Annotated in this window: 56 protein-coding genes and 2 pseudogenes (1 of these 58 running past the window's edge); 13 read left to right on the forward strand and 45 right to left on the reverse strand. The window is 33.2% G+C overall.

Annotation, left to right across the window (positions count from 1 at the left end; genetic code table 11):
* Positions 1–357: 357 nt before the first annotated feature.
* From P8V03_RS13170 to P8V03_RS13205, 8 genes are all read right to left on the reverse strand, one after another.
* Positions 358–1,191: a nucleotidyltransferase domain-containing protein gene (locus P8V03_RS13170; protein WP_318798457.1), complete on the reverse strand. Its 834-nt coding sequence runs from the start codon at positions 1,189–1,191 to the stop codon at positions 358–360.
* Positions 1,192–1,238: 47 nt separating this feature from the next.
* Complete coding sequence (locus tag P8V03_RS13175; protein ID WP_261669935.1) at positions 1,239–1,406, reverse strand: hypothetical protein; 168 nt, start codon at positions 1,404–1,406, stop codon at positions 1,239–1,241.
* Positions 1,407–1,447: 41 nt separating this feature from the next.
* Entirely contained in the window at positions 1,448–1,942 is a 495-nt protein-coding gene (locus tag P8V03_RS13180; protein ID WP_318798529.1) for a nucleotidyltransferase domain-containing protein, read from the reverse strand.
* 147 nt (positions 1,943–2,089) lie between these two features.
* Positions 2,090–2,614 carry a VanZ family protein gene (locus P8V03_RS13185; RefSeq protein WP_318798458.1) on the reverse strand — a complete coding sequence of 175 codons (525 nt, stop codon included), beginning with the start codon at positions 2,612–2,614 and terminating at the stop codon, positions 2,090–2,092.
* Between the two features lie 205 nt (positions 2,615–2,819).
* The gene (locus P8V03_RS13190) at positions 2,820–3,680 is read right to left on the reverse strand and encodes a hypothetical protein (protein ID WP_318798459.1); all 861 of its coding nucleotides are present in this window, start codon (positions 3,678–3,680) and stop codon (positions 2,820–2,822) included.
* A 125-nt stretch (positions 3,681–3,805) separates the two neighbouring features.
* Positions 3,806–4,537: a GTP pyrophosphokinase gene (locus P8V03_RS13195; RefSeq protein WP_261669931.1), complete on the reverse strand. Its 732-nt coding sequence runs from the start codon at positions 4,535–4,537 to the stop codon at positions 3,806–3,808.
* A 411-nt stretch (positions 4,538–4,948) separates the two neighbouring features.
* Positions 4,949–5,713: a DODA-type extradiol aromatic ring-opening family dioxygenase gene (locus P8V03_RS13200; RefSeq protein WP_261669930.1), complete on the reverse strand. Its 765-nt coding sequence runs from the start codon at positions 5,711–5,713 to the stop codon at positions 4,949–4,951.
* Positions 5,714–5,891: 178 nt separating this feature from the next.
* The gene (locus P8V03_RS13205; RefSeq protein WP_318798460.1) at positions 5,892–6,152 is read right to left on the reverse strand and encodes a cupin domain-containing protein; all 261 of its coding nucleotides are present in this window, start codon (positions 6,150–6,152) and stop codon (positions 5,892–5,894) included.
* Between the two features lie 232 nt (positions 6,153–6,384).
* Here P8V03_RS13205 and P8V03_RS13210 point away from each other — a divergent pair, with 232 nt between their 5' ends.
* On the forward strand, positions 6,385–6,660 hold the full coding sequence (locus P8V03_RS13210) for a YmaF family protein (RefSeq protein WP_318798461.1): 276 nt from the start codon (positions 6,385–6,387) through the stop codon (positions 6,658–6,660).
* Positions 6,661–6,737: 77 nt separating this feature from the next.
* Here the strand turns inward: P8V03_RS13210 and cls are convergent, their stop codons facing one another.
* From cls to P8V03_RS13245, 7 genes are all read right to left on the reverse strand, one after another.
* Positions 6,738–8,273 (reverse strand): cardiolipin synthase, encoded by a 1,536-nt coding sequence (gene cls, locus P8V03_RS13215; protein WP_318798462.1) that lies wholly within the window; start codon positions 8,271–8,273, stop codon positions 6,738–6,740.
* Between the two features lie 154 nt (positions 8,274–8,427).
* Positions 8,428–8,850, reverse strand: coding sequence for a PPC domain-containing DNA-binding protein (locus P8V03_RS13220; protein WP_261669926.1), 423 nt, complete (start codon positions 8,848–8,850; stop codon positions 8,428–8,430).
* A gap of 200 nt (positions 8,851–9,050) precedes the next feature.
* On the reverse strand, positions 9,051–9,566 hold the full coding sequence (locus tag P8V03_RS13225; RefSeq protein WP_318798464.1) for a CBO0543 family protein: 516 nt from the start codon (positions 9,564–9,566) through the stop codon (positions 9,051–9,053).
* A gap of 134 nt (positions 9,567–9,700) precedes the next feature.
* A complete protein-coding gene (locus P8V03_RS13230) occupies positions 9,701–10,849 on the reverse strand; it encodes an HlyD family secretion protein (protein WP_318798465.1) in 1,149 nt (382 codons plus the stop codon).
* 19 nt (positions 10,850–10,868) lie between these two features.
* Positions 10,869–11,885, reverse strand: a complete 1,017-nt coding sequence (locus P8V03_RS13235) for an ABC transporter permease (RefSeq protein WP_318798466.1) — start codon at positions 11,883–11,885, stop codon at positions 10,869–10,871.
* On the reverse strand, positions 11,882–12,625 hold the full coding sequence (locus P8V03_RS13240) for an ABC transporter ATP-binding protein (RefSeq protein WP_318798468.1): 744 nt from the start codon (positions 12,623–12,625) through the stop codon (positions 11,882–11,884). Before P8V03_RS13240 ends, P8V03_RS13235 begins: the two co-directional genes overlap by 4 nt.
* Before the next feature lie 282 nt (positions 12,626–12,907).
* Complete coding sequence (locus P8V03_RS13245; RefSeq protein WP_318798469.1) at positions 12,908–14,827, reverse strand: [Fe-Fe] hydrogenase large subunit C-terminal domain-containing protein; 1,920 nt, start codon at positions 14,825–14,827, stop codon at positions 12,908–12,910.
* Between the two features lie 335 nt (positions 14,828–15,162).
* Here P8V03_RS13245 and P8V03_RS13250 point away from each other — a divergent pair, with 335 nt between their 5' ends.
* Entirely contained in the window at positions 15,163–16,347 is a 1,185-nt protein-coding gene (locus P8V03_RS13250; protein WP_318798470.1) for a cation diffusion facilitator family transporter, read from the forward strand.
* A 73-nt stretch (positions 16,348–16,420) separates the two neighbouring features.
* On the opposite strand, the gene P8V03_RS13255 is transcribed toward P8V03_RS13250, so the two are convergent.
* The 5 genes from P8V03_RS13255 to P8V03_RS13270 form a co-directional block, all read right to left on the reverse strand.
* Positions 16,421–17,050, reverse strand: coding sequence for a TetR/AcrR family transcriptional regulator (locus tag P8V03_RS13255; protein ID WP_261669919.1), 630 nt, complete (start codon positions 17,048–17,050; stop codon positions 16,421–16,423).
* A gap of 101 nt (positions 17,051–17,151) precedes the next feature.
* Positions 17,152–17,643 carry a hypothetical protein gene (locus P8V03_RS13260; protein WP_318798471.1) on the reverse strand — a complete coding sequence of 164 codons (492 nt, stop codon included), beginning with the start codon at positions 17,641–17,643 and terminating at the stop codon, positions 17,152–17,154.
* A complete protein-coding gene (locus P8V03_RS13265) occupies positions 17,640–18,113 on the reverse strand; it encodes a hypothetical protein (protein ID WP_261669917.1) in 474 nt (157 codons plus the stop codon). The genes P8V03_RS13260 and P8V03_RS13265 overlap by 4 nt, the downstream gene beginning before the upstream one ends.
* 51 nt (positions 18,114–18,164) lie before the next feature.
* Positions 18,165–18,380 carry a nucleotidyltransferase domain-containing protein gene (locus P8V03_RS19205; RefSeq protein ID WP_428978977.1) on the reverse strand — a complete coding sequence of 72 codons (216 nt, stop codon included), beginning with the start codon at positions 18,378–18,380 and terminating at the stop codon, positions 18,165–18,167.
* A 115-nt stretch (positions 18,381–18,495) separates the two neighbouring features.
* The gene (locus P8V03_RS13270) at positions 18,496–19,767 is read right to left on the reverse strand and encodes a dicarboxylate/amino acid:cation symporter (protein ID WP_261669916.1); all 1,272 of its coding nucleotides are present in this window, start codon (positions 19,765–19,767) and stop codon (positions 18,496–18,498) included.
* Between the two features lie 170 nt (positions 19,768–19,937).
* On the opposite strand from P8V03_RS13270, the gene P8V03_RS13275 reads away from it, so the two are divergent.
* Positions 19,938–20,837 carry an AraC family transcriptional regulator gene (locus P8V03_RS13275; protein WP_318798472.1) on the forward strand — a complete coding sequence of 300 codons (900 nt, stop codon included), beginning with the start codon at positions 19,938–19,940 and terminating at the stop codon, positions 20,835–20,837.
* A gap of 25 nt (positions 20,838–20,862) precedes the next feature.
* On the opposite strand, the gene kdpDN is transcribed toward P8V03_RS13275, so the two are convergent.
* Genes kdpDN through P8V03_RS13290 form a run of 3 tightly spaced genes read right to left on the reverse strand, consistent with a single transcriptional unit; the run spans position 20,863 to position 24,459 of the window.
* Positions 20,863–21,987: a KdpD-like non-kinase potassium sensor gene (gene kdpDN / locus P8V03_RS13280; RefSeq protein ID WP_261669914.1), complete on the reverse strand. Its 1,125-nt coding sequence runs from the start codon at positions 21,985–21,987 to the stop codon at positions 20,863–20,865.
* Positions 21,988–22,030: 43 nt separating this feature from the next.
* Complete coding sequence (locus P8V03_RS13285; RefSeq protein WP_261669913.1) at positions 22,031–22,606, reverse strand: sigma-54-dependent transcriptional regulator; 576 nt, start codon at positions 22,604–22,606, stop codon at positions 22,031–22,033.
* A 23-nt stretch (positions 22,607–22,629) separates the two neighbouring features.
* Positions 22,630–24,459, reverse strand: a complete 1,830-nt coding sequence (locus tag P8V03_RS13290) for a HAMP domain-containing sensor histidine kinase (protein ID WP_318798474.1) — start codon at positions 24,457–24,459, stop codon at positions 22,630–22,632.
* Between the two features lie 494 nt (positions 24,460–24,953).
* On the opposite strand from P8V03_RS13290, the gene kdpF reads away from it, so the two are divergent.
* The 4 genes from kdpF (at position 24,954) to P8V03_RS13305 (ending at position 29,534) form a co-directional block, all read left to right on the forward strand.
* Entirely contained in the window at positions 24,954–25,031 is a 78-nt protein-coding gene (gene kdpF / locus P8V03_RS19210; RefSeq protein WP_396125078.1) for a K(+)-transporting ATPase subunit F, read from the forward strand.
* A 16-nt stretch (positions 25,032–25,047) separates the two neighbouring features.
* Positions 25,048–26,724, forward strand: coding sequence for a potassium-transporting ATPase subunit KdpA (gene kdpA, locus P8V03_RS13295; RefSeq protein ID WP_318798475.1), 1,677 nt, complete (start codon positions 25,048–25,050; stop codon positions 26,722–26,724).
* Between the two features lie 16 nt (positions 26,725–26,740).
* The gene (kdpB, locus tag P8V03_RS13300) at positions 26,741–28,801 is read left to right on the forward strand and encodes a potassium-transporting ATPase subunit KdpB (RefSeq protein WP_318798476.1); all 2,061 of its coding nucleotides are present in this window, start codon (positions 26,741–26,743) and stop codon (positions 28,799–28,801) included.
* Positions 28,802–28,907: 106 nt separating this feature from the next.
* Positions 28,908–29,534 carry a K(+)-transporting ATPase subunit C gene (locus tag P8V03_RS13305; RefSeq protein WP_318798477.1) on the forward strand — a complete coding sequence of 209 codons (627 nt, stop codon included), beginning with the start codon at positions 28,908–28,910 and terminating at the stop codon, positions 29,532–29,534.
* Positions 29,535–29,792: 258 nt separating this feature from the next.
* Here the strand turns inward: P8V03_RS13305 and P8V03_RS13315 are convergent, their stop codons facing one another.
* Positions 29,793–29,966, reverse strand: coding sequence for a hypothetical protein (locus P8V03_RS13315; RefSeq protein ID WP_261669908.1), 174 nt, complete (start codon positions 29,964–29,966; stop codon positions 29,793–29,795).
* 120 nt (positions 29,967–30,086) lie between these two features.
* On the opposite strand from P8V03_RS13315, the gene P8V03_RS13320 reads away from it, so the two are divergent.
* Entirely contained in the window at positions 30,087–31,289 is a 1,203-nt protein-coding gene (locus P8V03_RS13320; protein ID WP_318798478.1) for an amidase domain-containing protein, read from the forward strand.
* A gap of 262 nt (positions 31,290–31,551) precedes the next feature.
* Positions 31,552–32,286 carry a polysaccharide deacetylase family protein gene (locus P8V03_RS13325; RefSeq protein WP_261669906.1) on the forward strand — a complete coding sequence of 245 codons (735 nt, stop codon included), beginning with the start codon at positions 31,552–31,554 and terminating at the stop codon, positions 32,284–32,286.
* Positions 32,287–32,469: 183 nt separating this feature from the next.
* Here the strand turns inward: P8V03_RS13325 and P8V03_RS13330 are convergent, their stop codons facing one another.
* The 14 genes and pseudogenes from P8V03_RS13330 to P8V03_RS13395 form a co-directional block, all read right to left on the reverse strand.
* Positions 32,470–33,114: an HD domain-containing protein gene (locus P8V03_RS13330; RefSeq protein ID WP_318798479.1), complete on the reverse strand. Its 645-nt coding sequence runs from the start codon at positions 33,112–33,114 to the stop codon at positions 32,470–32,472.
* A gap of 145 nt (positions 33,115–33,259) precedes the next feature.
* Positions 33,260–34,468 (reverse strand): ABC transporter permease, encoded by a 1,209-nt coding sequence (locus P8V03_RS13335; protein WP_318798480.1) that lies wholly within the window; start codon positions 34,466–34,468, stop codon positions 33,260–33,262.
* A 77-nt stretch (positions 34,469–34,545) separates the two neighbouring features.
* Positions 34,546–35,241, reverse strand: coding sequence for an ABC transporter ATP-binding protein (locus tag P8V03_RS13340; RefSeq protein WP_261669904.1), 696 nt, complete (start codon positions 35,239–35,241; stop codon positions 34,546–34,548).
* 10 nt (positions 35,242–35,251) lie between these two features.
* A complete protein-coding gene (locus P8V03_RS13345) occupies positions 35,252–36,403 on the reverse strand; it encodes an efflux RND transporter periplasmic adaptor subunit (RefSeq protein ID WP_261669903.1) in 1,152 nt (383 codons plus the stop codon).
* Between the two features lie 265 nt (positions 36,404–36,668).
* Complete coding sequence (locus tag P8V03_RS13350) at positions 36,669–38,384, reverse strand: methyl-accepting chemotaxis protein (protein WP_318798481.1); 1,716 nt, start codon at positions 38,382–38,384, stop codon at positions 36,669–36,671.
* A 96-nt stretch (positions 38,385–38,480) separates the two neighbouring features.
* Positions 38,481–38,864, reverse strand: a pseudogene (locus tag P8V03_RS13355) (DnaA ATPase domain-containing protein); the annotation flags it as partial.
* Positions 38,865–38,979: 115 nt separating this feature from the next.
* Complete coding sequence (locus P8V03_RS13360) at positions 38,980–39,537, reverse strand: HNH endonuclease (protein WP_318798483.1); 558 nt, start codon at positions 39,535–39,537, stop codon at positions 38,980–38,982.
* Positions 39,450–40,445 carry a reverse transcriptase domain-containing protein gene (locus tag P8V03_RS13365; protein WP_318798484.1) on the reverse strand — a complete coding sequence of 332 codons (996 nt, stop codon included), beginning with the start codon at positions 40,443–40,445 and terminating at the stop codon, positions 39,450–39,452. Before P8V03_RS13365 ends, P8V03_RS13360 begins: the two co-directional genes overlap by 88 nt.
* 1,101 nt (positions 40,446–41,546) lie before the next feature.
* Positions 41,547–42,512, reverse strand: coding sequence for a DnaD domain-containing protein (locus P8V03_RS13370; protein ID WP_318798486.1), 966 nt, complete (start codon positions 42,510–42,512; stop codon positions 41,547–41,549).
* 91 nt (positions 42,513–42,603) lie between these two features.
* Positions 42,604–43,170: a sigma-70 family RNA polymerase sigma factor gene (locus P8V03_RS13375; protein ID WP_318798487.1), complete on the reverse strand. Its 567-nt coding sequence runs from the start codon at positions 43,168–43,170 to the stop codon at positions 42,604–42,606.
* A 99-nt stretch (positions 43,171–43,269) separates the two neighbouring features.
* Positions 43,270–43,887, reverse strand: a complete 618-nt coding sequence (locus tag P8V03_RS13380) for a sigma-70 family RNA polymerase sigma factor (RefSeq protein ID WP_318798488.1) — start codon at positions 43,885–43,887, stop codon at positions 43,270–43,272.
* Positions 43,888–44,239: 352 nt separating this feature from the next.
* A complete protein-coding gene (locus tag P8V03_RS13385) occupies positions 44,240–44,401 on the reverse strand; it encodes a YvrJ family protein (protein ID WP_318798489.1) in 162 nt (53 codons plus the stop codon).
* Positions 44,402–44,486: 85 nt separating this feature from the next.
* Entirely contained in the window at positions 44,487–44,705 is a 219-nt protein-coding gene (locus tag P8V03_RS13390; RefSeq protein ID WP_261669900.1) for a DUF2922 domain-containing protein, read from the reverse strand.
* A 70-nt stretch (positions 44,706–44,775) separates the two neighbouring features.
* Positions 44,776–45,000, reverse strand: a complete 225-nt coding sequence (locus tag P8V03_RS13395; protein WP_261669899.1) for a DUF1659 domain-containing protein — start codon at positions 44,998–45,000, stop codon at positions 44,776–44,778.
* Between the two features lie 195 nt (positions 45,001–45,195).
* Between P8V03_RS13395 and P8V03_RS13400 the strand changes: the two genes are divergently transcribed.
* The 3 genes and pseudogenes from P8V03_RS13400 to P8V03_RS13410 all read left to right on the forward strand — a co-directional run bounded on the left by P8V03_RS13400 (position 45,196) and on the right by P8V03_RS13410 (position 48,507).
* A complete protein-coding gene (locus P8V03_RS13400; protein WP_318798491.1) occupies positions 45,196–46,887 on the forward strand; it encodes a methyl-accepting chemotaxis protein in 1,692 nt (563 codons plus the stop codon).
* 205 nt (positions 46,888–47,092) lie between these two features.
* Positions 47,093–47,749, forward strand: coding sequence for an ABC transporter ATP-binding protein (locus tag P8V03_RS13405; protein ID WP_318798492.1), 657 nt, complete (start codon positions 47,093–47,095; stop codon positions 47,747–47,749).
* A 14-nt stretch (positions 47,750–47,763) separates the two neighbouring features.
* Positions 47,764–48,507, forward strand: a pseudogene (locus P8V03_RS13410) (ABC transporter permease).
* Positions 48,508–48,563: 56 nt separating this feature from the next.
* Here the strand turns inward: P8V03_RS13410 and P8V03_RS13415 are convergent.
* Complete coding sequence (locus P8V03_RS13415; RefSeq protein WP_318798493.1) at positions 48,564–49,568, reverse strand: DUF3231 family protein; 1,005 nt, start codon at positions 49,566–49,568, stop codon at positions 48,564–48,566.
* Between the two features lie 184 nt (positions 49,569–49,752).
* Between P8V03_RS13415 and P8V03_RS13420 the strand changes: the two genes are divergently transcribed.
* Positions 49,753–50,430, forward strand: a complete 678-nt coding sequence (locus tag P8V03_RS13420; RefSeq protein WP_318798494.1) for a TIGR01906 family membrane protein — start codon at positions 49,753–49,755, stop codon at positions 50,428–50,430.
* A 137-nt stretch (positions 50,431–50,567) separates the two neighbouring features.
* On the opposite strand, the gene P8V03_RS13425 is transcribed toward P8V03_RS13420, so the two are convergent.
* The 6 genes from P8V03_RS13425 to P8V03_RS13450 all read right to left on the reverse strand — a co-directional run.
* Positions 50,568–51,029, reverse strand: coding sequence for a CBO0543 family protein (locus tag P8V03_RS13425; protein WP_318798495.1), 462 nt, complete (start codon positions 51,027–51,029; stop codon positions 50,568–50,570).
* Between the two features lie 49 nt (positions 51,030–51,078).
* A complete protein-coding gene (locus tag P8V03_RS13430; protein ID WP_318798496.1) occupies positions 51,079–52,341 on the reverse strand; it encodes a hypothetical protein in 1,263 nt (420 codons plus the stop codon).
* 372 nt (positions 52,342–52,713) lie between these two features.
* Positions 52,714–53,775, reverse strand: a complete 1,062-nt coding sequence (locus P8V03_RS13435; RefSeq protein WP_318798497.1) for a C40 family peptidase — start codon at positions 53,773–53,775, stop codon at positions 52,714–52,716.
* Between the two features lie 565 nt (positions 53,776–54,340).
* Positions 54,341–54,628, reverse strand: coding sequence for a hypothetical protein (locus P8V03_RS13440; RefSeq protein ID WP_261669887.1), 288 nt, complete (start codon positions 54,626–54,628; stop codon positions 54,341–54,343).
* A 221-nt stretch (positions 54,629–54,849) separates the two neighbouring features.
* Positions 54,850–56,841, reverse strand: coding sequence for an ABC transporter ATP-binding protein (locus P8V03_RS13445; protein ID WP_318798498.1), 1,992 nt, complete (start codon positions 56,839–56,841; stop codon positions 54,850–54,852).
* Between the two features lie 18 nt (positions 56,842–56,859).
* Positions 56,860–57,671, reverse strand: the final stretch of a protein-coding gene (locus P8V03_RS13450) for an ABC transporter ATP-binding protein (RefSeq protein ID WP_318798499.1). The gene runs 919 nt beyond the window's last position; 812 of the gene's 1,731 nt are visible here — the last part of the coding sequence; the start codon falls outside the window, past its right edge; its stop codon occupies positions 56,860–56,862.

Here is a 57,671-nt window from a genome sequence, read left to right on the forward strand (position 1 = left end):
TAATCACCTCAAAGCTTTTATTTTAGTACATTTAGATTATATAACTTTTGAATAAAATAAGTCAAGGATCATGTCCTTGAACTTTAATTATATTAGCATTGTGCATAACCATAGTTATTTTCGCTATTATCATTATTCTCAACATCAACTAATAAGTCTTGACCAGGTCACTGTTACTATCTTGTTTTGATGTCATATTATCTACCTCACCGTATCTTCATATATTCATAAGTTTACCGTTTTCTAATAAAGTGAAAAAGTCGCTTTATTTCATTTATTTCTACCCTTAATTTTTTCTTGCTGAAACAATCAACATTATGGGATGGCGAATTTCATCCTCTATCTCTGGAATACCTTTCAAAAGTTATTTATTTCCGATACAATTTGCCTCACTTCATTATAAAGCTTCTCAGTCATGTGGTAGCATTCAAAAGTGGAAAAACCGAGTACTTCAAAAATATAATTAACCCTTTGTGAATATTTTTCAGGTTTATATTCAAAAGTTTCAAGCAGTTTGATAGCTTTCTTTTCATTGATACAATAAGCATTATTGCATGCAAATAATACTTGGTTTAAACATGAAACTATACGAAAAACATGGCCTGCAATATAATATTTATCGTCTGCTGCCGCATTTGCCTTTACAAACATTAAAGAGAACTCAGCTTCAAACATAAAAAAGTTTATCAAGCTCTTCTTTAAAGCAGTAGGGTAAATCTCTGCTTTTTTCTTCAATTCATTAAACCCGCTATTTTTGTTATAAAGCACTTTGCTGATTGCTAATTCTCCACGATACATGGCGCTAATATATCCATGGGGATGTCCCGTCTGGTAATTGGCAGTAACAATTCCTTGCTCTGTATCTTTTACTATTTGTTCTACCCGTTTTATATCACGTAAAATTAAATCCACATGATGCCCATTTATGACTAACCATCCGCCGCCATTAACCCAATTACCCCATGCTCCGGGAGGTACAACAAGGTTGCTTCTATGCTCGTCATCCAACTCTGTAGCAAGTTGATTAATAGCATTCAGGTCAAATGATTCTAAATTGTAATAGATTCCAAAATCTATATCTGAATCCTTTGTATGAGTGCCTCTTGCACGTGAGCCTCCCAATACAATGCCTTCTATATAAGGCAAAGATGATAGCTTCTCTATTACTAATTTAATAATATTATCTACCATACAAATACACTCCTTTGATGTTTATTATTGAAGGTTACACTAAACTACTATTTTTTCTTTGCGATATAAAATACATAGCTGTAATAATCCTTAAAACGATTATACATGTCTGCTTCAATGAATTCTTTAACCTCATCAACATAATCATATTTTTTCAAGAATGCTTCCGACCATATTACATCAAAAGAACTTTTATCAAAGGCTAAGTTATCCATTATTATTCTCCTCGCAAGATATTTGTATAATGTATAATATACTATTCTATAATAAGTCTATCAAGATTTTTCATATCGATTTTATCAACTTCTCTAGGCTCATATCCACTATGAAATAATTTTTGAGCCTCAGCAGAAATACATGGAATAATCCTACCTTCAAACACTGCAGTCGAAAACCATTTTGCTTCAAACTCATACCAGCCACCTTGTGGATCAGCCTGTTTGGCACTTCCGTCTTCATTTATTATTAAAGGGTGTATATCAATGTATCCCAATTTCAGATGATATAACTCGATACGAGAAGGACTCCAATCAACTACAATCTCATAACCTATTTCTTTCAGTTTATTTAATAAAGTTTCCGTAAACTCTCCGTCAAAATCAACGTCAATATCTCGATGTTCTCTGTTTTGTTTTCCAAGTAAAATATCTATACCCCATCCCCCATCTATCCAATATCTCATTTCCATACTATCTAATAAATCCAATACTTCTATTAAGTTTTCCTTGGTTACAATTTCTTTTTTATTCATAAAACTCTCCTTAAAATAATTATAATCCCTGTGCTTCAACTGAAATTACTTCATGGTTTTTTCAATTGCCTTTAAATTGCCATTCATTTTGTTCACCCAGTTAAGAAATAAGGTTCCCAGCAATAGCCTATCATTGCACTAAAGCTATTAGAATCTCATTCTCATCATGAATAAATAATATAATATAAGAGGTAATCCGATAGCAGATACTATTGTGATTGCAGTATGTACTTTTTTCTCATCTCGTAATATACACAATAAAAACTTGTACCCTAAAATACCAATCAATCCACCTAAACAATTTAGGATTATATCATCAATGTCTGATGATCCAATACCTAAAAGCCCTTGAATGATTTCAACAAACAAACTCACTATAAATATAAACAACGAATTAGTTATTACTCTTTTATCATTTTTGAATAATAACAAATATGCACCAAGAGGACTAAAGATAACTATATTGCCAATCACATTACCAAAGGCGAATCTTTTTATAGTAGCAGAGTTACTATATATATATTCCTTTATACTATAAAAAGGAATGAGATTGATTGACCTAGGCCCCGAATACGAAATTCTTGATACCAACAATATTTTAATTAGCAAAAGTATGTAACAAATGAAAACACCATATAAAAAAACTATTTCAATTCTCTCCCGTTTATTCATAATACCCCCATTTTTCATTTCATTCTTGCTTGTTCTCACTCATTATTATAGTACTGCAAAGTAAAAATTTATATCATAGTAATTTTATTAATAAAACCTTAAGGTTTTATTAATATAGCTTTAGATTTCCTCCTTGACTCTCAATCCATATATCTAAAAGTTCTTTTAAATCATCAACCTTTTCTTTATCTGTGGAACCTTCCTTTTAAATGCTCCTTCCACTACTCCCCCTAGACAACCTCTTACTTATAGCTCCAGACATTGTTAAAACAATCACATGGTAAAATATATAATACCACGGGTCCCACCATACATAGCTTTTCAGTATTCCAATCTTCGTAAGAATTAGCGTAGTGACAAAAGTAATACTTGCCATAACCAGATATTTTAATCCTCTGTGTCTCCAGTTGATCTTTATCAATATAGTAAAAATTATTGCTACCACTACATGATAAAGTGAGGCAAAGGCAGTTGTGTCATGGGCATAATCTTTAAACCACCCGAGAAAATAAGCCCTATTAGAAAGCCACATAATAGGAATAATATGCATACAGCCTAAAATCGGTGCAGTGCATAAAAATAAAAATATAGAGTGCTTAATTCCCTTTAATGGCTTTGATATTTGTCTATAAATTACCTTTCCTAAAGGAAAAAATACAAAAAGAAGGCCAAAGGTTGTATACCCTGTTTTCCACCAATTATGTTCATATATATTAAGCCTTAAAAACAGCCACTCAGTGAAAGTTAGAAATGCTGTAAAAAAGCTAATCCAAAGCCAATTCAATTTAAAGACACCTATTAAGGTAGCCAAGGCAGGTACTATTAGTAAGTTTGAAACAAGAGCACCTACATTACTATCATAATAGGAATTATATTTAATTATCTTAGGAAAGTATTGATAGCTGCCCCCAAAAATATAGATTACAGTTTCAATAAGAAAAGCAAATTCAACCATTACCAAGAATAACAATAAAAAACTAGATTTTCTTTTTTTAGAATATATAAAAATTAAAATGCCAAGGCTTATAATTGCCAATCCCATATACCACCAGGAATTAAAATTCATAATAACAACTCCTTTTACTATGGCCTTCTATATAGTATTATTATTTAGAGTTGTTTTATACTTGAGATTGACATAATTTTACCAAGGTCTTTCACCTTAACTAACCTTTAGTGCTGAAAACTCTCTTACCAAACACGTAAAAACTCGTCTGGGAGATAAAAGCTCTTATCGTCAATGAATATTTCCTGTAATTCATATTCAGGATTATCAGCTTCCTTAAAACTGTTAACTGCTTTATTTATGTTCTCCATCTTCTTGTCTAACTGAGCCACTGAAATAGCAGCCTCTCTAAGTTCATCCGTTAGATGCTTAGGTACTTCTTTATTGTATTTATAATAGATTTTATGTTCTAAACTTGCCCAAAAATCCATGCCAATAGTTCGAATTTGTACTTCCACACAGATATCTTCAACTCTGTCAGACATAAAAACAGGAACTTGCAGGATTAGGTGCAGGCTTTGGTATCCATTAGGTTTTGGGTTCTTTATGTAATCCTTACACTTAATAGTTTTTATATCCTTTTGATTTTGAAGCATTTCACTTAACTTGTAAATATCAGATACAAATGAACAAACTATACGAATTCCAGCAATATCCTGAATATTTTCTTTTATAGAAGGCAGTGAAAGTTCATATCCTTTTCTATAAATTTTCTTTAAAATACTTTCCGGTGTCTTTATTCTCGATTTAACATGTTCAATAGGATTATAGTCATGAACATACTGAAATTCCTGCTTTAAAATATCAATTTTTGTATTCAATTCGTCTAAACCAAACTTGTAAGTCATTAGAAATCTAGTCAATTCTGTCTTTAATATTCTCATATGTTTTAAACTTAGTTCCCTTTTTTCTTCCATCTTCTTACTACATTCCTTTCTTCATCTACCTGTAAATAGCACTAAATTCTAAGCCTTCTATTTCTAAACTATACCATAAGTATACAAAGTAATTGTTAAGTATTCCTAAACTTACACTAAATTATCTATTAAATCTACTTAAGTCTACATTATAAAGCTGTAATTATATAAATAGTGTAAACTAATATATTAATTAGCCGAATTTAGTAATTCTCTGTCTCTATTATACCATAGAAGTTGTTGTCCTCTATTCATCATTCTAAGCTTTTATTCTTACACTTGATTAAGAAGTGTCTTACTTTGTTACACAAATATAGCCTTCTCTATTGCTAGAAAAGGCATTGTTACATATTATTATATATATTATTTTTTATCTACTTTCACAAATCCTGAACATACTTTTACATTACATTAAAACTCAAAGCATATATAACTTAAGGTTCCATATACATAACTTTGATGTAAAAGCTTTGGGTTATGATTATTTCCACTTCCCATGGCTATAAACATAGGAACTATATGCTCTTCACGAGGTACAGCAAGTTTTGCATAGGGTGCTAACTGTCTATAATTAAACAAAACTTCCCTGTCATTATTTTCTACCTTTTCTATAAGCCAGTTGTCGAATTCCACTGCCCATTCTTCAGCTTTTTCTGAATTCCAGTCCACTGTAGAAAGATTATGAACAGTTGAGCCGCTTCCTATCACTAAGATATCTTCTTTCCCCAGTTCCCTAATTGCTTCTCCTATTTCATATTGTTTTTCCATTGATAACTCAGGGTTTACAGATACTTGAATAACAGGTATGTCTGCTTTTGGAAACATTAAATAAAGCACATCCCAGGCACCATGATCTAATCCCCTATTTTCATCAAGCTTACTCTCAATGCCATGGTCCCTTAACATGGATTGCAACTTTGAAGCTACATCTACAGAACCTTGAGCAGGATATTTTATAGAGTATAATTCTTTTGGGAATCCATAAAAATCATATATCATATCATAAGTACTGTCTAAAGAGGAAATTGTGGTGATTTCGCTTTCCCAGTGTGCTGTAAATATGACTATAGCTTTAGGATTTAGTTTTTTCCCTAAGTCTTTAAGAAAATTAGTGTATTCATTTTTTTCCACCACAAGTGTTGGTCCTCCGTGGCATAAAAATAGCGAAGAAATCATTTTTTCACTTCCCTTTGTCTCTCATCATTTAATCATATCATTCTTATTTTATTCTGTGCTCAGGCCTATTTATTATTCATTTAATTGGAAGTACAATTACTCCACAAGATATTATTAATCCTTTTATCTAATAATAAAAAAACCTATTTCTTAACAGCGCTAAGAAATAGGGTGTTTATTATTCCACAACTGGAACTAAAAAAGAAGTTACATAGAGATTACTGTCTGTTCTAAGTGCATGCATTTCTCCCGCTGGAACAATAAATTCTCTTCCAACTGTAAGTTTTATCTCCCTATCTTCTAATACTCCAAAGCCCTCTCCTTTTATGCAGTAAAAAATTTCATCATGCTTCGGGTGGTTATGTAATGCTACTTTTTTCTGAGCATCTATATAATATACATTTGTCACTATACTTTCTTTGATATCTTGTAAATTCATAATTAATTCCTCCTCAGAATATATTGCTTAAGCTAATGTAGTTTTCAATAATATCTTATCATATATTTTTACTGTCATCTACTTAATAAGAGGGAGCAAATGGAGCCTTCACCATTAGCTCCCTCCTTAGTTATCCTTTTTTATTGCACTGTATTTATGAGAATATTAAAGCACAAAACACAACATATGTCACATATTATATAAGTGTGAGCAATATTAATGGAGTGTAAAAATGTACCATACTCATTATTATTCAGGCTATACTTCAGTTAACGACAGGCACAGTCATGGATATTCTGGAGAAACTTCTCCAGCACCTACAGGAGTGCGTCATACTCATTATATAACAGGATATACGGACTTTGCTGATGGACACAGACACTATTATACAATGCAAACAAGTCCTGATTATCCAGTGCCTGGCGGACATATTCATTTTATTTCAGGTCCGACCTATATAACCGAGCAGCACTATCACTTTATTAAAGACAGAACAAGCGAAAACTAGATCCCTCGAAGATGGGAAAAAGTAGTGGGCCTTACAGCCACCTATGAGGCTCACTATCTTAATATTCAACCTCAAGCCTACATTAAGGGAGCAAAAATACGTAATACTGACCTTGCTAGTGCCTTATACCATTTAACATCTTTGAAGTCCTCTACTGTAATTTGTCTGCACATTTTTAAAGTACTAAGAAAGTCTTCCTTAATATCTACAATACTCTCAGAATTATACAGCCAAACACCACATTCAAAATGTAAATATAAGCTTCTAAAATCCATGTTTATGGTACCAACAACAGCATATTCATCATCTGCTACATAGGTTTTTGAATGAATAAACCCTGGAGTGTATTCATAGATTTTAACTCCACTATCTACAAGAACTTTATAATAGGATTTGCTTACCTCATGAACATACCATTTGTCTGCATAATGAGGAGTAATTATACGAATATCCACTCCCCCTTTAGCTGCGGATGATAGTGCAGTTATCATTTCATTATCTATAATTAAATAAGGTGTAGTTATATAAAGGTATCTCTTTGCTTTGTTTATTAAGTTTAGATACACTATTTGACCAACAGTTTCATCGTCTAATGGGTTATCTGTAAAAGGTTGGATATATCCATCTTTCTCCTGGGCCTTATGTGGTAAAGTGTCATTCTTAAATTGGTTAAAATCCTCATAGGTTCCTCTAAGATACCCCCACATTGTTAAAAACATTACAGTGAGACTCCATACAGCCTCCCCCTTAAGCATTATAGCTGCATCCTTCCAATGACCGTGTTTTCTAAATTCATTTATGTACTCATCAGCCAGGTTAACGCCTCCTGTAAAGCCTGTGTGTCCATCAATTATTGCGATTTTACGGTGATCCCTGTTATTCAATCTTGAAGACAATACAGGAATTAAAGAATTAAAAATACAGCACTTAATACCCATTTCTTCAAGCTTTTTGTCATACCTATGGGGCAAAGTAAATATACAGCCTGCATCATCATAGACAACGCGAACATCTACACCGGCAGCTGCTTTTTCTACTAGTATATCCAGTATGCTGTTCCACATAACACCTTCTTCAATAATAAAGTATTCCAGAAATATATAATGTTCTGCTTTTTTTAGTTCTTCCTTCAGCCTTTCAAATTTTAATTCCCCAATTGCAAAATATTCCGTTATTGTATTCTTAAAAGGAGGGGAATAGGCATAATTTTGAATGTATCTAGACTGATTAGCAGCAGTTTCACTTTTTAATTTCATCTCTTCTAAAATAGACTGCTGCGGCTTAAGGGAGTCCTTAGTTTTATCTACTATAGATTTCATTTTCTTCCTTTGTCTTTCGCTTAGTTTGTTGCCACGGTAAAAAATATAAAATAGCCCTCCAAAGATAGGAAAGAGCAGTATAGGTATTATCCAAGCAATCTTATATGCCGGATTCATATTTTTATTAATAATCCATAATAGAGCAGCTACACTTATAAATATACTTGCTCCATAGAAGATTGCAAAATAGTTATAAAACTTTAAAATTGCAGCTATTATAACTAAAAGTTGTATTAATATTGCTAAAAACACGAAAGCAACTCTGTGAAATAAAAACTTTTTAACAAATCTCATTTTTCTCATCTCTCTAAAATTACTATTTTGATATAGCTTTAACTATAAATATGGATAAAATTAAAGAAGCAGTTACCCTATTAGGAATACTGCTCTTTTATAGTATAACTATTCTATAATCTATTGTATATATCTTAACATATTAGTGTATAATTTATTTTAATTCAAAAATATTTAATCCTGAGTTGTCGTCAAACTGTCTTCCTATTTCTCCATCCACTTCTGTTAAAAGCATTTCACAAGTTCCACTTATCCAAGCTTCATTTAAATGACCGCCATAAGCTTTATACTCTTCGTCACTGACAGTTATATGTAAGTGAATGTATACTTCGCCATCTTTTCTTGATACATTTCCAGTAAGATTTGTAATTTCAAAATCTCCACTTAAAGTTTCTGAATGATAAACCTTTGTATTTGTATTAAAAAGTCCAATCTTAACCTTATCTGCAGCACCAATTGCACTTATAAAGCCAGCCTTTATATTGTTTTTTTCACATATTTCTTTAATATTGCTTACGATTTCTTCACCTTTATCTATTCTTATAACCCAATTTGAACCTAATTTTTTACAAATCATTTTTATCCCCTCACTTTTCAGTTTTAACATAATTAATTGAAGCTATGTATGCAACTTCTTGTAAGCTTTGTTGAATCTTTCATTCAGCTTAAAGGACAAATTGCCATCTTTTACCTCATTACTTTTATTATACAAGAACTTGCCTTTAGAAACAACTTATTTTCCCCTTATCAGCTGCTATCCATTTATTTGTTAAAGCATTACTTCTGTAAAAAAGGGATGTTAAAGATTTTCATTATAAATCCAAGAAGAATAAAAGCGATAATCCATGCTAAAATAGGGTTCTTATGGTGAATAATTAGTGAAGGAAATACAACAACATTGTGAAGTACTGACCACCATATATTCCAGCCATTATAATTTTTTTGCATTCCAATGGAAGTTGTAAATAATTCTATGCTTATATAAATAGCAACCCATAATGCTATATAAGCAACCTTATGTGATAACTTTTTAGGAAGATTAGATAAAAATAGTAGTGTAGTTGCGAAAAATATTGTAAATATTATAAATAGCTCATTTATAGCAGGTACTATAATGTCAGGTTGAAATTTCCATAAAGGTTTATCGCAAAAGACCAGGTGGTAAACAAGATTTCCCATGCCAAAGAACAACATAGTGGGATAATATCTCCTCCAGTTTTTCAAGTCCCCCCATTTACATGCACTTGTAATCCATAATGAAGCCATTGTTATTCGTATTAATGTATACCTCATAGCTAAATCTCCTTTAACAAGTATCAACTATAGTTTTCTGCAAAATGTCAGCAGTTATTCAAAAATGCAGAACATTGGCATAATATTCGTCATGAAGACTTAACCTATAGAGAAGGTTTACCTTTATCCGATGACTACTTTAAAGGAATTTGAGCTTCTCCAGTCATTCCAGACTTCAATATTCCTTTGTTGTCCTTTATGGTAATCTTTATCTTAGTAGCTATGTGCTTTCCTTCTGAGGTAGATTGTTTATCCTTAGGTGTGTATTCATTTTTTAAAGCAATGTAACTAATCTTACCAGTTTGGGTACCAATGGAAGTCTTTACTGTTAAAGGCTGATTATAATAAACTTTACCTAAATATTCATCTGGTATATAACAAAGCAGGTATAAATCATCTTTAATAGCTATATCTGCAATATTGCTACCTACATTAACTATATCACCTAGTTGAAAATTCTTACTTACTATAATTCCGTCAGCTAAAGCTACAATGCTGCAGTTATTTAAATTATTTTCAGCCTGATTTAACTGTGCAATGGTTTGATCTAAATCTCCCTGTGCTGCTTCAATAGCTTCTTTTGTTGCCCCACTTTTAAGTAAATTGACCTGTGCCTCTGCTGCATCATAATTTGCCCTTGCCTTATCAATTTCTTGAGGAGTGGAACCATTTTGTAATAAAGCTAACTGTTGTTTTGAACTTTCTAATTGATACTGTACAGTAGAAAGTTGTTTTGAGGTTGTATCTAATTTATATTTAGCATCATCTAATTCACTTTTTGATACTGCACCTACCTGATACAGTTTTAGAACATTATTATACTGTGTGTTTATATGGTCATAGGTTAGTTTTGTAGAGTTTAAAGCTTCTTCAGATATTGAAACAGTATTTTTAGCCTGTCCTATTTGTTCCGCTCTATTACCAGAGGTTAAAAGATCTACCTGTGCCTTTGCTGCACGAGCCTGCGCCTCTGCCTGCTCTATTTGTTCTGGGCGAGTTCCTGACTTTAACTCCTCCAGCTTTGCCTTTTTCATGTTAACCACTGCCTGCAGCCCTTCAACAGTATATTTCTGATTTGTATTATCTATTACAGCTATAACTTCACCTTTTTTCACCGGTTGTCCCTGTTCTTTTTTCATTTCTATAATCTTCCCTGCAACAGTACTGTTTGCAGATATAATATTATTTTCAATATCCCCTTTTAAGGTTAAAGTACCTGACTTTGAAGAACAGCCTGTGGTAATAAGAGCAGTGGATAAAAGGCATATAAATAATTTTTTCATAAAATTTCACCTCATTTATTTATATTTTTCTGTATTTTTTAAGAGCCAATATATTTGCTATGATGAAAAATATACAAATTCCTATTAGAACAAATACATCCACTCCAATAGAATTCCAGCCCTTTCCTCTTATCATAATATTTTTAAGAGCGTCTGCTATGTACCATAGAGGTGTAAACCTTCCAATAGCCTGCAGCCATGGCTCCATAGTACTTAAATCAAATAGCCCAGAAAAAAACACCTGTGGCACCACAATTATTGGTATGAATTGAATCATCTGCAATTCATTACTAGCAAAGGCAGATATAAATGTACCTATGGTAAGAGCAACCATTGCAGTTAATATTGTTATTAGAAGCACCAGGGCAAAGGAGCCTATCATCATCATATTGAGAATATTAATTGAAAACCAAGCTATAAGTGCAGACTGTATTATAGTAAAGACTCCAAAGCCTAGTAAATAACCTATAACAATTTCCCACCGCTTTATAGGTGTAGCAAGAAGTCTCTCTAATGTACCGCTGGTACGTTCGTTAAGAAAGGCAACTCCTGCTATTAAAAAGACAAAGAAAAATACAAAGAAACCAATAAGTATAGGCCCAAAGTTATCGAAGGAAGCCATATCCTCATAACCATATAAATAAGTAATATCTGGCTCAGTAGAAGGCATTAACTGCTGGGTTGCCCCTTGCACCGACATAATGACAGCCTTGTTTTTAGTTGGGTCACTACCTTCTAATTTTATTTTTGGAACTCCCCTTTCGAAATTAATTGTTGCATCAACCTTTGAAGAAGTTAGTGCTTCATAAGCACTGCTCTCATCATACCTAATTATCCTTACATCATCCTCCTCTAGTTTGTTAACCAGATTAAGAGGTGCGTTAACTACCCCAATCTTTGGATGGTAATCTGTACCGTTAAAGACAAAGGACATTAAGGTTAATACTAGTATTGGTGCAAAAATCATTAGACCAATAGTACGCTTATCATGAGCTAGCTGAAGCAAAATTCTAATCATAACTGCTTTTACTCTCAATTTCCTTCACCTCCATAGTACAAGAATGCCTCCTCAATATTAGATGAGCCAGTGGCAGCTTTAAGCTCCTCTGGGGAACCTACTGCAATTAATTTGCCATCACGAATCATTCCAAGGTTGTTACACTTCTCAACCTCATCCATTACGTGGGTAGTAACAATGATAGTAGTACCTTTATTTTGCAGCTTGTAGAGTTCTTCCCATATAGACTTACGAAGAACAGGGTCAATACCAACGGTAGGCTCGTCCAGTATCAAAATTGGAGGTTCATGAAGTAGTGCAATGGCAAGGGATAGACGTCGTTTCATCCCACCGGAATACTGTTTCACCTGCTTCTTTAAATGCTCTGACAAATTTACAAGTTCCATAACTTCCTTAATTCTCTCCCTTTGCTTTTCCTTTGTAAGGTTATACATAGAGGCAAAAAATTTCAGGTTTTCTTCTGCAGTAAGTTCTCCGTATAGTGCATCTGACTGTGCCATGTACCCTATTTTACTCATCATGGAGAGCTTTGGCATTTTTTCCTCTAGTACAAATACCTCTCCGCTGGTAGGACTGTCAACTCCGGCAATCATTTTTACCAAGGTTGTCTTACCAGACCCTGAAGGACCAAGCAATCCTAAAATTTGAGAATAAGGTACTGCTAGAGTAATATCAAAAAGTACTTGTTTTTCTCCGAAAGTTCTATTAACCTTTTCAATTCTAATACAGGGGGAACTTGTAATTTTTTTATTTTCCATGGATTCACTCCTCTCTAGAAAAAACTATATTATATAAAGCTAATCTAATTGATATGATTTTTATTAAAATTAATGAACGATGTGTCTATTATTTCTATGTAATCATTATAATTTAGTGTACGCCTATGTTCAATAAACAGAATATCTATATGTGACTATTAATAGACAGATTCTTGAAAATTGTCTATTTTTTAAATACAAAACTAAACCTCGAATTTCTCCGAGGTTTAAATATCAAGTCAAAACTGCAGTTTTACAACAAGGTATGACTTCAAATATGTTTTATTTTCTTAATAGATCTCTATTTAACTTTTCTGCTTCCGATACAATATGTTCTGTAGTATAAGTCAGCTCCTCCACTGAGGCACTTGTCTCCTTTGCAGCAGCAAGTACATTTTCAATATTAGTGCTTACTCCATTTATAGAAGTTCCTAGGATGTCTATCAGTGAAACAATACTATCTAGAGCTGACTGTACTTTTTCATTATTTTCAGTAGCCATTGACACTGTATCCTTCGTTTTTTCTGCAAGGCTTCTTACCTCAGAAGCTACTACTGCAAATCCCCGGCCGGCCTCTCCAGCTCTGGCAGCTTCAATACCAGCATTAAGGGACAATAAATTTGTTTGAGAAGCAATTCCCATTATAACCTCTGACATCTGTAAATAACCATGGAAGCTAAGTCTTAAATTACCTACCTCATCTACCGCATCCTTTGAGGCTTTGTCTATAAATTTCATTTTCTCCGTTACATTTGTCATATCCTGAGCTGTGTTATCAGTAATTGTGGTTAGTTCATTTAGAGCATTGTATATAGAAGATATATTGTTATTTAACTTGTCCAAAAATTCTTGTTGAAGTACTGAAACCTCCTGAGTTTTAGATAGTAAGGTTTCAACCTTCTTATGCTCTTCAATGGTTTTTTCATGCTCTTCAAGAACTTTCTTTCTATTATATTCAAGACAATTTTCCACCACATTGTTTCCCTGTGCAATTGCAACGGCCATAGATCTGCAATTCTTATATCCGCAAGCGGAGCAGTCAATAGTTCTTTCCTCCTCAGTAAACTTAAGAAGGCTCCTAAAACTATTGTTTATTTCCTCCTCAGATAACCTGGCTTTTGAGGATCTGTCACTGTAAGTCACTTGGAAGTCAGCCATTTTCAACATTCTATTAAAGCTTTTAACCATATCCATTAGTAAGGATTTCTTGAAAACACTCTTTTTTCTGGAGTGTATTTCTTGAGTTTTCTTTAACAGCAAAGCATCCATTTCATCTATTGTGAAGGTCTTCTCAGTGGCAGTGCCCATTGCATATCCCTCTGAACAATTTAGTATATCAACTAGCAGTGGTAAATTATAAGGTCTCTTATGTAACTCATTTAGATATTCCTGTACCAGATGAGGACCTTCTATCCTCTTAATATGAAAACCTTTTCCAAAAACCTGCTCAACAGATTCTTTTAGTCCTCCTGGAGTAGGATACCAAAATCCAACTAAACTTTCTGGTGAGTCAAAATCAGCTTCCTCTGAGGAGCCTCCTTCTGCATTATAAATAGTCATTAGATTTTTAAAGGTTACATTGTAGTCAATAGCACCATGTCTCTGAAACTCATCAACCTTTCCAATACAAGGTGAAATAGCAGCAATCTTCCCTTTAAAATTATCATATTTCTTTAGATAAACCGCTGCACAGTGCATTGGAGAACCTATTGGGCTTAAATAAGGTATTAAGTTTGGATAGTATCTTTCTATGCTGTTTACTATTACTGGACAGGGCTGAGCAATAACTGACTTTAGTCCCTTCTCCTTAATAGCATTAATGTACAGTACAGTAGTAATATCAGCGCCAAAGCTTACGTCATATATAAGCTTTACACCCTTCTTTTTTAGCCAAGCCAAAACCTTTTTATATTCCTTAGGATAATTTAACATAAATGCCGGCGCTATAATTACAGATATTTCTTGCCCTTTTTTTAACGCTTCAGTAAAGCTGTTAGTATCATCTAGATACACTCTAGCATTATGTGGACATTGCTTTATACATTCCCCGCAGGAAACACAATTTTCCTGATTAACATTAATTTTTAACTTCCCCTCTTTATTTATTACTTTATTTGCAAGAAATTGAGGACAGGAACGAATACACTTATTGCATCCTTCACATCTATCCTCCAAAGAAACTATTAACTTTTCCCTCAACATATACTTTCCTCCCTATTGAAGTACATATCCTAAAGTTAAATGAAGTTAAGACTTGAATCAGGTGGGGCTTCAACCCCATCTGATTCTTAGTCGAACGAATCCAGGGACGTAGCCGCTCTTTACTCTCTCTTGGAGAAGAGAGTATTAGAGCGGGTAGTCATCGGATGAATATTTTATAAATCTCCTACAGTATATATTCTATGAACTTACTGCAAATCCTTTTATTAGACAACTACTCTTGTGAGAGTAAAGTTTTACTTATAACGGATGTCACATTGTGGTAAGATATATATGGTACATTGTATTTAATCATAATTTTCAAATGAGGTGTGATAATGGTTTCAGATTTATTGATAAAAAAATTTGTAAAAAACTACTCTGATGTTAAAAACAAAAAAGTTAGAGAAAGATATGGATACCTTGGTGGTATAATAGGAATCTTAGCAAATATACTTCTCTTTGGAATTAAATTTACTGTAGGAACACTTGTAAATAGTATTGCTGTAACTGCTGATGCCTTTAATAATCTCTCTGATGTAGGCTCTTCCCTGGTAACTATCTTTGGCTTTAAGCTCTCTAATAAGCCTGCAGATAAGGAACATCCTTTTGGACATGGCAGGATAGAATATATTTCTGGATTAATAGTGGCATTTTTAGTATTGTTAATAGGTTTTGAATTTATTAAAAGCTCCTTTGAGAGAATAAAAAATCCTACTCCAGTAGAGTTCTCTGTAATTCCCTTTGTTCTGCTATTAGTTTCTATATTATTAAAAATATGGCTTAGCAGATTCTATAAGAATATAGGTAATAAAATAAATTCCTCTGCCCTTAAAGCTTCAGGAGTAGATGCACTTAGTGATGTAGTTTCTTCTGGAGTGGTGGTGCTCTCCCTTTTTATTTCTAGATTTACTTCACTGCCTATAGACGGATACATAGGCATGGTTGTTTCCGCTGTTATTCTTTACGCTGGATATAACTTAATAAAGGATACACTAGACCCACTTCTTGGTGCTGCTCCAGATAAGGAACTGGTAGAAGATATTCAAAGAATGATTTTAGATTATGACCACATAGATGGAGCCCATGATTTGCTAGTTCATAACTATGGGCCTGGAAGAATTATTGCTTCCATTCACGCAGAGGTACCTTCAAATATATCAGTAGTTAAAATTCATGAGATTATAGACAGAGCAGAGAAAGAAATATCCGCTGCTCTAGACATATACTTGGTAATACACATGGACCCTGTTACCACTGATGATGAGGAAATATTGGCTGCCAGAGAAGAACTTACAGACGCTTTAAAGGCTATTCCTATAGTAAAATCCTTTCATGATTTTAGAGTTGTAGGAGAAGGGGAAAAGAAAAACTTAATTTTTGACGTAGTAATCGATGCGGATCATACACTCACTAAAGCTGAAGAACTTGATCTACAGAAAAATATAAATGTTCAACTGAAGAAATTTCATCCTGAGCATAATGCAATTATAACTGTAGATAAGGATTATTTAGGAGTGTAGATAATTTCTTAAAATTAAAGAACTCTTATCACTATAGGTTAATGGTGATAAGAGTTCTTTAATTATTATATATCTAGTCATCAGATAAGTGTATTTTATTATTTAGCCCTACCACCTTCAAAGGACCAAGTAAAAACATTTTGGATAATATTGCTGCCATCTCCTCTGGAGATTCTTCCATACCATTTTCAAGCCACTGTTGAAGTACACCTAAATGGGCTGAAATTATGTATGACACAAAATAGTTTTTTGGAATTAACATATTTTCCGGGTTAAAAGTTTTAATCAGCTTCTTTTCAAATATAGTAGTCTCCATAAACTTCTTAATCTTTGCTTGAAACTTAGAATCCCCTTTTGGACCTAAAATCCCCTTCATCAACATTGAATTTTCCTTAAAGTATTCAAATATTTTTATTACAAAGGGCATAGGTTCTCTTATAGCATCTATGTTCATAAAATCTGTAGAATCGATGATCTTTATTTTCTCATAAAGTTCTTGCATTACTTCATTTTCCACCTGTTCTAGCAAATCATACTTGTCCATATAGTGAAGATAAAAGGTTCCCCTATTTATATTAGCTCTTGTAGTTAAATCAGTAATTGATATGTCATTAAAGCCTTTTTCCTGAATTAACTCTGACAAAGCCTTTCTTATCATCTCTTTTGTTCGTATAGTCCGTCTATCATTGGACGATTTTGACATTTTCCTTCTCCTTCTATGCAGGTATTTTTAGTAAGCAGTCTTGTGTATATTACAATGTACATTATAATATACACAAAGAAGATTAATCAACATAATGTCTTTTAATTTTTCTCTCTATGTAACTTAAAATAGAGAATAAGAAGAATAGAGTATACCATTAAATATATAGGAAAAGAAAATTCTATCTTATATCCATTTTTATAATGAAATACCCCTAACCTATGTCCTATCCATTCAACTCCTATAGACATTATTGCTAAAGCTAAAACATACAAGGTTACATATTGTTTTTTTAATTTAAATTTATCAAAAAAATAAGCAATAAGATAACTAAAGGAGCCATATGAGGTGTAAAGTAAAAAATCAATTATTTCATATTTTGAATTATTATTATCATCATAGTAGTCTAAAGTAGGACCACCTAATATAAAATCAAAGGTAACACCAGCTACAGCTATTCCATATAAGATGAATATTATTGATATAAATAAGGGAAATCGTTTAGGCAGCAGAAAAACTAAAATATAAAATGCTAATAATGCTATTACAAACCATTCATTTTTATTAAACATATTAGTGTCATAAGTAATCATTTATACATTGCACCTCTTTTTTCAAGGGTACCTAATCCTTTATTAAGCACTAGAGATATTAAAATATAAAAAGAATTTAGAAGTATAGAGAAGAGGTAGCTCCATTTTGCATAGGTATAGAGCCTTAATTCTATATTAATAGCTTCTAATATTGCAGTTAGTGCTATTAGTAAAATTGTCAATACTGCCTTTTTTAAATGTGTATCTGCTGTATTAAACTTATCAATAAAGATTATTATCAGAAAGGGGGTTATTGCACATACATATAAACAAAGTGCCAAGAATTTAATTTTATCTTCAGTCAGCTTAATTAATTCCATATTTAGACTAATACTGAAAATTATGTTTACCTCCACAATAACCAGTATCATACAAATTATTATACCTTTTATTACCTCGTGTTTTTCTGTACCTGTTATATAGTAAGTGATAACTAACCAGGAAACTGTAATATATAATACTAGAACCATAGGATACCTCTCAAGTTTATCTAGAAAATTTTGTTATAGCTATAGTATTACTCAACAGTGAAAAAATATGTAAAAAATAACACCACTATCTGCATCTTGATAAATCAATTTTACTTCCTTTATAATTACTAAAACATCTATGTCACTCTCAAGACTAACATTGTAAGTAAGACAACTTCCAAATAACCATACCTCCTTAACACACTGTGGTAATTCCTTGCTATTTTCCAGTAATATTGATTGGTGCTTTAAGATTAAATTACAAATAACTGCCCCCTCATCTCACACCCTTTAAGGGTGGGATGAGAGGGCAATTTATGATATAATAAACATACTTCTTTTTAATCACTCAAGAATACCACGCTTTGAAGTCTGTACTTTTTTAGGAAACTGCCTTTCCTAAGTTCTCTACCTTTCCTGCAATCCAATTCCTTCCCTCAACAAATCTTGCTACCATCATAGCACATACAGTATTTCCTGTAGAGTTAAGCAGCGTTGCAGGTGCATCAATAATTGTACTTATAACTGCTATTATTGGTAAAACTTCTGGTGGGAAGCCATAGACACTTATAATAAGCATCTCTCCAATCATTCCGCCTCCTGGAATAGCTCCCATTACAGCACCTACTAAGTAAGATACGCATATTATTCCAACTATCGCTTTAACGCTGGTCATATCTTTCCCGAAAAGCCCCATCAAGAAGACAATTTTTAAAACTCCTCCTATTACAGAACCATCCTTATGAGTATTAGCCCCAAGAGGAACTACCGTTTCTGCAATGTCATCCGTTACTCCCATCTTCTTTGCATACTCTAGGTTAACTGGTATACATGCGGCACTGGAACAGGTAGCCAGAGCGGTTATAGATGGAGCTATGGCATTTTTCCAGAAGGAGAAAAGACCTGGTTTTCCTCCAGCTATGAAGGCATATAAGGTGAACATACCAAAATAATAGATTATTGCAAGTACTACATATAGGATAAATGCTCTAAGGTATCCTTGAAGTATTTGTGAGCCAAGTTGTCCTATTACTGTAGCAAAATAGCAGCCAAGTCCTATTGGAGCATAATACATTATTATTTTTACTACATTCATTACCACTGTTGTACCAGATTCTAAAAGTTTAGCAATAGGTTTTCCCTTTTCTCCAGAAAGCACTGTTCCAATTCCAAAAATTATTGAAAATACTATTAACTGAAGCATATTTTTTCTCGAGAACAATGACACAAAATCAGAAACAGTAAAGGTGTTTACCAGCTGCTGAAGCAGCCCTGTTTGTTCTGATTTTTGAGCAGTCTCCGCTGTATCTGCTATGACCTTTTGAATAATTCCTGGGTCTACCCCTTTAGTTGGATTTGCAATTAATGCTCCAGTAACTCCAATTATCGCCGCTGCAAAGGCAGTACAGGTAAAGACTAGTACAATCCCAAGCATTATTTTCCCCAATCTTTTCATACTTCCCATATTTGCTATGGCAGAAGCAACGCTAAAAAATACTAGGGGCACAATTACAGTAAACATTAAGTTTAAGAATAGATCACCAAAAGGCTGAAGTACCGATGCCTTTGGACCCATAACCATTCCTACAATTCCTCCGATAATAATTGAACCAAGCAATATTATAGAGGACTTATATCCCTTTAAAAATTTCAATACATCCACTCCCTTTCATAAATAACTATTAGTCCTTATGGATAGAATATTATACCATGTATTCTAATATATATTATACACATAGTTTTTACTATTTTCCTAGCTAAAACTGCTTCAAATATTGCAAAAAGTGCTATAATATATCTATACTGTGTGTAAAGGAGATAATTGTGGAGAAGGAAGAAGCTATATTAAAAGTAAAAAGAGGCTATCTTAATGGTGATTTTCAGTATTTTCACCTAGCAGATAGAAAGAGTCTGGAGTTTGAATCCCATTATCATGAGTTTAATAAAATAATAATCTTTATATCCGGTGATGTAACCTATTTAATAGAAGGAAAGGCATATAAGCTGAAGCCTTGGGACTTGCTTTTCGTAGGCAGCAATGACGTTCATAGACCTATAATAAGCGCTGATGAACCTTATGAAAGAATAATTATCTGGGTAAATTCTAGGTTTTTAGAACTGCATAATGTAGAAGGCAGCAATTTACTAACCTGTTTTAGTTTTTCCTCACGAAAAAAAATAAACTTACTTACCCTTATGCCAGAGAATGTTAACAGTATTAAGGCTACTTTAGCTTCTCTTGAAGAGGCTGTTAATGATAACTCCTTTGGAAGCGCTATTCTTAAAAACTCTCTGTTCCTTCAATTTATTGTTTATATCAACAGGCTTTATCTTGCAGTGAAAACTAATAAAGAAGAAAGTGATGTTGAATATGATAAGCGGATTTCAAGTATATTGGAGTATATTAATAAAAACCTCGGTGATGACCTGTCTGTAGAGAATATTGCCTCTAAATTTTACATGAGTAAGTACTATCTCATGCATAAATTTAAAACTCAAACAGGCTATACCTTGCATAACTATATACAGCAAAAGAGACTAATGCTTTCAGCATCGCTAATAAAAAAAGGGAAGCAAATAACAGAGGTGTCCCTGGAATGTGGTTTTAAGGACTACTCAAGCTTTGTAAGAGCTTTTAAAAAGACCTTTGATCTCTCCCCTAAACAATATTACAAGACAATGCTAGAGATGGAAAACTCTTATGATATGAAAAAGCATAGATAATAATATTTTCCATCCCTTTAATTCCTTATTCTCTAGGATCTGCTACTACTAATACATCTACATACTTAGTTCCCCTCATAATTTTTCTTACAATAGATCCTCTCAATATTTCATGCCACCTGGTTCTCGCAGACTGGCCAATTATAACTTGTGTTATTCCATTTTCTTTAGCAAATTTAATTATGGGAACAGCAGCATCCTTAGAGGTGGCAACCTGAAACTTTGCATCTAGTTTTGAACAAAGCTGAGTTAAATCATCAAGTTTTCTTAATTTACTTTTATCCTCTGAAATATTTTCCCTTCTCACATGAAGTACGTAAAGGGGAGCTTTTAGCATTTTTGAAATTCTGTAACCCCTTCTTATAAGATACTCTGCATTAAAGTTAACATTAACACATACAAGTATTTTTTCTTGTGCTCCAACAAGACCTTCAACATGTTTTTCCTTCTTGTACTCCATAAGGTGTTCATCTACTTCATTTGCAACTTCTCTAAGGGTAAGTTCTCTCAAGGCAGTTAAATTTCCCACTCTAAAAAAATTATTAAGAGCAGTTTCTATTTTATCTTTGCTGTAAATCTTTCCACTTTTTAGTCTATCTCTTAGGGCATCTATAGATATATCAATTACCTCTACCTCATCAGCAATCTCTAACATAGAATCGGGAATAGTTTCTCTAACCTTTACACCAGTCATTCTATTTACATAATCATTTAAGCTTTCAAGATGCTGTATGTTAACTGCAGTCATAACACTAATACCACTGTTTATAAGCTCTAAAACATCTTGATAGCGTTTTTTATTTTTAGAGGTAGGTACATTAGTATGGGCTAACTCATCTACAATAACCACCTGAGGCTTTCTTTTTGTTATCCCATCTAAATCCAATTCTTTAAGAACTACACCTTTATAGTGTATTTCCTTCAGTGGAATAAGCTCAAGATCTTTAATCTGCTCAGCAGTACCTTTTCTGCCATAGGTTTCAACTAGTCCAACAACAACATCAATATTTGTTTCTCTCATTTCGTGGGCATCTCTGAGCATTTCACAGGTTTTACCTACCCCAGGAGCAGCTCCAATATATAACTTAAGTCTGCCTTTGTTTGCGTTTTCAATTTCCTTCAAAAATTGGTCTGGAGATTTTTTAGACATAAACTACACCTCAAATTTTATATAATTAACTCTACGGCTAGTACTATTTAAACTGCCTGCTGATATTATAGAATCTTTCCGCCTCTTTTAAATCCCCTCTAAGCTCATATATCCTAGCTAAAAGTTCATATACTTCGCCATTGTTTACATTAGTGGATAAAGCCTTTTTCAATATATTAAAAGTTTCCTGAAGTTCTCCTATTTTTAATAGTTCTTTAGCTTTTTTAATGTATTTATCTGTAGAAATCGCATCACTTTCCAGCTGTGGCTCTACTTCATTAAGTACATGTCTTACCTTTTCTGCAGTAAAGGGCTTTTGAAGATATGCAATAGCTCCCAGTTTAGTACATTCCACCGCATTTTTAACTGTTCCAAAGGCTGTCATTACTATAACGGGAGTCTCTATTCCTATAGCCCTTATCCGTCTTAATACTTCTGTACCGCTTATCTCAGGCATTTTTATATCTAAAAAAATTAAATCTACTCCCTCATTTTTTAATAAATCTAAAGCTTCTGTCCCATTACTTGCTGTTAAAACCTCATAACCAGTAAACTCCAGACAAGTAGTAAGCAATAGCTTTATATTTTTTGTATCATCTACAACAAGAACCTTCTTCATAATAACCTCCTGTTATGCTAAACTTATTCATACAATTGAATGGTAAAAGTAAAAGTACTGCCTTCTCCAAAGGTGCTTTCACACCATATTTCACCACCTTGAGCCTCTACTATTTCTTTGGCTATAGCAAGACCTAAGCCAGTACCCCTGTCTTCTTTACCCTTAACTTGAACAAACTTTTCAAAAATCTTTTCTACATAGTTTTCAGGTATTCCTTCTCCGGTATCTTTAACAGATACACACATCTTGTTTTGCTTAATAAAAGAACTAATTATTATTTTATCTCCTCTATGAGTAAACTTTAAGGCATTTGATATTAAATTATTTAAAACCCAAGTTGTTTTTTCGAAATCTACTTTAACCTTTGAGACATAATCAATTGAATTATAATGTAAGCTTATATTCCTATCATATGCCTGGTTAACAAATCCTTTAATACTATTTTCAATAATAACTTCTATAGAGTAAGCTTCTAGTTTAAATATAGATTTACTAGATTCTAACTTAGAAAGATGAAGCAGGTTATTAACTAACTTTAATAGTTTTTCACTTTCTTCATTTATAGTAGATATTATCTCTTTTTGCTTTTTATTCACATTTCCAGCAATTTCGTCACAAATTAAACTTGCTCCCATCATTATAGAAGTAAGGGGAGTCTTAAACTCATGTGAAATTGTGGCTATAAAATCACCTTTAAGCTTTTCAATTTCCTTAAGTTCAGTTACATTTTGAAAGAGAACTACTAAGCCGTATCTTTTATTGTCAACTTCCATAAGCTTAGTAACCAATACATTATAGTAATAATCTTTGTGATTATAGCTAAAATAAAATATTTTCTGTTGTACTTCCTTTTCATCTGAGTTATATGTATTTTTTATATAATCATACAATTCACCATTTCTCACTACTTCAAGAAAATACTTATTTAATATATTCTCTTCACTAAGGTTAAATAGCTGTTCGAAAGCATCATTTATCAGAACTATTTTATAGTCTGTGTCCATAACAAGTATGGGGTCTGAAATGCTTTTTACAATGGCTAAAGATTTATTTTTCTCCGCCAAAAGCTTGCCTAAGGTACTCTGCTCAAATTGAAGAAGTCTCTTAGTCATATCATTAAATTCCTTAGATAATTCTCCAACCTCATCCTCGCTTACTATTTCTGTTTGTTTGTCTAATTCCCCTTCTTTAAGTGCTCTCATATTATCTCTTAGTGCATATAGTGGACTTAAAAATTTGTTTAGTGATAACCAAGCAACAGCAAAGCCTAATAAAACAAAAAGAACTAACAGAATTGAAATAATATACATAGACTGCTCCGAGTCTTTTATTACTCGCTCCTTGCTGTTAAACATCGCCTCTTCGTTAAGATTTGATACACCTCTAATAAGCTTTTTTAATTCACTGTACTGTGGATACATTTTATTATTGTAAAAATTTATGGTCTCATCAGTATTATTCTTTACTGCCCTCTCTTGAAGCTGAGAAAATAAAGCCAAGTATTGTACATAAGAATTTTCTATTTCCCGAACAAGCTGTTTTTCACCAACTTCTGTAAGGTTTGATTTCTCCACATGATACCACCTGTAAAAGTTATTGCTATGGTTATAAAAGTTGGCTATACCTTGATTTTTATTAATATTCATATAAGTCAAAGCGGCAGAATTCTGACCTTCTAATGCCTCAAGCATATAACTAGCTGCATCTATGCTTTTATAATTATCTGTCATTAACCCTTGGATACTTCTCTCTAAGGAATAGATATTGGCTATTGAGGCTATTCCTACTACTGCAATTGTAAATACTAAAAATAAATAAACAATTAAAAATTTGCCTTTTAAGGTCTTAATCATAGATATGCTCCCTCTTATAAACCTTTATTTAATATAGACTAGTATAAATTTTACAACTCTAAAAGTCAATTTACATATAAAAACTATATCTAAAATAAAGAAAACTTGATTCTTCATAGGAAAGAAGAAGTTAGTTTAACTACATCAGCTCTTATAAGGCGAATAGCCTTAAGGAAGCACAGGTTTTACTTTTCGAATTGTAGGAGGGCATAGGTGTATAATCTTAGTGTGTTATAGATACAGAATCATTAAGCTTGTATTTAATAATATAAATATTAATTTTTAGGAGGGATAATATGAAGGATATAATTTTTGCAGGAATATTACTCCTATGCTTTGTAGCAGCTTTTTTATTTACTAATTGGTGTGACAAACAAATATCTAGTAAAGAAGATAGTTAACATTGGTAAATTAAGTGTTACTCTAACCTATAATTAATACAGGTAGGGATAACTCTTTAGTTATCCAGTGTTACTACTGAAAGGAGAAGGTATATGATAATTTTAATTATAGTATCAGTTTTACTGTTTATTTATCTAGGCTATGCCCTTGTTAACCCAGAAAAATTTTAGGAAGGTGGAAGCATAAATGGACATTTTACAAATTGTAATATCCTTAGGGCTGTTTATTTTAATTGCTATTCCTTTAGGAAAATACTTATATAAAGTTTCTGTAAAGAAAAAAACGTTGTTAGATTCTGTTCTAAATCCTGTGGACAAGTTAATATACAAAATTACAGGTATAAAAGAGGAAGAGATGAACTGGAAAACCTATCTTTTATCTTTATTAGTTACAAATGCAGTAATGACACTTATAGTATATTTAATTTTTAGACTTCAAGGTATGGGACTTTTTAACCCAAATAGCATAAAGCCTATGGAACAATCCCTATCCTTTAACACAGCTATAAGTTTTATAACCAACACAAACCTCCAGCACTACTCTGGAGAATCTGGACTTTCTTATTTAAGTCAAATGGCTGCTATTACTTATTTAATGTTTACCTCAGCAGGTACTGGTTATTCAGCAGCAGTAGCTTTTATAAGAGGTTTATCAGGAAAGAAAAGCTTTGGGAACTTTTTTGTAGACTTAGTAAGAATTCATACAAGAGTGCTTCTTCCACTTTCAGTAATAGTTACTTTATTATTGGTATGGCAAGGAACACCACAAACTCTATCTTCTAATCTTACAGTTAATACTATAGAAGGAAAACTTCAAAATATACCCTTAGGTCCTGTAGCTTCCTTAGAAGCAATTAAGCATATAGGTACAAACGGAGGGGGATTTTTTGGGGCAAATGCAACACATCCCTTTGAGAACCCAACACCTCTTAGTAATTTAATTAACATGTTATCTATGATGATACTGCCTGGAGCTTTAGTGCTTGCATTAGGTCACATGCTAAAAAATAAAAAACAAGCCTATGCTATATTTGCGGCTATGTCTGTTTTATTTATAACTTCTCTTACCCTATGTTATATGTCAGAAAAAGCAGGCAATCCTATACTTGGAAAGCTTGGCTTGAGCCAATTAATGGGAAACATGGAGGGTAAGGAGGTAAGGTTTGGTATAGCTGGATCTTCCTTGTTTACAACTGTTACTACAGCTTTTACTACGGGAGCAGTGAACAATATGCACGATACTTTAACTCCACTTGGCGGCTTAGTTCCACTATGGCAAATGATGCTTAATGTTGTCTTTGGTGGTAAAGGTGTAGGCCTTATGAATATGCTTATGTACATCATATTGACAGTATTTCTATGCGGGCTTATGGTTGGAAGAACTCCAGAATTTCTCCAAAAAAAAATAGAAGGTAAAGAAATGAAGCTGATTGCTATAGCTATTCTTGTACACCCAGTAATAATTTTGATACCTTCTGCTATTGCTCTAATAACTCAAGGCGGCATGGCGGGAATAACAAATCCCAGCTTCCATGGTTTAAGCCAAGTGCTATATGAATTTGCTTCCTCTGCCGCTAACAACGGCTCAGGCTTCGAGGGCTTAGCAGATAACACAATCTTTTGGAATACTGCTACTGGACTTGTAATGTTCTTTGGAAGATATATGAGTATAATACTTCTACTTGCAGTAGCAGCCTCTTTAGCAGAAAAGAATCCAGTTCCAGTTACAGATTCAACCTTTAGAACAGATAACTCCATGTTTGTTGTTATGCTTATTTCTATAATTATTATCGTGGCAGCTTTAACCTTTTTCCCAGCCTTATCATTAGGGCCTATAGCAGAACACTTAACTCTTTGGAGATAGTGAGGAGAGATTATATATGAATAAAAAAGATAAAAATAAATTTATGTCTAAAGAAATTGTTACTAAAGCAATAACGGATGCTTTTGTTAAGCTAAACCCAGCCTACATGATTAAAAGTCCTGTTATGTTTATAGTAGAGCTTGGAGCAGCAATTACCCTGATTTTAACTATCTTCCCAAATATATTTGGAGATAAAGGTGAAAATTTAAGACTCTATAATGCTTTAGTATTTATAATACTTCTTATTACCGTGTTCTTTGCAAACTTTGCAGAATCAATTGCTGAAGGCAGAGGAAAGGCACAAGCGGACAGCTTAAAGAAAACCCGTAAGGATACTAATGCAAAGCTTCTTGGTTCAAACAACAGTATAAAAATTGTCAGTTCAAATGAAGTAAAAAAAGATGACATTGTATTAGTAGAAGCTGGAGATATCATACCAAACGATGGTGAAGTTATCGAAGGCATAGCTACTGTAGATGAGTCTGCCATAACAGGGGAATCTGCTCCAGTGGTTAAGGAAGCAGGCGGTGATTTCAGCTCTATCACAGGTGGAACGAAGGTAGTAAGTGACTTCCTAAAAATTAGGATAACTGCAACTCCAGGAGAGTCTTTTCTAGATAAAATGATATCCTTAGTTGAGGGAGCTTCAAGACAGAAGACTCCAAATGAAATTGCTTTAAATACCATATTGGTCAGTTTAACTATAATATTCTTAGTTGTTATTGTTTCATTACTTCCTATGGCTAACTATTCAGGAGTAATTATTAATGCAGCAACACTAATAGCTCTGTTAGTGTGTCTTATTCCTACTACTATAGGGGGACTGCTTTCTGCAATAGGTATAGCAGGTATGGACAGAGTTACTCGTTTTAATGTTATTGCCATGTCTGGTAAAGCTGTAGAAGCCTGCGGAGATGTAAGTACTATGATACTAGATAAAACAGGTACAATAACTTTTGGTAACAGAATGGCTGCTGATTTTTATCCCGTTGATAATATTTCTAAGAATGAGTTAACCAAATTTGCTCTTATATCTTCAATTAAAGATGAAACTCCTGAAGGAAGATCTATAGTAGAACTTGCTAATAAGCTTGCAATTTCAGTTAACACTAAAGAATATGAAGGCTGTGACTTTATAGAATTTACAGCACAAACAAGAAAAAGCGGCTTAGACCTAAAGAACGGCACACACATTAGAAAAGGTGCTGCAGATAGTATTAAAGACTTTGTTAAAGAACTGGGAGGTATAATACCTGAAGATCTTGATAAGATAACTGAAAAAATATCAAAGCTGGGTGGTACTCCTCTTGTAGTATCTGTAGATAAAAATATTCTAGGAGTTATATACCTAAAAGATACAGTAAAGCCTGGTCTTATAGAAAGGTTCGATAGACTTAGAGAGATGGGCATAAAAACTATAATGTGTACAGGAGACAACCCTTTGACTGCTGCAACTATTGCAAAGGAAGCGGGAGTAGATGAGTTTGTTGCAGAGTGCAAGCCAGAGGATAAAATAGCGGTTATTAAAAAAGAACAGAGAGAAGGAAAGCTTGTTGCCATGACAGGAGATGGTACAAATGACGCCCCTGCCCTTGCACAAGCTGACGTTGGTCTTGCTATGAACAGCGGAACCGTTGCAGCAAAGGAAGCTGCTAATATGGTGGATTTGGATTCTGACCCAACAAAAATACTTGAAGTTGTAGAAATAGGAAAACAGCTTTTAATAACAAGAGGTGCACTTACAACCTTTAGTATAGCAAACGATGTTGCCAAATACTTTGCTATTATTCCAGCTATGTTTGCTGCTGCTATACCACAGATGAATCTTTTAAATATTATGAGGCTTCAAAGTTCACGAAGTGCTATAATTTCAGCTCTAGTTTTCAATGCTATAATTATACCTCTATTGATACCTATAGCAATGAAGGGGGTAAAATATAAGCCTATGAAGGCATCTATGCTGCTGGCAAGAAATGTGCTGATATTTGGTTTTGGTGGTTTAATTGCTCCTTTTATAGGAATTAAAATAATTGATATTGCTATTACACCACTACTTAAAATATTAAACCTTGCTTAGGGCTGATGAAAAAATAGTTTTGACTATAAATTTTCATTGTTAAAAGATTAAGAAGTGATTTATAGGTAACCTATAAATATGGCTTTAATTGAAAGGATGAAGGTCTATGAAAATTATAAAAAAGGCTTTTCTTTTAAGTATTGTTTTATTAATTATATGCGGAATAGGCTATCCACTGTTAATGACAGGATTAAGCCAGCTTGTTTTCCCAAGGCAGGCTAAGGGAAGTATTATAGAAATAGGTGGAAAAAAGGTAGGTTCTGAGGTTTTAGGGCAAAGCTTCAGTGATGCAAGATTTTTTAAAGGAAGACCATCAGCAGTAAATTACAATACCTATACAGAAGCAGACACAAAACCGGATAATGAAGGAAAAACCGCTTACTCAGGAGTTTCCTCTGGTTCTCAAAATCTTGCACCGAGCAATCCTGCCTTAGCGGAAAGAGTTCAAAAGGATATGGATGCTTTTCTAAAGGCAAATCCTGATATTAGAAAAGATCAGCTGCCTGCAGATCTTTTAACTGCTTCTGGTTCTGGGCTTGATCCCCATATAAGCCCTAAAGCTGCACAGCTTCAAATCCCTGCTATAGCCAAAGCAACGGGTATAGGCGAAGTTCAATTAAATAAAATAATTGACAAATATACAGATGGTAAACAGCTTGGAATATTTGGTGAGCCTAGAGTAAATGTTTTGAAAGCTAATTTGGAAATATATAAAATTCTAAATATGAGATAGGCTAATATTATTGGTGCAAAACTTAAAGTCTATGTATAATGCTAATGATGGAATTTTCGCAGTTTTATACTTTACCGAGGGAACAGCTACCATTTCTTCTTTTACTGATGAACCAGAAATATTTTCACTATAAAGTCATTTTAAAAGCTGGCCTTATGCTGCCAGCTTATTTTTATATAATACTAGAACTTTTCTGTCCTATAAGGTCGACATTCTTAGTTTACCTTGCTCATCTGCTTTTTACATAAACTTTTCTATTTATGGATTATTTTTAGAAACAAGCTTTTCTAGACAGGCTTTGCCGCCTGGACAGTTTTGAATATGTTCTTTAATACTTTCTGCTAACTCTACTGAGTCAACTCCCATGCTCTCAAATATGGAGCCTATTTCAATTAAACGTTTAACTTTTTCATCTTCAATATTATAATCCATCAGTATCCCCCCATAAACATTAAATTTTTCTATATTATACCATAAATATTAACAATAAAGAATTACAAAAACCAAAACTTGTATCAAGTAAATATAGTTTTTTTGGTTAAAATAATACTATTGAATTATAAAGGTTTCTACAAGGAGGAATGCAGGCTGAATACATATTTTAGTTCTATAAAAAAATTGTTGTTAGCATTATTTATTTTTTTATTTAGTTTTTCCAGTTTAAGCTATAATGCCTATGCTTCTACTAATTCTGAGCCAGTTGATGAAAATGAATTAAAACTTGAAGTTGAAAGAATATATAATGAGCGTTCAAAAGCCCTTGTCTCTGGTGATATTTCCTCTTTAAATACACTTTTTGATACTTCGAAAAAGTACGGCAAATGGTCACTCGCGCATGAAATTAAACGTGTAAAATATCTTGTTGATTGGGCAAGGGAAAGAAATATAGTATTTAGTAAAATAGAGTCTGCAATAAGAATAAAAAAAATTTACCCTAAAGGAGATACAATAAAGATAGCTTTAGAAGAATCCTATAAGTTTGACTATTCTTATAACAACGATACTGACTCTTCAATTAACTCTTTTGGTGTTGGTATAAGACACACTGCAAGCTTGATTAAAAAGAATGACAAGTGGGTTATTTATAACGATTGGTATACAGACTGCTTTGAAGATGCCTTACATAGTTATTCTAGTGATGTGTCCAATTTTTCACCAAGGTTAAATCTTATAGATACTCTCAGAGATAAGCTAGATACAACTTATCAAGCAGGAAGCTATTACAAACGTTTTTACGACCGCGAAAAGGCTGTTGCTTATGCGGATAAATACTGTGGAGCAGCTTGGGGAAGTGGTAATAATTTTAAATACAATAAAAAATATAATGATTATAACGGTATAGGTGGAGATTGTACCAATTATGTCTCCCAAGTATTAGGTGATAAAGAAGGAGGCGGTATGCCTATTGGTGGTGCTTGGACCTCAGGTAGTCGAGCTTGGGCTAATGCAGATGGTTTAAAGAGTTATTTAGTAGGCAGTGGAAGAGGAAGTGTTATTAGCGTTGGTACCTTCAAGGAGTTAACTAAGCCGTCAGAAACTCTTCCTAATGGAGCAGTTGGAAAATTACAACTTGGTGACTTAGTTGCTTATGAAAAAGGTAGAGGAAATATAGATCACTTTGCAGTAGTAACAGGTTTTGATTCTCATGGTTATCCTCTAGTAAACTCCCATACTACAGATAGATATCATGTGCCTTGGGATTTAGGCTGGGGTGACGCTAAAATTAGATTTTTTCTTATACACATAAATGGATAAAAAGTTCCTTTGTGAACAACATATGAATGATACTACAGAAAAATTTGGGTGCACTGGATACCGGTGTGTTTGATAGATGTACACACCTGTTTTTAGTGCAGTCAAAAGTTTTGTTATATCTGTCATCACATATAAAATTTATGAGGTAGTATAACTGATAACTCAAAGTGTTGGTACTACTATGCAATATAGTAGTTCTTTGACATTGGAAGTTAGGTTTATTTAAAACTTCATTAAAATCTACGGAAGGGATGAATGTATTATGAAACGAAAGATAAAAACATTATTCTTTCTTTTAATATTTTTTGCATATATACTTGTAACAACTTCTAATTATAGTATTAAAACATCTAACTCTAAGGCAGCTTTTTCAAGTGCTAATAAAAATATAATCTATTTAACCTTTGATGATGGCCCTAGTTCAATTGTAACTAATAATATCTTAGATGTTTTAAAAGAGCAAAATGTAAAAGCCACCTTTTTCATAATAGGAAACAATGTTAAAGGTAGCGAAGATGTATTAAAAAGAATTTATAAGGAAGGTCACAGTATAGGCTTACATACTTACAGCCACCAATACAAACAAATTTATTCAAGTGAAAATTCATTTATTGAGGAAATGATAAAAACATCAGAAGAAATAAATAGGGTAATAGGCATCAAACCTAACATTATTAGGTTTCCCTATGGAAGTAATTGCTACTTAAACAATGATTTTTTAGTAAAATTGCATAATAACAATTTTAAGGTCTATGATTGGAATGCTTCCATTTCAGATGGAACAAAACCCTATTCTTCTCCAGAAGAGTTTGCTAAAGAAGCAATTGCAAGAGGTAGCGGAATACCCTATATTGTCTTTCTCATGCACTGTAATAATATAAATGTGAATACATCTAAAGCATTACCTCAAATTATTCAGCATTACAAAAAACTTGGATATGAATTTAGAACTATTACAAATAATACACCAGAATTTTATTGGCGGCCTTCTAAGTAAATGTTGCTGGTACTGTTCTAAATTATAAATTGAATATTGTAGAGAAAAAATATGAATTTAAGGTAATTACAGAAGATAATCCTGAGAATTTTCAAAGGAAAGAATTAACCGTATTCTAAGGACTTAGCCCTTGGAATACGGTTAATTCATGGTGATGTTTTCATAAGATCTGCTGTATACCTCCTACATTATTCCATCCCATTCATTAAAAAACTCTGATAAAAAACTCTCCATATATTGATGTCTGGATTTAGCTATTCTTTTAGCAGTTTCTGTATTCATTAAATCTTTTAATTTTAAAAGTTTTTCATAAAAGTGGTTTATAGTAGTTCCATTAGATGAAGAATACTCCTCAAAGCTCATATTGCCCTTAGGTTTTTCATTAGGTATATGCAAAGTTCTATTTTTACTGCCTCCGTATGCAAAGGTCCTTGCAATACCAATAGCCCCAATTGCATCTAATCTATCTGCATCCTGTACTATCTTACCTTCTTTGCTTGCAGGAACCTGTGTGCCTGTCCCTTTGAAAGATATTGAGGAGATTATATCGCATATAGCCTTTATCTTTGTATCCTCTACCTTATTGTCCCTTAAAAAGGTTTCTGCATTTGAACAGGTGCCTGGATTTCCGTGAAATAATTTATAATCATCAACATCATGCAGCAGAGAAGCTAATTGAACTATTTCTAAATCAGCCTTTTCTTCTCTGCAAATATGAGTAGCTAATTTATAAACCCTAACACTGTGATAGTAATCATGTCCACTATAATCATTTTCAAATCTCTTTCTAATATGCAGCAATGTTTTTTCTAATAAATCTTTATTCATAACTCTTTCCCCAATCTAAAAATATGAAGTAAAACTAGAATCAGATGGAGTCTCACACCACCTGATTCTAGTTGAAGGAATCCTTAGAAATTATTATAAATCAATGAAAGGAGCCTTGTAAATATACTAAAATTATTACATCTCTCTATTCATATCTTAAAGCATCAATAGGGTCCAGATCCGCTGCTTTCTTAGCAGGATATATACCAAAAAATATTCCAACTGCTGAAGAAAACAGTATAACAGCCAGTATAACCTTAGGGGATACAACAGGAGTTATTCCTGCAAAGCTTCCGATAAAATATGAACCTAAAATACCAAGAATCATGCCGATTATTCCACCTATCAGAGCAATGATAAGGGATTCTGTTAGAAACTGCATTAATATGTTTCTAGTGGTAGCCCCAATTGCCTTTCTTATGCCTATTTCTCTTGTTCTTTCCGTTACGGAAACCAGCATAATATTCATTACACCTATTCCTCCAACCAATAAGGATATGCCAGCTACTGCACTAATAAAGGCTGTAAAAATACCCAGCACCTTGTTAATCTGGTCTAACTGTTTCAAGAGACTTTCTGCGCTATAGATATCTCTCCCAGCATTGTTATGTCTGTTTTCCAGAATGCTTATAGCTCCATTACCTGCATTTTCACTATCTTCCTTTGTAACAGCTACTACCACTATGGACTCAATAAGGTTCTCACTGGGATATAACTGCTGTACAAAGGTTGCAGGAGCTGATATCATAGCTGGCATATTCTCATCTGCTCCTCCAAACATTCCCATTTGATTTTTTGATATTCCTATTATAGTTGCCTTCTTTGGAAAAATTTTAGCTCCAAGATTAACGGTTTTGCCCACTGCATCTTCATAGCCAAAGAGAGCTTTTGCAGTAATATTATCTATTACTATTGTAGGCTTTCCTTCTAAATATTCTTCTCTATTAAAGTATCTTCCATATATCAGTTCCGTATCACCAATATTTCCATAATCTTCATTGGCTCCTGTTATAAAGGCCCTTTTGGATTTAATATCAGAGCTTACTATTCCTTGTTTCTGCAAGGTAGGAGATACATATTTTACAGTAGGAATTCTCTCTTTTATCTGTTCTACATCCTTTAAGGTTATATAGTCACTTTTGTCTGCCTTCTGCTGATTCACTTTGATACTTACAGAGGCAGCTCCTATTTTTTCAAATTCACCGGTAATAGCATTCTGCCCACCCTGTCCTAGTGAAACTATAGCTATTACTGAGCTTATGCCTATAATAATTCCAAGCATGGTGAGAAAGGATCTCATTTTATTTGCTTTTACACTTTCTATCGCTATTTTAAAATTTTCTTTTATATTCATATTCTTAGGCAATCCTATGCAAGTAAAGCTTAAATTCACCTACACTAAATAAGCTCTGCCTTTCTCCTCTCCTTCTGCTATTCTATAATTACCCTATCTTTAACTTGTTCATCACTTACTATTTCCCCGTCAGTAAACTTTACTATTCTCTTAGTGTGCTTTGCCACCTCCGGCTCATGAGTGACCATTATTATAGTAGAACCTTCTCTATTTAAATCCTGAAAAATCCTTAATATTTCTAAAGTAGATCTAGTATCTAAGTTTCCAGTAGGCTCATCTGCCATAATCACTGCAGGATTATTCACTATAGCTCTTGCTATAGCAACCCTCTGCTTTTGTCCACCAGAAATTTCATTTGGTCTGTGCTTTATTCTATCCTTTAAACCGACCTTTTCAAGGGCTGTCATAGACTTTTCTTTTCTAAGCTTTTCTGAGATGCCAGCATAAACCATAGGAAGTTCTACATTTTCTAAGATGGTCATACGAGGAAGTAAGTTAAAGGCTTGAAAAACAAAGCCAATTTCCTTATTTCTTATTGCAGCAAGCTCCTCTTCTTTTAAATTAGTGATGTTCTTGTTATTTAATATATAGCTGCCTTCATCCATTTTATCTAAGCACCCTAAAATATTCATAAAGGTAGATTTTCCTGAACCAGAAGGTCCCATTATGGCAGTAAACTCTCCCTTTTCTATTTTAAGACTTACCTTTTTTAATGCTGTAAAACTTATTTCTCCTGTATTATAGGTTTTAACTATATCCTTTACTTCAAGCATGGCATCCTCCTTAAGCAGCTTCCTTTACTTTAGTTCCGTTGCTAATAACACTGCCTGGATTTAAGATAAGTTTTTCTCCACCGGAAAGTCCCTGCAAGACCTCTGCCTCTGTATCTGATTTAATTCCTGTCTTTATGTTCCTTTGCGTTGCAATACCACTACTGTTTACAAAAACATAACTATTGCCATACTTATCACTTTTTATAGCCTCTACTGGTACTTTTAAAATATTACTTTTACTGTCCAGCAGTATATCTACATCTACATCAAAGTCTACCTTTAGATTTGTATCCTTATCCAAAATATCTATATCACCTTCAAGAGTTGTCTCTCCACCAGCAGGGGAAGAAGGCTTTGATGCAGCAGGGCTCAGAAAGGAAAGCCTTCCTTTGAAGACACTGCCTCCGCTTTTTATACTAGCCTCCTGTCCTAAGGTTACCTTTTCCGCATCATATTTTCCCAGCGACACTACTGCTTTTAAATTATTTAAGTCCTGTACCGTAACCAATGGTTGAGATGGATTTGGTACTGCCCCCTCTACTGCAGTTAAAGAGGTTACTACCCCATCCAATTGAGATACAATTCCACTGCTAACAGCACTTAGTTTTGAATTAGCAGCATCTAAAGCTGATTTGGCCAGTGCCACGGAGTTATCCGCCTGCTGCAATTTTGATTCCGGTATAGGTTGAAGTGCACTTCTCTGCTGCTGAAGTCCAGAAAGGGCTGCTTTTGAACTTAAATCGCTGCTTTTTTCCAGTTCCTTAATTTTTTTATCTAACTCATTAATCCTTGAGTTTATGGAATCCCTTTGACTTACTAATTCTCTTTTTTGAAGGAGGGCATTATCATATTGAAGCTGCGCCTGGTTAACTTGAGAACTAAGCTCTGATAAATCATAATTAATGAGATTTTGTCCCTTTGCAACAGCATCTCCTACCTTCACTCTCACATTTCTTATTTTTAACTGAGTGCCAAAATAGTCCTTTGCATTTTTTGATTTTATAACTGCAGTAGTAGAGAGATACGCCTTAATGTCTCCTTTTTTCACCACTGCTGTTTTTACTGGTTTAACTTGATTTTTTCTTTTGCTGTATATTCCTAAAGAAAGGACTGCTGCTATTACTAAAAGAACTGCTGCTGTTGTTATTACCTTTTTCTTCATTGGTTTCTATCTCCTTATTTAGTTGTGCAAATTTCTAAATTTATTTCATGGCTAAAAAGGTGCTGTCCTTTAACTAAGCAGTGTCTTAGCCAGTACCTTTAATAGAATTAACTTTTCATACTATAATATTGTTTGTATTTAGGAATTTTATATACGTAAAAAGCCCAGGTATTTTAAATCCTGAGCTTTTTATCTAAGTTATAGCACAAAGCAGAAGAGTTAGACTTCAATAAGGAACAATGTAGTATAATCATTAACACCCAGGCTAAGTCCTAAACTTGCCAATTAGTTCCTGAAGTTCTATAGAAATTTTCTTCAAATCCTTTGCAGAGACAGAAATCTGTTCTAAACTTGCAGACTGCTGCTGAGTACTTGCAGAGACTTCCTCTGTTCCAGAAGCAGACTGCTCTGCAATTGCTGAGATATCGCCTATGCTGGCTACAACTTCATTTTTATTTTTGCCAATACTTCCGATGTTGTTAACTAAACCATCTATTTGTTTTATAATATTAGATACAGAATTATCTATGGCTTCAAAGGCTCTTTCTGTACCTGCAGAAACTTTGTCAGTTTGCCTTACTGCCATTTCTGCCTTTGTCATTTCTGATTTTGTAGATAATATTTCATTTTCTACATCTCTGACAATAGCATCAATTTCCTTAGCAGAGTTGGCAGTTTCGTAGGCAAGTTTTCTTATTTCCTCTGCCACAACAGCAAAGCCCTTTCCCTGTTCTCCAGCTCTTGCGGCTTCAATGGCAGCATTTAGTGATAGTAAGTTGATTTGTTCTGTAATAGTCTTGATTGTATCTGTAATCATTCCTATAGACTGAGACTTATCGTCTAAGGAATCAACCTGAGAGGCAACTGTTTTTACAACTTCATTATTGGTGTTAACAGCTTCTTTTAATCTTTCAATATAATCTACTCCCTCTGAATTTGCTTTAGAGGTTTCCTGAACATACTTATTAATTAAATCAGAACTATTTACAGCTTCATTTATTTCTCCTGACAAAGCATCCAGCTTTTCTGATCCCTTCTGTGCATTTCTTGCAAGCTCTGATGCACCTTGAGCCAGTTCCTCTACAGCCTTTGCTACTCCCTCTATTGATTGAGAGGTTTCTCCTATAACAATTGATAAGTCATCGGAATTTGTAGATACCTTCAGTGAATTTTCCTTAACCTTGTCCACAAGCTCCCTTAGGGACTTTCTCATGTTTGCTACTGCCATACCCATTACACCAAATTCATCTTTGTATTTATTTATTTCTTTTAAAGCTTCTCCATCGTATACTAAATCAAAGTCAGCTGTTTTATCTAAATAAGTGGTCATAAGCTTCATAGGCTTTGTTATTCTATTGCTCATATAGATTGCGATGACAACTCCTGCTGTAACTACTGCTAAGAGAATAATAGGCAATATTAGCCTAGCTCTATTGTAAGCTGCTTTATTTACAGCATTGGCTTTGTCTGCTTCTGACCGGCACAGCTCTACTAATTTACCAATGTCACTACCTAAAGCCTCAAACCTTTCCTTTGACTCTCCATAAAGTAAGGCAACTGCCTCCTTAGTTTTCCTATCTCTGCTTAACTGTAAGCCTCTATTGCTTACCTCTATATATTTTTCATATTCTATTCTTATCTTTGCTGTTAGGTCTCTTTCTTGCTGCAGCACACTGCTATCTTCATAATCCTTCAAAGCCTTTTCAAAGCTGCTTCTTAAATCCTTAAGCTCTCTTTCCGTTTCTGCCATCAGCTTTTCATCCTCTGTTACAATATGTCTGTACTCTCTGATTCTATAGTCTGAATTAGCTGTATCCATAGTATGTGCCAAATCAATCCCATACAGCCACACATCAGTAATTTCACTGGATTTATCCTTTACATTCTTAAGGGATGCAATAGAATAAAGACCGAAAAATAGTGAAATTAAAATTATAACCCCAAAGGATAAAATAAGCCTCTTTCTAATTGTAATTTTCATTTGAATCCCCCCAGTAATCCTTAGAATCTATTATTATCATTTTCTTCGCTACATAATATGAGCTTTAGGGGAATTAGTTCCGTGGAAAATACAAATTTAACTATTTATTCTATAATTATTCTCCCTTCCCTCAATCTCCACAATATAGTCTTTGCACATCTCAATAATCCTGCTTCCTATCCCCTCATCAAAATATAAAAGTTCTTCTGGAGTAAACTCTGAGGACAGGATAATAGGCAGATTATTCATGTATCTGTAATTTACTATTTCAAAAATAATATTTATATCCGATTCATTAATCTTTCCCTTAAATAAATCATCGATAATTAGCACTTCTGCCAACCGGTATCTTTTAAGGGAACTGGCATAGAACTCCTCATCTAAAATATTTTGTTTCAGTTTTAAAATCTCATCTCTGTAGGACATATAAACTACAGGAATACCTTTAGTTAAAAGGTTTAGACCTATTGCCACACTTAATAAGAATAGGTAAGAGCAGACTTCGACTTTACGTTAAGCCTCTCTTTTCCCCTCTTTCACACCGTACGTGAGACTTTCACCTCATACGGCGTTCTATCAATTAGATTATTTATTATTAAGACATTAATTCACGATATTTAAGGATTTTCTCATTTTCTTCACTATCGCCTTCGATTCTACTTCTGCTATGAATCTTTTGATAGCATTTTTTACATACAGTCATAAGGTTTTTAACTTTGTTAACTTGATTTATTGGAAGTTTTTTTGTGATGTGATGAATTTTAACATTTTTCTTATTTGGATATAATCCACAAATTCTACATTTACCTTTATCTCTATTGAAAGCGTATGGTCTATTCATATGATATTCGAAATTGTTAAATCTGTCTTTTTGTGCTCCATTTTTGCAACTAAGAATTATTGTTTGATTAAGGTGAATGTTTAGTTCCATGGCTCTTTCTTTTAATGGTCGCTTTTTCATCCTCATAACATATTTAAGTCTACCCTCTTTACTATATGGAGTTTCATCCTGATTTTTCTGTGCTATCTTAGTCCATCTCACCATATTAATGTTTGTGATAGCAATTACTTCTCCTCTGACTTTAATAGAAGCCAGTTTTTCAGTATATTCTGAGTGAACAAGTTGAAGATTAGTGCTATCGCACGCTCGCACCCATTGAGTTTTTCTCCATTTTCCTTAGAATTTGTGAATACTACCCAATCATCTGCATATCTCACTATGAATACTTGCTTAAATCCTTTACGTTTTAAAGCATCATATCTATGTTTGTTTCCAACTACTTTCATTTTTTTCTTTTCATAAAAGCTAGTTATAAACTCATCGAACTTAGTGAGATAAGCGTTAGCTAGTATTGGTGATAGTATTGAACCTTGTGGAGTACCTTTTCCATTAATCTCAGTTTCATTTACAATGCCGGCTTTTAGCATTTCCTTTATTATCATTAGAAGTCTTTTATCCCTAATTCCCATACTCCATAAAATATTTAGGAGTTTCCTATGGTTAACTTTATCAAAGAATTTAGATATATCACCTTCTATTACCCAATAAATGTTTACCCATTTTGCAATATGTGAAACCCTTTCCAGTGCGTGAGCACTGCTTCGCATAGGCCTAAACCCATAGCTATGTTCAAAAAACTGTGCTTCTAAGATAGGTTCTATAACCATTCTTATGCATTCTTGAATTATACGGTCTTCAATATTAGGTATACCCAACGGTCGTTTTTCTGTTTTACCAGGTTTAGGTATATATACTCTTCTAATTTTCCCAGCCTTATATTTACTGAGTTTGTTTGCTATCATTTCAACAACTTCGAAATATCCCATTTGAAGAATGTCATCAATTGTTTTTCCATTCTCACCTGGAGTTTTACTTCCTTTGTTAGCTTTCATTTTATGGATTGCACTAATTATAACTTCATCGCATTTTATAATTTCAATTAAATCCTTGAACGATGGTTTTTTATTCAACTTAACTTTTTCTTTACTTATGCTGTACATTTTATCTAGTAATTCTCTAAGTTCTCCTTCACTTTTCGGAACTGTTAGTTGTTGTGCCATTATATCACGTCCCTTCGGGGATAAATGGTTTTAATCAGTTATGCTCCTCGGCTTCCTAACGTTGCGTATGTCTTAATAAACTTTTCTTCTAATTGACTATGCCCCTTCGCTCCATAAGAATTACCTTACTTCCTCACTACTACTGGCTGCTGCCATCCGGATTCAACAGTCATTTCCTACTGTTTAGGAATATCAACTCTTATCAGTTTTAGCACTTCCTTCCGAACTTCAATTGTTCCTCATATCTTAGCTTTACATATATTACTTTAGGTTCCCTCTTTAACCCGTCAGTCTCTTCTAACCCATAGTTGGGGGGCTTTGAAGATAAGTCCTCACCAGACTTTTCCTCAGCTATGCCACCATAGCCTTGGCGACTGAAACTCTCTAGGAGTTTAGATTCTTGATTTCGAATTCTATGGCAAGTCTCGAGCCGTTAACTCAAGGGTTCGTCGGTTCTCTCAGAACATCCTAACCATGGTAATTTTATAGCCCCCCGATTACTTCTCTTAACCACTTCTCAGGTCCGATTTTCACCGCCTTCACCGAACTTCATACAATATATTGATAAGATATATCGCATGTCGGAGTCTTAGGGCATGCCTTCCAACATTAAGACATCATAGGAATTTCACCTAATTATTCAGATATGAAGTTAGACTGCTTCGCAGTCCTCTAGTTTTATTGCATATTTCTATGCAGATTGTCTAGAAACAATTCGTACAGTGGGTTTTTCCACTACCAACCTGTCCTAAAAAAGCTATGCTTCCTCTTCTGGTTCTCCTTATATTGTTAAATTTCTGATAATAGCTTATAGCTGCAGCTCTAGCCTTTTCTGTAGCAGTATTATAAGGCTTGTAACTACTGATGGTTAGTCTGCTTTTTTCCCTTTCTATGCCGGAGTTCTTCCAAAGCAAAGCGGCTTTGTCCAACTCTCTACATTTGCAGAAGGTTATTGTATCTTGTAAGCTAGGGTTATGCTTTATAATAAAGCCCTTCCCTCCACAAAGAGAACAGCTGCTTGAGAATGTACCACTGTTATCTGCCTGTGGATGCAGCTTATCTTTAGAGCTGCAGGCTTCAGTCTTTTTATTTTCTTCCTCTCTAAATGATTCCTTCCAACTGTCCCCAATATGAGATTTTTGGTTCTGGCGCTTTATAGCCCGCCCATTTTCCTTTGTCTTTTGGCGAAGCCTTTGAATTATAGCCTCTATATTCTCCATTGAACCCTTTATATCTTTCATCTTTCCTGCCCTCCCTATATTTTTTATAATCTATAATAAGCTTTTCAGCCTCTTCTTTAGTCTTTATTCCCCTGTCCAGCCAGTTATATAAAACCTTCTCCACATATCTCAGATTTCTTGCATTACCTTCAATGGACTGCTTTAAAGCTAATATAATAAGCTCAGAATCCTTAATTTCATCCCACAAGGATTTTATTCTTTCTAACTCGTAGCCGCTAGGAAGTCTAAAATTTTTGCTGTAAAAGTCTATTACCTTTCCCAGCCCCCTTGGCTTGTCCTTTTCTTCTTCATTATCCTCTGCAGTAGTTTTAGAGTTAGTTTCTGGTATTGGTTGGTTAGAATTTACCTCCTCCATGGATATATTTAAACCACTCCTTGGTTCCTTTGTATCTATCCTAGTATCCTTTTCATTCCTACTACCATTTTCACTTATTGTATTCCCACTTTCATATTCTTCACTACTTTCCTTCTCTAGCTCTGGCTTATTTTTGCCCTCTTCATATAAATTATGAAGAAGTTCGTAATCTATGGTATACCACTTTGTTTTATCAATTTTAGACTTATTAAAATTACCGCTTTTGACTATACCTAAAGCCTCCAGTTTTCTTATGACTTTTTTTATAGTACATACAGATAAAAAACAAATCTGCTGCTGCCAATCCTTGTAGCTGTTATAAACCCAAGGTATTCCATTGATTATATTCTTCTTTTTATCTAGCCAATAGTGGATTTGGTTTAGTATTATAGCCTCGTTAACTCCTATGAGTTTTGCAAGCCTTGGTTGAAAAACCATTAGGTTATCCTCTTTAATTAGTACACTATTCAAAATCTACCCCTCCTATAAAATGAAACTAAGAATTTAGAGATACTATAGAAAGACAGAGAATCTAGCTCTCTTTTCTTATCTCAGTGGTATTTTACTTGTATTCTAGAAAAAAATATCTTTTTAGCTTCTCCATAGCCCTACCTTTTCTCTGAGCAGCTAAGTTAGCACTTATCCCCTTTAGTTCTGAATACTCCTTTAAGGACCTGTTTTCAAAATAAAACCATTGAATAATTTCTCTATCCTTTTCAGGAAGCTTACTCATGACTTTTCTTAGAAGGATTATCTGTTCCTTTAGAACTACCTCCTCCTCTATATCCTCTTCTGAGGCCAGCATTTCTATAAATTCCTTTCCTTCCTCTGTTACATTGTTTAAACTGCACTTGAATTTTTCATCCCATCTTTTCCCTATGATCTTTCTTAATTCTTCATTAAAGGCATTTTTAATTACAATAACAGCAAAAGCTGTAAAGACAGCACCTCTTTCTAATTGAAATCTCTTAACTGCTTTTACCAGTGCAATAACCCCTATTTGTATCAAATCCTCTGTTTCGTATCCGTTTATATAAATACTTCTAGCAATTTTTATAATGTAAGGCTTGTATATTTTCACTATTTCTTCTAAAGCATTTTTGTCATTCCTTTGAGCCTTCTGAATCAAATTATTTACATCCTTCTTATATATGATCACCCCAACCTTTCAAAACTTATTTTTTTCAGCTAAGCTTATTTAGTGAGCTTATGTGGCTCAAGTTTCACTTCACAAACTAAAAAGATTCATTTCATTTAATTTTTTATCCCGTACATACTTAATCATCTTCTTTAAGGCTCTGCTTTCATGAGATCTTACAGTGTTTGCTGTACAATTATTTTTATCTGCATATTCTTCTATACTTTCTATATCTTTTATTCTTCTTATTATTGCTTTCTTTTCAGACTTTGTTAGAACAGAAAAAATCTCCTCATATATTTGATTTTTAATTGTTCTGTTTACTACATAGTTGGCAACATCACCATTATCCCAAAGGTAGTTGCAGGCACCGCTAATTCCTAGTGCTTCATTTAGTGATACGCATATATATTTACTCTTTATATAGTCCCTGCAAAAAGTCTTGCAGGTGTTTTTTATGCATTTATTTATATAACTACAAAAAACTCTTCTATTTGTTCCTGGAAAAGTCTTTGCTGCATTTAGCACTTTTTCTTGAATTAGAACTAAATAATCATCAAGGTATTTATTTCCATGAAACTTTCCTATTGACTGAAAGTATTCATTTATTGCATAACCCATAAACATATTGTTTAGTTCTAATAAGGCTTCTTCCTTCATGTTCCTTACATCTTTTAAGAATGATATGTTCTTCTCCTTACAATCCATTACCCCATCCCCCATTTACTATGATATTTTCAGACCTTGTCTGAGAAAATTAGGCTTTTATGAACTATAATGACCGCATAAATACATTCTTAATTCTTTATGCATAATACATACTCATTTTTCGCTAAATTTGTTGAGATTTTCCTGTGATTTTTTTCTGTCATTTAAAGACAATTTCCCTAAATTTACTTGTGTTAGTGTAGTTTATTCTCATTTCTGGGGTATATTATTTCTGCTTTCATATTTCTTTTAAAAAATTGCAAAAAATAAAAATGGAACAGAGTTTTACCTAAAAATTCTGTCCCATTTTCGTATATTTTTATTTTCAACTATATAGGTAATAGCAGTAAAATTATCCGTTCCAAGAGTTTAAATTTTGCCTTATGGTAATAGAAAGATCATTTATACTTAAAGTAAGTGCTTCAAGTTTGCTTTCAAATCTAACTAATAGATAAACGGATACCGCTATAGGAAATCCTAAGTTGCCTATAGTTGTTAAAAGTTCTGCACTCATCTAATCACTCCTTTTTTATTTAATAATTTCTCTATAGAATAAAGCAGCTAACTTTCTAGCTAGCTGCTTTACTTATTACTTAATATTATTTAACTTTAAGCTCAGTAGTACTTCTATCAACTAGCTCCGCTGAGTCTATAAGTTTTAAATCCCCACCAGTGGATGTGAAGATATTTCTAGCAATTATGACATCCATAGCAGCCTTTACCTCAAGGTCTGTTAGATCCTCTCTAACGTTGTTAACTCTTACTGCCGTCTTTTTTCCTTCCTCATTTAAAAAATTCATTACTAGAGTTTTACTCATGGCATCCTTCCCCCTTTTTACTTAGTTTGCAGTGACTTAGTATAAATGATTTTTTGTTACTGTCAAGGAACTATCGATTAGTTATTACACTTTGATCTTCCCTTAAAACTTGATCTAAAGTCTTACCTATAAGCTTTTCAACTTCCTTTGCTACATCAAATAAATCCTGTTCTGCAGCAGAGACTTTAGCCTTTGAAAAACTCTGACTTTTTATAATGTCCTTTCCCTTTGAATCCACCCCGTCAATGTACTTAATTATTAATGTAGTACTTAATTTTGTTGCTGTTGCAGCCATATTTACCAACTCCTTTCACCTAATATATACCGATATTTTTAGAAAAGGTGACAGAGCTTTTTTAATTTTCAGAACAATGTGCCTATGATTTCTCTTTAAAATCTATATATTGCCAAGTAATAGTAACACTTATATAATAATATGAGGAAAGATAAAAAACTGCTAAAATACAGTACTTATGGAGGAATATTAATAATGAAAAAGATATCAAATATTAAACTTACTAACGGAATTCATTTTTTAAACTTAGCAGCATTGCTGTCTATTTTTATAGTAGGTTTTTTTGGTCTAAGAGGAGTTACCATTGTTAATGACAATATGACATCAATGTATAAAAATCAGCTTATTCCTATTACAGAATTAGCCAATATACGGTCAAATTATCTAAGAATTAGGATTCAGGTAAGTAATGCAAATAATAATTATACGTCAGAAGTCAATGATAAAATTAAAAACTATCAGAGTATAGTTGATGCTAAATTAGAAAGCTATAAAAAGAGCCTAGATAGTTATGAGAAAAAAGAAGTTGATAAATTTGAAGAGGCATATTCTAACTATATGAACTTATGGGAAAAACTCAGCACAAAATCAAGTAATGGTGAAAAATTTTCAGAAGAAGATTTGGCTCAGCTGAATGATTTTGGAAGCAAAGCAGAAGATGCCCTAGCAGCTCTCCTTGCAGATGAAGAGAAGGATGCAGAAAAAGTAAATTCAGAAGGTGATGCTATTTTTATTGCTACAAGGGCTAATCTTTTTTATTTAGGCGTTGCTTTAATGGTAATGTCTTTAGCAATTGGGGCTGTTATAGTTACAATAATAAAAAAATCTTCTAAAGATATGATAAACAAATTAGAAGTTTTGTCAAAGGGAGATTTTACTGTAGAGATTGAAACAGATCAAAAAAATGAATTTGGCATTATGAAAAAATCACTTGCTGAAACAGTAAACAATATTTCTAATATGTTAAAATTAATTAAGGATGAATCTCATATTATAGAAAATCACTCAGAAGGTTTGTCTGCTATTTCAGAAGAAATGGCTTCATCCTCGGAAAATGTTGCAGCGGCAATACAGGATGTTGCTAAAGGAACTAGTGTACAAGCTGGAGACCTAGTAAGTATATCCGGTATAATAAATGATTTTGGTGAACAATTAAATAAGATGGTATTATCAATTAAAGATATTGACAACAATTCAAAAGAAGTAGGCATTATGACTAATGAAAGTAATGGAAATATGCAGATAACTATTAATTCAATAACTAAAATAAGTGGTTTATTTAAAGAATTTACTAATAAAATATCAGGACTTGGCGAAAATATAAACAAAGTTAACGAAATTACTAACCTTATAAATAGCATTGCTGAACAGACTAACCTACTTGCTTTAAATGCAGCTATAGAGGCTGCAAGAGCAGGAGAAGCAGGTCGAGGCTTCTCAGTTGTAGCAGAAGAAATAAGAAAGCTTGCTGAACAGTCTAAGACTTCATCTGAGGATATTAATTTACTTATTAGTAGTATATCTCAAGAAGCTGGCATTATTGTAAATGACAGTGTTGTTGTGAATAGTGAACTTGAAAAGCAATTAACTAACATTGGCAGTGTAATTCATTCATTTAGAAAAATAATTGAAGCTGTTGAAGATGTTACTCCTAAAATTGAAGAGGTAAGCAGCTCAGCTGTCGGCCTTGAAAAAAACAAAAATGAGATAAGCACTCAGATTGAAAATGCCTCTTCTATAGCAGAGGAAATATCTGCTTCATCAGAAGAAATAGCAGCATCTTCGGAAGAAATGAGCTCCTCTTCCCAGGAAGTTGCCCATACAGCACAAAAATTAAGTGAACTGACAAAGGACATGATGGAGCAAGTAAACAAATTTAAACTATAAGTTTTTAATACCATAACCTATTATTTAGTTTATTATTTATATTGTAAGGTAAAATATCACTTAAGGCCCCTAAAATCTAATTTTAGGGGCTATTCCCTTACCTAAAACATTCCTTCGCTATTAACCTCCAATACAAATTTGACTTTAATTTTTGTTGCATTATAATATTATAATTAGAATATCCTTAATCTGGGAGGTGTTGTTATTGTCCTTACTAGAACTTAAAAATCTATGCTATGTTCACCACAATGATTTAATATTAGAAAACATAAGTCTATCAATAAATTCCGGTGATTTTGTTTCATTAGTTGGCCCCTCCGGTGGTGGCAAGAGTACACTTTTTAAAATCTGCTCCCACCTGATCAGCCCCACTTCAGGAACTATTCTTTATAAAAATAAACCTTTTATTGAATATAACCCTGTTGAGCTTAGGAAAAATATATCCTATTGCTTTCAAACCCCGCAACTTTTTAGGGATACTGTTATGGATAACTTAAACTTTCCCTATGCCATAAGAAATATGAAAGCAGACCTTAATAGAATAGAGAAACTATTACATACCTTTAGCTTGGATAAGAATTATCTAAATAAAAGTATTGAAAACCTTTCAGGAGGAGAAAAACAGAGAATAGCCCTTATTAGAACACTGATATTTAAACCTGAAATACTCCTTCTAGATGAAGTTACTTCAGCCCTAGATGTAGAAAATACCCTAATTGTTGAAGATGTTATTGAAGCTTTAAATAAAGATGATATTACTATACTTTGGATTACACATAATCCTGAGCAAAGCGTAAAGTTTGCAAATAAAGTAGTAACCATTGAAAGTGGAAGAATTAAATCTGTGGAGGTGATACGATGAGCAGCGGTGCAAACATGAGCATATATTCCCTACTGATTTCTTCCTCTCTAGTAGCTCTATCTCTCCTATTTTCATACTGGCAGAAATTGAAACTAGAAAGAGAAATAGTAGTTGGTGCACTTAGAGCTGTAATTCAATTAATAATTGTAGGATACATACTTAACTACATATTTGGTTTAAAAAGTCCCCTTTTTACAACTCTATTATTAGTTTTTATGACCTTCAATGCTTCCTATAATTGTGCTAAGAGAGGTAAATAAATAAAGAATGCTTTAGCTATTTCCTTTATAGGAATTTCCTTAGGAACGTCAATTACACTATTCATACTCATATTTTCAAGAGCAATTAAATACGAACCCTATCAAATTATCCCTGTAGGTGGAATGATTATAAGTAATTCAATGGTTGCCCTAGGCCTATGCTTTAAGCAAATGAGTACAGATTTTAAAAATAAGAGGGAAGAAGTACAAACTAAACTTGCTCTTGGAGCAGATATTTACATTTCTTCTATTGAAATAATTAGAGATTCTATTAGAACTGGCATGCTTCCAACTGTAGATTCTACAAAAACTCTTGGAATTGTATCACTGCCTGGTATGATGACAGGATTAATATTGGCAGGAACTTCACCGATAAATGCTATAAAATATCAAATAATGGTTACCTTTATGCTTTTATCAACTACTTCTATAGCGTCCTTTGTAGCTTGTTATCTAGCCTATAAGAGTTTTTTTAATAATCGTAAGCAGCTAATATAGGGGCACCTCTCAGCAGATGCTCCTATGCTTTATTTCTATATAATATATCTTTAGCCTCATCTATGAGCTAATTCTTTTTTCCGTGCTGGTAAAGGAGGTTGCTCCAGCCACTTATTATTAATCAATAAGTCTACTCCTTTATTTGCATAAAGCCCTACTTCAACAATAAGCTTTCCATACATAGCAGTTAAATCTCGCCTTTGGCTTTGCGCTAAGGATATTCCATAATTGCCAATTCCAAAGCTATTTAAGAACACTGTATGATTGAGCATAAATCTATCAGATAGTGGTGATTTTTCTCCAGAGTAAGTTAATACCTCTGAATCAAGAGAAATAGATTGAGATATCTCTTCTTTTAGAAGTTTATCTGAAAATAATTTTACATACTTATCTGCCATTTCCCCTCCCTTAGTAAAATAATCTTTAATCTCCCTTGAACTTGCAACTCGACTGAATCCTGCCATAAGTGCTTTTCCAATAGAATTGCTAAGCTGATTATAAAAAAGATGCTTGATTTCTAAAGAAGACAAGTTTCTTATTTCCCCCAAATAACCAGCAAAGAAATCATTATTCTCTACAAACTCAATTTTACTACGGGTATCAATATATGGAGGTTTTACATTAATATCTTTTGAAGCTAGTATATTTATTACATTTTGATGAACTTCCTTCAATTCATCAATCCGTTCTTTAAATAACTTTCTAATATCTTCACGATTAGATTCAACATATGCAAAAGCAAAGTTATTAAAAGCAAATTTCACCAGATTTTCTCCGTAAACTATATAAAATTTATCGGAAAATAATCTGGAGGTATTGGTATTTACATCTTCCGGCAGTATGCCTCTTGGTACTGGTATACATTCTTCCATAAAAATATTAGCGTAATCAGTAATATGCTGTTTAGTTGCAGAAATGACATACTCTATATATTTTTTAATATCTTCATCTTCAACGTTACTTAAAAAATATGAAAATAAGTTATGTATCAATGAGTCAAAAACATAACTGTTCCACAGATGGCTAATTTCCGCAGTGGTTAACTTATCATTTAAGCTCAACTTTATTCCTCCCAATCATTTTTAACTTTATAATACCTCTAACTAAATGAAAATATTCTTACTTAAATATATATCCTTCTGTAATTTTGGTGATATTAGAGGCAAAAGACTTCATATTATCTTCATATTTATTTTTTATAATAATTACTGTATATACTAAAATTCAATGAATGGAGTGAAAGAAATGAGCTCACCAGGTTACGGTTATGAGGTAAATGTATCTAAAAAGAGAGAGTATAAAATACTACAAATATTATTTTCCTTAACTTTTAGTCTATTTATTATTTTTACCGCAGTGAAGCTAACACTTATGTTTAAGCCTTTATACTATTTTGATATTCAATATTTGAATATACCGGAGCAATCAAATTTTAGCAGGGATGAAATAGTGAAAAACTATGATTATGTTATTAACTATCTATTAAGTCCAAAGGAGCAAGAATTCAATCTTCCTTCAATACCTTATTCAGAATATGGACAAATTCACTTTAAGGATGTTAAAAGAATTTTTAATTCTATTGATCTTTTGCTGATTATAACTGGATTCATTAGTTTAATAGGTTCTGTTAATAATATAAAAAATAAAAACTTTCACTTTCTAAAACAAACTTCTTCAATACTAATAATTCTTCCTATAGTTCTTTTAACAGCCTTTATGATAAATTTTAACGCTGCTTTTACTATATTTCATAAAATATTTTTTAGAAATGATTATTGGCTATTTGACCCTAAAATAGATCCTATTATTAATATACTGCCAGAAAAATTTTTCTATCATTCTGCTTTATTAATAGTAGCTCTACTAATTGTAAGCATACTATCCTTAAGGCTAATTTATAAAAAACTAGCAGCAAAAAAATAAACTTATCTTCTTCATAAGTTCTACACATTTATCTATTATAATTTACTTATCCCCTTATTATAAAATAAATCCCCAGAATAAGAAGTGTATCGACAAAATTATTGATACACTTCTTATTATTTTTATCGCAGCTACTTTCACTTTTTAAAAAACCACTTATTATATTTTTGTGATAGGTAAAATGTAACAAAAAATGCAAGCCAAGTTATAAACCAATTCCAATGAATATATGTAAGGATATCAGTATATCTTTCTTCAATTATCTCTATAATTGTTAGAGTAGTACAGTAATAGAAGTAGTATATAAATTTGGAAAGAGTTCTTTTCTTTTCAGGATAATTAACTACAAATATGGCACAAATAGCAGGATATAAAAAGAACTCAAATAAAAAATTTGCTTTAATTGCATATGGAAAAAATCTAATAGGATATTCAATTAGTCTAAACTCTGCAACGGCTAAACCTACTGAGCATGTCATTAGTAGTTTAAATAAATAAGCTACATGTGCTTCACGAATTTTATCTTTAGGAATGAATCGAAATAGTAATATAATTACTAAAATAATCTCATCAATATAAATTATATACTCCTTGCTCAAAAAAGCCTCCTTCTGACTATTCATTTTTCCTAGTAAATGTATAGCCGAATTAAGAATTATTCACATCTAATTTTCTAACACCAAGAGCCTTGTGAGCCCAGAGTATATCCTTGACCATCTCCAACTGACTCTCTATGCACTCTATTATGATAACCACCTCTGTTGCCCTTTTATCACTTTGTCTATCAATATGCTTTTTAGTTATAATCAACTTAACGATTAGACCTAAAGCAAAACTTACAGATATACCAATTAAACCCCATAGTAAAGGCCCCCACTTTAAGACAAAACCATATATCCCTCCAAATATTCCACCTATAACAGCAAGGATAGCCGGTAAATCAAATAAACTGAGACCATCAGAACCATGAATAGAATCAAATAGGGCTCTTTGTTCACCTTTTTTATCCATAGGAATAGCCATAATATTTTCTTTCTTAATTCCTTTCATCTCAATTGCTGTAATGGCTAACTCTAAATATATTGAATGCTCAAAGGTAGAAATAATATACATATTATCATCTCCTAAGTTCTTTTTTAATGGCATTACAAAGTTTGGATTTTGGTAGTGTTTTTTTAAAAACTTAGATTGTTCCCAATCAAACAACTTGTTATTTTCAACTGTATTTGTATAAGCATCATACATAGCAAAAAAATACACTGATGGAATATTCAAAAGCCACTGCATATCTAAAGTAGACTTTACCTGTTGAAAATCTCCTAATAAGGTATAATGCATTGCTGGAAGGAAATTAGCATTTAAACATATCACTATCCACCAAGTAACAAGAAAGAATGCTGTAATAAGTCTATGAATGTATAGTTGGCCTGCACCTGGAATCAGCAATGACCAAATTGTTGAAACCCATGGACTTCTTTTATCTAAATAGTTGATTTCTATTGAACTTATTTTAAAAGGTTTAATTTCTGCATCTTCTCTGGCAGCCAACATATATGCATGGTTTAAATCAATTGTTGTTCTATAACTGTCCCAAATGGAGAATACGTATGTAGGTATGTAGAAAGACATCCACTTAATATCTACAACTTCCTTAGCCTTTTCAAAGTCCCCTATAAAAGAGTAAAGAATCAACAAATTAATATGTGCATTGCGATTTACAAGCACTTCCCATATAAACAAAAAAAATCCTCGTAAATACTTTGATAGTAACAAATGTCCCATTCCAGGAAATGCTATTGACCAACATGCAATTATAAATGGATTTCTTAAATGTAATTGAGTTGTTCCTAGTAAACTAAGATAGGCTACTGACCTTTTTGCTAAAGGTTCGCCATATTTAAAGCTGCCCATAATCTACTCCTTCAATCATATACTCTTCTTATATTATTCACATATTTTTAATAATTACACCAAAACCTACAGATAGTGGTGAACCTACAGATAGTGGTGAAAGAGGCTACAGAACTAATTAAAACTATATCTAGCAAAAACTGCCTATCTTTAAATATGGTAAAGATTATAATCAATGGAACAATAAATCCTTTATATCTTTATCCATTTAATCCAGCTCCCCTCTTAGAGTAGTTTTTTCTAAGAGTATAATTTTATTCCTATAACTATAATATCCAACAGGAAAATGAAGCCCTGAGTATAATAATTGCCTGGATAAATAAAAATTCTCCTGTTAATTCAAAATCAATTGAGTTAACAGGAGGATTTTTACTATTTAACCCTACGACCAGTTATGTAATCTCCTCTAGTCATAGGAGAAATCTTAATTACATCTCCGGTACGTGGGGAATGTATATATGCATTATTACCTACGTATATCCCCATGTGAGTAGGATTTCCGCCTTTACCAAAAAACACTAAGTCCCCTGGCTGCAGCTGATCTCTTGATACACCTACTCCATCTTGTATTTGGTTGTAAGTAGTTCTTCCTAGTGAAATTCCGAAGTGATTATACACATACTGAGTAAAGCCAGAGCAGTCAAATCCAGTACTCGGTGAAGTTCCTCCCCATAGATAAGGGGTTCCTAAAAAATTAGAAGCATATGCTACAACGTTATCGCTGCTTACCGCAGAATTTACAGTGGAACCGCCTCTAGATAAAGTTACCTTTGGTGCTGCAGCTCTTATACTGGCTACTTGATTTACCGCTGTACTTACTTCTGCTTGTTCCGCTGATGCATATTCTCTTTGATTCACTTTAGCTTCTTCTATCAACTTTTTCTGGTCATTTTTACTTTTATTAAGTTCCGCTAATTTCTTCTCATTCTCTGACTTTAGTGCTAATAAGTTCTTATTTTCTGTTTTCAACTTGTCTACTTTATTAGCTATATCCTTTTGTTTTGCAGTGTAATTTGAAATAACTTTATTATCAAAGCTGATAATTCTCTTTGCCATATCAACCTTTGAAACAAAGTCTCCAAGTCCCTTAGAGTCTAAGAGCATATCTAAATATCCGCTAGACCCATTTATGTAAATTGCTCTCATCCTTTTACTAAATAGCTCTCTTTGTTTATTGAGTTCAGTCTCAGCTGCTTTTAATTCATTTTCTGAAGACTTAATATCCTTTTCCTTTGTTAATATTTGATTTTTGTTCTGGTCAATTTTGTCCATTACCCCTTCTATTTGGTTGTCCAAATTTTCTATACTTCTTTCAAGTTCTTGAACCTTTGAATATGTATTAGTGGTATTTGATGATGGGTTCGCATAGACTACACCATTAACAGTTACTGTAAGTGCCAGCACCATTAATAGCTGCTTTAATCTTTTGTTCAATGTTATCTCTCCTTAACTTCAGTCCTTATTATAAGATTGGGCATTAAATTAAGTCGTATACTTTATCAGTCCATAATAATGTCTATAATAAATATCTTACCAAAATACTTAGAAATATGAAATGCTACAATTTTTACCATCTCATATAGTATTGGCGTTTTTTTGTATTATACGAAAATAATATGAAGATTTTATGAAGATAAAAATCTGAAATACCCTTTAGCATTTCAGATTTCACATTCATTCTAATATAATTTTAAGATTTTCAGAAAACAGTACCCTTTTCGAATCTACAATTACCCTCTTATCTTCAACAGACTTAAATCTAAAAGATAGAAATATATGAAAATCATCCTTATCTATTTCTGAAAAACCTGCTGGAATATTTTCATCCTTTGATACCATTCTAACAGAAGGAATGTACTGAATCTCAGCACGATAGCCACTTCAGCAAGTTTTTCCTCCCATTACAGTCATGTCCAAGACTATGGTGTTACAGTTTTTCTTACCTAAATATTTTTTTGCTCTATCAGTAATTACTATATCCAATAAAATCACACCTTATTTATACTATTTCCTTAGTGCTGCTTTCCTTACCAGAATTGCTGCAGCAGCTTTTTTCTTTGTTGCCGCCTATCATCATGAAGATCATTGAAATCATCATTATTGGGCATATAAATGGTGCTATTTTCCCAACTATACTACCTGCACCTGGGCTGAATCTTGTTATCAACGGCAAAAATCCTACAAGCAACATAGGTAAACCACAGCATATTATCATATGAAGCATATGCTTCAATGGATTATGCTTATTACTCTTATTATTTTCTTTATTATTTCCGTGACAGTTCATAGCTATCCCTCCATAAACTTAAATTAATTTTCTTAATCACCTTGTAGTTACATTATATATAATCCATGTAAAGAAATTATGAAGAAAATAATTATAAATGTACTTCTCTTCCAGGAAACCCATATGGCTAAGGATAATAATAAAGGGAAATGCAAAAATATAGCTGTACAATCCTTGTAATACCAGTGATTGTACAGCTTAAATTTAATTTTCTCCTAACTTTAAACCGCTTCTTCCCTATTTCCTCCAGTAAACTGGCTGTTATAGAGATCTGCATAAAACCCGCCTTTATTAAGAAGTTCTTCATGACTACCCTGTTCAATTACTCTACCATTATTCATTACAAGAATTAGGTCTGCATCCTTGATTGTAGATAATCTATGGGCAATAACAAAGCTTGTTCTTCCCTTCATAAGATTATTCATTGCCTTCTGTATTTGAGCCTCTGTTCTTGTATCAACACTACTTGTAGCCTCATCAAGAATTAATATAGAAGGGTCTGCTAGTATTGCACGGGCTATAGTTAAAAGTTGTTTTTGACCCTGTGAAATATTTGTTCCTTCTTCATCAATTACTGTATTATAACCCTGTGGAAGAGTTCTTATAAAGTGGTCTGCATGAGCTGCCTTTGCCGCTTCAACTACTTCTTCAAAGGTTGCGCCAGTTCTTCCATAAGCTATGTTATCCCTTATAGATCCACTAAATAACCAAGTGTCCTGAAGAACCATACCAAAGATAGTACGAAGTTCTCCTCGCTTAAAGTCTCTTATATCTACACCATCGATACTTATTTTCCCATCATTTATCTCATAAAAACGCATAAGTAGATTTATAAGTGTAGTCTTACCAGCTCCTGTTGGACCTACAATGGCAATAGTTTGGCCTTGCTTAACATCAATGTTCATATCCTCTATAAGAGTTACTGTTTCTTTATAGCCAAATTTAACATGCTCAAATTTAACTTCACCTTTTAGAGGAGCTATTACCTTGTTCTTCTCTTTTATTGTACTAGCTGCTAAATCAATAACCTTAGAATCCTCTTTATCGGAGATCTCTTCTTCTTCATCTAATAATTCAAAAACACGCTCTGCTGCCGCTACAGTAGATTGAAGAATGTTAGCTATATTTGCAGTTTGGACTATTGGCTGACCAAATTGTCTTGCATATTGGATAAAGGCTTGAATGTCACCTACTTCAATTCTGTTTTTTGTTACAAAAATTCCTCCAACTACACAAACAAGTACATAACCTATATTGTTTATAAAGTTCATAAGCGGCATAATTGTACCAGATATAAACTGTGCTTTCCAACCTACATTGTAAAGTCTTTCATTTATTTCATTAAACTCCTTTACAGATCTTTCCTCATGTCCAAAAGCCTTTATTATTCTATGTCCTGTAAACATTTCCTCTACATGACCATTTAGCTGTCCTATAGTCTTTTGTTGTTCCTTAAAGAAGCTTTGAGACTTCTTAGCAATACCTGTTGTTACAAGTACAGAAAGTGGTAGTGTTACCACTGTAACAAGAGTAAGCCAAGGACTTATAGTAAGCATCATTACAATAACACCTATGATAGTTACCACAGAGGTAATCAGCTGTGTCAAACTCTGCTGGAGAGTTGTAGATATTGTATCTATATCATTAGTAACACGACTTAGTATTTCTCCATGGGTACGGGAATCGAAATACTTTAAAGGCAGTTTTGTAAGCTTATGGTTAACATTGTTACGCATATCATAAACGGTATTTTGTGCGACACCTGCCATAATATATTGTTGAATATAACTAAACACTGAACTTATAATATATAGTAAAATTAGATAAAGTATTATCTGTCCTACATAATTAAAGTCTACAGAAGGAACTCCTTGACTCTGCAAATTAGCAAGTATTCTAGGATCTCCTCCTTTTTTGACTGCCTCTGCTGCTCCACTTAACTTTTGATAGTACATATATTTTGCCATAAGTCCTTCAAATAGTTTTGTAGTGGCTTTCCCCATAATCTTTGGGCTGACAATGCTGAAAACTGTACTTAAAATTGCTGTTAAAAACACTGCAATAAGCTTAAATTTTTGTGGTGCTAAATATTTAATCAATCTTCTCATTGTTCCTTTAAAATCTTTTGCTTTTTCTACAGGCCTGCCTAATGCCCCACCAGGTCCTCCTGGCCCTCCTGGCCCTCTTTTAGGTCCATTATGCTTTTCACTCATATTTATCCCTCCTTACTATTAAGCATTAAGTTCTTCTTCTGATAACTGAGATGCAGCTATTTCACGATATATATCACAATTTCTTAAAAGTTCCTTGTGAGTTCCCATTCCTGCTATCTTTCCGTCATCTAAAACAATGATTCTATCTGCATTCATAACGGTACTAACCCTTTGGGCAACAATAATCATAGTTGAATCCTGTGTTTCTTCTTTTAGTGCTGTTCTTAGCTTTGCATCAGTTTTGAAGTCAAGAGCAGAAAAACTATCATCAAAGATATAAATTTCTGGCTTTCCAACTAAAGCACGGGCAATAGAAAGACGTTGTTTTTGTCCGCCGGATACGTTATTTCCACCCTGTGCAATAACTGCATCATAGCCTTCCTTCATATTAGAAATGAAATCTGCTGCCTGCGCTACCTCTGCTGCATGTTTGACTTCATCTATAGTTGCATCTTCCTTACCATATCTGATATTTTCAGCAATAGTACCTGTAAATAACACTGCCTTTTGAGGAACAAAACCTATTTTTTCTCTAAGGCCTTTCTGTGACATCTCTCTAATATCTACTCCGTCCACTAAAATACTGCCCTTTTCAACATCATAGAAACGAGGAATTAAATTTACTAAGGTAGATTTTCCTGAACCAGTTCCTCCTATAACCGCTGTTATTTCTCCTGGCTTTGCACTAAAGGAAATATTCTCTATAGCCGGTTCTTCTGCACCAGGATATTTGAAGGTAACATCTTTAAATTCTATATATCCTCTTTCATTGCTTGTATCCTTAGGCTGCTCTGGGTCCTTAATTTCTGGAACTATATCTAATACCTCAT

Source organism: Clostridium tanneri, assembly GCF_033659955.1.
GTDB classification, from domain to species: domain Bacteria; phylum Bacillota; class Clostridia; order Clostridiales; family Clostridiaceae; genus Clostridium_AM; species Clostridium_AM tanneri.

What these genes read in the sequence shown, in the direction of transcription:
- P8V03_RS13170 (WP_318798457.1), bottom strand. Translation starts at nt 1,191, where the DNA reads ATGGTAGATAATATTATTAAATTAGTAATAGAGAAGCTATCATCTTTG.
- P8V03_RS13175 (WP_261669935.1), bottom strand. Translation starts at nt 1,406, where the DNA reads ATGGATAACTTAGCCTTTGATAAAAGTTCTTTTGATGTAATATGGTCG.
- P8V03_RS13180 (WP_318798529.1), bottom strand. Translation starts at nt 1,942, where the DNA reads ATGAATAAAAAAGAAATTGTAACCAAGGAAAACTTAATAGAAGTATTG.
- P8V03_RS13185 (WP_318798458.1), bottom strand. Translation starts at nt 2,614, where the DNA reads ATGAATAAACGGGAGAGAATTGAAATAGTTTTTTTATATGGTGTTTTC.
- P8V03_RS13190 (WP_318798459.1), bottom strand. Translation starts at nt 3,680, where the DNA reads ATGAATTTTAATTCCTGGTGGTATATGGGATTGGCAATTATAAGCCTT.
- P8V03_RS13195 (WP_261669931.1), bottom strand. Translation starts at nt 4,537, where the DNA reads ATGGAAGAAAAAAGGGAACTAAGTTTAAAACATATGAGAATATTAAAG.
- P8V03_RS13200 (WP_261669930.1), bottom strand. Translation starts at nt 5,713, where the DNA reads ATGATTTCTTCGCTATTTTTATGCCACGGAGGACCAACACTTGTGGTG.
- P8V03_RS13205 (WP_318798460.1), bottom strand. Translation starts at nt 6,152, where the DNA reads ATGAATTTACAAGATATCAAAGAAAGTATAGTGACAAATGTATATTAT.
- P8V03_RS13210 (WP_318798461.1), top strand. Translation starts at nt 6,385, where the DNA reads ATGTACCATACTCATTATTATTCAGGCTATACTTCAGTTAACGACAGG.
- cls (WP_318798462.1), bottom strand. Translation starts at nt 8,273, where the DNA reads ATGAGATTTGTTAAAAAGTTTTTATTTCACAGAGTTGCTTTCGTGTTT.
- P8V03_RS13220 (WP_261669926.1), bottom strand. Translation starts at nt 8,850, where the DNA reads ATGATTTGTAAAAAATTAGGTTCAAATTGGGTTATAAGAATAGATAAA.
- P8V03_RS13225 (WP_318798464.1), bottom strand. Translation starts at nt 9,566, where the DNA reads ATGAGGTATACATTAATACGAATAACAATGGCTTCATTATGGATTACA.
- P8V03_RS13230 (WP_318798465.1), bottom strand. Translation starts at nt 10,849, where the DNA reads ATGAAAAAATTATTTATATGCCTTTTATCCACTGCTCTTATTACCACA.
- P8V03_RS13240 (WP_318798468.1), bottom strand. Translation starts at nt 12,625, where the DNA reads ATGGAAAATAAAAAAATTACAAGTTCCCCCTGTATTAGAATTGAAAAG.
- P8V03_RS13245 (WP_318798469.1), bottom strand. Translation starts at nt 14,827, where the DNA reads ATGTTGAGGGAAAAGTTAATAGTTTCTTTGGAGGATAGATGTGAAGGA.
- P8V03_RS13250 (WP_318798470.1), top strand. Translation starts at nt 15,163, where the DNA reads ATGGTTTCAGATTTATTGATAAAAAAATTTGTAAAAAACTACTCTGAT.
- P8V03_RS13255 (WP_261669919.1), bottom strand. Translation starts at nt 17,050, where the DNA reads ATGTCAAAATCGTCCAATGATAGACGGACTATACGAACAAAAGAGATG.
- P8V03_RS13260 (WP_318798471.1), bottom strand. Translation starts at nt 17,643, where the DNA reads ATGATTACTTATGACACTAATATGTTTAATAAAAATGAATGGTTTGTA.
- P8V03_RS13265 (WP_261669917.1), bottom strand. Translation starts at nt 18,113, where the DNA reads ATGGTTCTAGTATTATATATTACAGTTTCCTGGTTAGTTATCACTTAC.
- kdpDN (WP_261669914.1), bottom strand. Translation starts at nt 21,987, where the DNA reads ATGTCTAAAAAATCTCCAGACCAATTTTTGAAGGAAATTGAAAACGCA.
- P8V03_RS13285 (WP_261669913.1), bottom strand. Translation starts at nt 22,606, where the DNA reads ATGAAGAAGGTTCTTGTTGTAGATGATACAAAAAATATAAAGCTATTG.
- P8V03_RS13290 (WP_318798474.1), bottom strand. Translation starts at nt 24,459, where the DNA reads ATGATTAAGACCTTAAAAGGCAAATTTTTAATTGTTTATTTATTTTTA.
- kdpF (WP_396125078.1), top strand. Translation starts at nt 24,954, where the DNA reads ATGATAATTTTAATTATAGTATCAGTTTTACTGTTTATTTATCTAGGC.
- kdpA (WP_318798475.1), top strand. Translation starts at nt 25,048, where the DNA reads ATGGACATTTTACAAATTGTAATATCCTTAGGGCTGTTTATTTTAATT.
- kdpB (WP_318798476.1), top strand. Translation starts at nt 26,741, where the DNA reads ATGAATAAAAAAGATAAAAATAAATTTATGTCTAAAGAAATTGTTACT.
- P8V03_RS13305 (WP_318798477.1), top strand. Translation starts at nt 28,908, where the DNA reads ATGAAAATTATAAAAAAGGCTTTTCTTTTAAGTATTGTTTTATTAATT.
- P8V03_RS13315 (WP_261669908.1), bottom strand. Translation starts at nt 29,966, where the DNA reads ATGGATTATAATATTGAAGATGAAAAAGTTAAACGTTTAATTGAAATA.
- P8V03_RS13325 (WP_261669906.1), top strand. Translation starts at nt 31,552, where the DNA reads ATGAAACGAAAGATAAAAACATTATTCTTTCTTTTAATATTTTTTGCA.
- P8V03_RS13330 (WP_318798479.1), bottom strand. Translation starts at nt 33,114, where the DNA reads ATGAATAAAGATTTATTAGAAAAAACATTGCTGCATATTAGAAAGAGA.
- P8V03_RS13335 (WP_318798480.1), bottom strand. Translation starts at nt 34,468, where the DNA reads ATGAATATAAAAGAAAATTTTAAAATAGCGATAGAAAGTGTAAAAGCA.
- P8V03_RS13340 (WP_261669904.1), bottom strand. Translation starts at nt 35,241, where the DNA reads ATGCTTGAAGTAAAGGATATAGTTAAAACCTATAATACAGGAGAAATA.
- P8V03_RS13345 (WP_261669903.1), bottom strand. Translation starts at nt 36,403, where the DNA reads ATGAAGAAAAAGGTAATAACAACAGCAGCAGTTCTTTTAGTAATAGCA.
- P8V03_RS13350 (WP_318798481.1), bottom strand. Translation starts at nt 38,384, where the DNA reads ATGAAAATTACAATTAGAAAGAGGCTTATTTTATCCTTTGGGGTTATA.
- P8V03_RS13365 (WP_318798484.1), bottom strand. Translation starts at nt 40,445, where the DNA reads ATGGCACAACAACTAACAGTTCCGAAAAGTGAAGGAGAACTTAGAGAA.
- P8V03_RS13380 (WP_318798488.1), bottom strand. Translation starts at nt 43,887, where the DNA reads ATGGATTGTAAGGAGAAGAACATATCATTCTTAAAAGATGTAAGGAAC.
- P8V03_RS13385 (WP_318798489.1), bottom strand. Translation starts at nt 44,401, where the DNA reads ATGAGTGCAGAACTTTTAACAACTATAGGCAACTTAGGATTTCCTATA.
- P8V03_RS13390 (WP_261669900.1), bottom strand. Translation starts at nt 44,705, where the DNA reads ATGAGTAAAACTCTAGTAATGAATTTTTTAAATGAGGAAGGAAAAAAG.
- P8V03_RS13395 (WP_261669899.1), bottom strand. Translation starts at nt 45,000, where the DNA reads ATGGCTGCAACAGCAACAAAATTAAGTACTACATTAATAATTAAGTAC.
- P8V03_RS13400 (WP_318798491.1), top strand. Translation starts at nt 45,196, where the DNA reads ATGAAAAAGATATCAAATATTAAACTTACTAACGGAATTCATTTTTTA.
- P8V03_RS13420 (WP_318798494.1), top strand. Translation starts at nt 49,753, where the DNA reads ATGAGCTCACCAGGTTACGGTTATGAGGTAAATGTATCTAAAAAGAGA.
- P8V03_RS13430 (WP_318798496.1), bottom strand. Translation starts at nt 52,341, where the DNA reads ATGGGCAGCTTTAAATATGGCGAACCTTTAGCAAAAAGGTCAGTAGCC.
- P8V03_RS13440 (WP_261669887.1), bottom strand. Translation starts at nt 54,628, where the DNA reads ATGAACTGTCACGGAAATAATAAAGAAAATAATAAGAGTAATAAGCAT.
- P8V03_RS13445 (WP_318798498.1), bottom strand. Translation starts at nt 56,841, where the DNA reads ATGAGTGAAAAGCATAATGGACCTAAAAGAGGGCCAGGAGGGCCAGGA.